Below are 43,786 nucleotides of genomic sequence, written 5' to 3' on the forward strand. Positions count from 1 at the left end.
CGTCGCGCACCTCGGCCCCTCGGCGGCCGCCGGGATCGGTACGCTGCTCGGCCTCGACGTCGCGACGATCGAGCAGGCCGTCGCGCAGGCTCTGCACACGACGACCGCCACGCGGCAGTCGCGCAAGGGCGAGATCTCGAGCTGGAAGGCGTACGCGCCGGCCTTCGCGGGGAAGATGGCGATCGAGGCGGTCGACCGGGCGATGCGCGGCGAGACCAGCCCGTCGCCGATCTACGAGGGCGAGGACGGCGTCATCGCGTGGATGCTGGACGGCGCCGAGGCGAGCTACGACGTCCCGCTGCCCGACCGCGGCGAGGCCAAGCGCGCGATCCTCGACACGTACACGAAGGAGCACTCGGCCGAGTACCAGGCCCAGGCGCTGATCGACCTCGCCCGCCGCCTGCACCGCACGCACCCCGAGGCCGCCGATCCCGAGCGCGTCGAGCGGATCGTCCTGCACACCTCGCACCACACCCACTTCGTGATCGGCTCGGGCGCGAACGACCCGCAGAAGTACGACCCCGCCGCGTCCCGCGAGACGCTGGACCACTCCGTTCCGTACATCTTCACGGTGGCGCTGCAGGACGGCGCCTGGCACCACGTGCACAGCTACGCGCCCGAGCGGGCCGCCCGCGCCGACACGATCGCGCTCTGGCACCGGGTCACCACGCAGGAGGACGCGGAGTGGACGCGCCGCTACCACTCCACGGATCCGGGCGAGAAGGCGTTCGGCGCGCGCGTCGAGATCCTGATGACGGACGGCACGACGATCGTCGACGAGATCGCGGTGGCGGACGCGCACCCGCTGGGCGCGCACCCGTTCAGCCGCGAGCAGTACGTGGCGAAGTTCCGCACGCTCGCCGCCGACGTGCTCGAGGAGTCCGAGATCGAGCGCTTCCTCGACCTCGCGCAGCGCCTGCCCGAGCTGACCCCGGAGGAGGTCGGCCGCCTCAGCGTGATCGCCGCCCCCGGCGTCCTCGCCTCGATCGAGCCCCCGCGCGGCCTGTTCTGATCCCGCCGCGGGGCCGCTCGCGCGCACGGCGACGTGCGCACGAGCGGCCAGGGAGCGCCGTCGTCAGGCGGTCTGCTCCGCGACCCGGTCCTGGGCCTCGGCGATGAAGCGCCGGCGCGAGAAGACGCGGGCGCACCTGAGCGACGCCGTGCTCGGCGGGAATCACGCCGACTCCCACGCACCGTGGTTCCACAGCCGCTCCTCGGGCGGTGGTGCGGCGACCCGGCTGGACCCGCGCTGAAGCGTCGTCCGGGACATCCCGGGCGGAGGGGACGGCTGAGCCGGCCGTACGCCGCGACCGGCTACTCGTCGAGATCGCGCAGGCGCGGCGCCCCATCGGAGAGGCCGTGCGGTTCCGAGTCGGACGGGACGACGGCGCCCGCGGCGCTGACGCAGCCCGCGGCCACCGTGATCCCGGGAAGCGCGATCGCGCCGGCTCCGATCCAGCAGCCGTCCCCGATCGTCACCGGGCGGTACTCGGGACCGCGCGCCTGCTGCCTCGCAGCGATGGTCAGCGTGCAGCAGACGACCGAGTCACGAGTTCTCGACGACCGGACACGCGGCGAGGGGAAGTCGCACGAGCAGGCGATCGGCTCTGGCGCGACGGCGGCTCGACGTGATCTGGGCACCCACGTCACGGATCGTGGCGCCTCCCTCGTCGCCCGGTTCCCGGACTCCTCGCTCGGCGTCGACGCGACCGGGACCGTCAGCGGATTCCCCCCTATCGAGGGCGAGGACGTCGCCGCCGACGTCCTCGTGCAGCTCCTCAGCTAGAGACGCCCGCTCACGAGGGTCCCTTCCTCCTAGGCTCAACGGCGCCGGAGCGCGATTCGAGTACAGCCCGGGCATTACCGCTCCTGGTCTTGTTCCCGAACAGGGCTACGAGCGGCACAACGACGGTATCGATCGCCCGCGCCACTAGGTCGATTGTCCGCGACCCCAGCATGACCAGCAGGAAAAGAGCGCAGACGATTCCGACGACCCACGGCCCGAAGGTCGCGAGTCCGCTCAGAAGGGCGGAGAAGGTTACGACCGTGCCGGTCGCGGCGAGGAAGTCGCTCACAAGAGTCTCGATGCCGGCGCGACAGCCCGCGCAGTCGCGCCTAGATCGATTGACTACTAGGGGCGTTGCTACTTCCGCGCCGGGATGCATCGTCTGAGCGGTTTCGGCTCGACGTCGCGGGACGCGGAGCATGTGACTCGACGATCTTCGGTGAGGAAGGTCTTTCGCAGAACGTGAGATCCACCGCTTGCGCGGCTAGTCCGATTGACGATCGCTTGCGCGGCGTCAGTGTGGGTGTCTCCGTTGCTGGGCCGGCACCTGCGAATCCGCGGGTCCGACCTGTTGTTGTGTTCATTCTGCCAGCCCGTAGCAGGGACACCCTCTCTGTTCGCTGGGAGCGTGAGGATGTCCCGTCGAGCCTGCTGCCTGCCGGTCCCGCAAAGAGATAGTTCACCGGACGCTGCGGACGCCTGCACGCCTGCACGCCTCCGCGCCGAGAAGCCTCTCTTTTCTTTCCGTTAGACTCGCCTGGTGAATTGTCCGGTTGGGGGATGCTCACTGGGACAATGTTAGAATGACCGACCTCGTTGGCTATGCCCGCGTTTCTACTGACAAGCAAGACGCGCAGGTGCAGCGCGACGCGCTCGCGGCCGCCGGCGTCCCGGCTGATCGCCTCTACGTCGACTCGGGCCCCACGGGCTCCAATCGCGCGTGCACTGCGCTGGCCGCGGCCCTGGCCGCCTGCCATGACGGATCGACCCTCCTTGTCACGAAGTTCGACCGCCTGGCCCGATCGATTAGTGATGCCCGCGACATAGCTGATGAGCTGACACGCAAGGGAGCGCGGCTGAGAATCGGCGGCACGGTGAATGACCCGATAGATCCGATCGGTCGGCTGCTATTCAACGTCTTGGCGATGATCGCTGAGTTCGAGGGCGACTTGATCCGCGCTCGAACCCGGGAGGGGATGAAGGTTGCGAAGGAGAAGGGTCGGCTCCGACGGAAGAAGCCCAAGTTGAGCCCGAGAATCGAAGGTCACCTCGTGGCGGAGTACCGGTCCTGCAACCACTCGATCGCGAAGCTCGCGCAGCAGTATTGTGTGGCGCGGTGGACCGTGTACCGCGCGGTGCAGCGTGCCGCAGTGGCGGACGCTCGGATCGCTGATGCGACGCTGATGATGCCTCGGGACGCGTGAAGTGAGCCGCGCCCGAGACCAACGGCGTCGAAGCGACGCCAAGGAGCGGCGCGCTGACACGAGGCGCCAGCAGTGGCTCGAGGAGACGAAGTCGACCGATACGCTGCGTCGCCTCTGCGTCCTCTGGGACGACCACGCTGCCAATCCCGTGACGAAGTACTCCACCCCTGTGAACACGCAGACCGTCATCGCCGTTCGAGCGCTCGTCGCGCACGCCGTCGACTGCGGCCGGGCGATCGCAACGCTGTATGAAGCGAAGCAGCCGCTCGCGGCTGTTCCCGTCATACGCACGCTGATGGAGGATGCGACGACCGCAGCTTGGCTCCTGAAGGCACCGGACGGCTGGAAGGGGTTCACGCGGGAAGGTGCGGAGGCGAGGCGCAAGCTGCTCAACAACATTCGCCAGGCCAATCCCGACCTGAAACCGGACCTGGTCGGGGCGGAGCTGGCTCGCGCGAAAGAGCTGCTCAACCGCTTCGGTGAGTACACGACCGACAACGACTTCCAGCAGAGGGCGAGGTCCGTCACGGGCACGGATCGCCTGTACGTGCTGTTCCGGATGGCATCCGGGGTGAGTCACGCCGGCGCGAAAATCGTGGACCTCTACACGGCTGCAGATCCAGGCAGCCCTTCCGGTTTCGGCTGGTTCGATCAGGCCCGCCATCCGCAGGCGGACACGTGGTTGCGCGTGGCCTCGGCGCTACTCCTGCGAGCGCTGACGGCCTGGGATCACGTGCTGGCGGGTAACCCCTTGCAAGAGCGCCTGACACCTCTGGCCGAGCGATTGGGTGAGGCTCCATCGCTCACCTACGGACCGCTATTTGAGACTGTCGCTCAGTAGCGATTCAGCCGACGATGCTGTCGACCTCGAGCGATCGTTGCGTCGTAGAGGGTTCGGCGCTACGCGCCCGACGGCAGTTTTTACCAGACTTGCTGCGGATTCCCGAAGGGAAGATTGTCAGACTCGCATTCTCTTTAAACGGGAGGGGAGCTGGTCAAAAGTTGAAGGGCTGGCGAGCCAGTAGGCCACGCCCGCCGCTCCGACCGCGAGGCTGAGTCCCGGCGAGCTGACCGGGCGCATGGCCTTCGCTTTCAAGCCGAGCGCTGAGAGCTGTAGCCAGGCCGGTGAAAGTCGTGCCGTGGAGCTTCTTCCAACTCGCCATGACTCACCGTCCCTCGGGCGAATCCTAGGCGTAGGAGCCGGATGAACGCCGTGCCTATCGCCAGGAAATGTCTCCGAGGGGCGTGCATCTCGACAGGGTCGCACGCGTCGGCAACACGGCTTTCAACCTGAGTCGTTTCGCTTGAACACGCATCGAGGCCATCCATCCGATAAGCGGTGCGATGCCGGAGGCGGGTGGTCGTCAGGAGTGCCCCAGCGGGGCATCCCGGAGGGACGCGCAGCGCGCTTACTGGTTGACGTGATCCGACGACCGCCAGCAGCCCGACCGACCCCGCTCGCGGCTTGCATCCCGTGCTCGATTCGTGGGGCGAGTGTGCGCAGAGCGTCGGGCTCGAAGTCGTACTGGCTGGTCGTCCGCGAGGCGCAGACCGCCGCGGGACAGGTCACGATCCACAGCCGCGAGACAAGCGCCAAGGGCGACATGATCAAGCACCGGTTCGGCTGGCACGTCGTCACCCGCGTGAACCCCAAGAGCGTGACCGTCGCGCTCGACTGGAACGACGGCACTCGCCCCTACAAGGTGAACAACTCCGACGTGCAGGGGCACCACACCGCCGCCGAACTCGATGTAGCCCGCGAGGCCGCCACGGAGACGTCCTCGCCGAGCTGATCGGGCGAGGGCCGGCCTTCGGGCCGCCCGTGAAGGGGCGGCTCTCACCCTTCCCAAGTATCCCGTTCCGGGCCGCGAGCTGTGCTCGCGCAGCGGCGACGGAACGCCGCCCAGAGGCCCGTCCGCCTGCGCCGGCCGCTCCGGCTCGCCCGGTGGGCTCACGTTTCTTTGCCGTGAAGCCTCCGGCGGCTCGTTCGCTGCGCTCCCTCGTTGCGACCGGAGCTCTCCGCGCAAGTGGCTGCGCCACCGGCTCCTCCGAGACTTTCGGCACGCGGTCGCTGCGCTCCCTTATCTCGCGCCGAAACTCTCTACTCCGCCGCCCTCCGGGTTGCACTACGCCCTCCAGTCGCGAAGGCGGAAAACCGCCTTCCTTACCGTTATTTCCGTGGATTCGGGGCAGTTGTAGGCTCCGGAACGCGCCAGGGGTCCCGGGTATGGCTGACCGCCTTCAGCCGCCTGATGGCACGCCGTGATTAGCCGCCCGGGACCCCGCAACGGCAGGACCGCTCATTGAGAAACGCGACCAGATCGCCCCGTAAGGACATGCCGGCACGGTCGTTCACGGCGCACCGCACCCCTCAACGGAAGGACCCTGCATGCCACAACTCTGGGCCGGTATCGACGCCGGCAAGACCGAACACCACTGCGTCGTCATCGACACGAACGGAACCAAGCTGCTCTCGCAACGGTTCAAGAACCGAGAAACGGCGATCCTGACCCTGATGGGCGACGTCGCCTCCCTGCCGGGCGGCACCGACGTCGCCTGGGCGACGGACCTCAACCACGGCGGGACGGGGCTGCTGCAGACGCTCCTGAACTCGCACGCGCAGCCACTGTTCTACATCTCGGGCCGAGTCGTGCACCACGCCTCGGGTGCCTACCGGGGCGAGGCGAAGACCGACGCTAAGGACGCGGTGATCATCGCCGACCAGGCCCGGATCCGGCGAGACATGACGCTGATGCGCCAGGCCGACGAGGTCACCGCGGAGCTGCGCCTGCTCTCCGCCCGACGGGAGGATCTGGTGCACGACCGCACCCGGGCCGTGAACCGGCTGCGCGCCATCCTGGTCCACTACTTCCCGTCGCTTGAGGGGGCGTTCAACTACGCGACGACCAGGGGACCGTTGGTGCTGCTCACCCGGTACGCGACCCCCGGAGCGATCCGACGGATGGGGGAGGCGCGGCTGGCGTCGTGGTTGAAGGGGCAGGGTTGCTGGAAGTCCGCGGCCGTGGCGAAGGCAGCGATCGACGCTGCTCGCGAGCAGACGTCAGTCGTCGTGGGGGAGGGGGCAGCAGCGCGGCTGGTCAACCGGTCCGCGCGTGATCTGCTCCGCATCCGCGACGAGGTCGCAGAGCTCGACGCGGAGATCGACGCCGCTTTGCAGGACAGCAGGTCCGCGGATCTGCTGGTGTCCATCCCGGGGTTCGGGCGCAGGCTCGCCGCGGATTTCCTCGCCGCGACCGGTACCGACCTCGCCGCGTTTGAGACGCCTGACAGGCTGGCCAGCTTCGCCGGTCTCGCCCCGGTGCCGCGCGATTCCGGGAAGATCTCCGGCAATCACCACCGGCCACGGCGCTACGACCGGCGGCTGTTGAACGCCTGCTTCCAGGCAGCGTTCATCGCGTCGAGAAACTGCCCGGTCTCGCGCTCGTTCTACGAACGGAAACGCCACGAGGGGAAGTCGCACAAGCAGGCGCTGATCGCTCTCGCTCGGCGCCGCATCAACGTCATCTGGGCGATCTTCCGCGACCAGACCACCTACAACCCCACCCCGACCCGGCCGAACGACCCCGTCACCCCACTTCCGCAGCACGGTCCAGAGTCGCCATCAAGGAGCGGACCCGCCATCGCCCTCGCGGCCGCCTGACGCGCCTAGGTAAGGAGCTCGGCTTGGATCCGGGCGGCGACCGCCTCTCGGAGGGGGCGGACGTTCTCAGCGCTCCAGTCAGTCGGGTCGGGGAACTTCCACTCCAGGAACCGACCGGACGGGGTCGCGGGGAGCGTGAGGCCGGGCTTCATGGCGACGACGATGTCCGCGTTCTCGAGGTCCTCGACCGTGACGGCGCGGGGGGTGCGGTCGCTGATGTCGAGGCCGAGCTCCGCGACGGTCGCGGCGATCGCGGGGTTCACCGTGTCGGCGGGCGAGAGCCCGGCGGAGGTGGCGGTGTGACGGTCTCCGGCGAGGATTTCGAGCAGGCCGGCGCCGAGTTGGGAGCGGCCGGCGTTGTGCTGGCAGAGGAAGAGGACGGTGTGCTTCTCGGTCATGCGGGGAGGCTGCTTCCGGTGTTCGTGCGGGTCCAGGTCTGGGTGGCGATCTGCACGGCGTCCCAGGGGGAGCCGAGCGGGGGTGTGTAGGAGAGGTCGAGGTCGGAGACCTGCTCGACGGTGAGCCCGGCGAACAGGGCGGTCGCGTAGGTGTCGACGCGCTTGGCGGTCTCGGTGCCGAGGCGTCCGACGAGCTGCGCGCCGAGCAGGCGCCCGTCGCCGGTGTCGCCGGTGATGCGGATCGTGATCGGCTGCGCGCCCGGGTAGTAGCGCTTGTGATCGTCCGCCACCGCGGTCGTCGTCGCCGGCGCGAAGCCCGCGGCGAGGGCCTCGTGTTCGCGGAGACCGGTGCGGGAGGCGACGAGGTCGAAGACCTTCACGACCTGCGTGCCGAAGGAGCCGGCGAACCGGGCTTCGCCGCCGAGGGCGTTCTCGCCCGCGACCCGACCCTGCTTGTGCGCGGTGGTGCCCAGCGGCAGGTAGGTGCTGCCGAGCAGACGGTGGTGCGTGGTCACTCCGTCGCCTGCCGCGAACACGTGCGGCAGGCCCGTGCGCATCGCCTCGTCGACGACGACCGCGCGGCCGGCGCCGAGAGACGCTCCGGCGCGGGCGAGCAGGTCGGTGTTCGGCTTCACGCCGACGACGAGGAGGACGACGTCAGCGGTGCGGGTGAGAGGTGTGCCGTCGTGGTCGGCGTGCACGGCGAGGCCGGTGGCGGTCTTCTCGATCGAGGCGACGGTGGTGCGGGTGAGAACCTCGACGCCGCGCTCGGTCAGTTCGGTGTGGACGAGGGCGCCGAGTTCGGGGTCGAGGGTGGAGAGCACTTCCGGGCCGCGCTGGAGCTGGGTGACTCGGAGGCCGCGGACGGTGAGGGCTTCGGCCATCTCGAGGCCGACGTAGCCGGCGCCGACGATGATCGCGGTCTGCGGGTCTCGACTGTCGAGGAACCGCTCGAGCGCGAAGGTGTCGCCCATCGAGTGCAGCACGTGCACTCCGTCCTCCGGCCCCAGTGCGTCCACTCCCGCGATGCCGGCGGAGGAGGCGAGGGCGCCGGTGCCGACGATCAGCTCGTCGTACCCGATCCGGTCGAGCGAGCAGTCGGGGGTGCGGACGGTGAGCTGCTGCCCGGCGACGTCGATGTCCGTCGCGAAGGTGTCCAGGCGCAGGGTCATGCCGGTGGCTTCGAGATCGGCGTGGCTGCGGTGCGCAAGCGACTGCCATGGCTGCACCTCGCGGGAGAAGTAGTACGGGATCCCGCAGATGGAGAAGTTCGGGTACGAGTCGGCGACGACGACGGTCACGTCGACGGACGGGTCGAGCTCGCGGGCGCGCAGCGCGGCGGAGATCCCCGCGTCGCTGCCGCCGATAGCGACGAGATGCATCAGATGGGCCTTTCGAATCAGACGTGTGAAGAGGTCGAGGTGGCCGGGACCACAAGGTCCCCGGCGGCCCGGGCGGCGCCCGGGAAGAGGAACACGGCGATGCCGACGCCGATCGCGGCGCCGACGAGCTGCGCAGCGACGAACGGCAGGACGGAGGCGGGGGCGATGCCGGCGAAGGTGTCGGTGAAGACGCGGCCGAGAGTCACGGCGGGATTCGCGAACGAGGTCGAGGACGTGAACCAGTACGCGGCACCGATGTACGCGCCGACCGCGGCCGCCGCGAGCGGGCCTCGGTGCGTACGGGCGAGGGAGAGGATCACGAGGACCAGGCCCGCGGTGGCGACGACCTCCCCGAGCAGGTGCCCGGCAGTGACCCGCTCCGTCGTCGCGATCGAGGACGGGATTTCGAACATCGCATTCGCGAGGACCGCGCCGCCGATGCCTCCGAGCAGCTGCGCGCCCACGAACACCGCCAGCTCCCGCCCCAGCAGGCCGGTGCGGTCGCGACGACCGAGGACCGCGTCCACGGCGGAGACGAGCGGATTGAAGTGCGCCCCCGACACCGGGCCGAGAGTGAGGATCAGCACCGCCAGCCCCAGCGCGGTCGCGAGGGAGTTCTCCAGCAGTTGCAGACCGACGTCGTCCGGGGAGAGCGTCTGAGCGGCGATGCCGGAGCCGACGACGATCGCCACGAGCAGACCGGTGCCGAGGAACTCGGCCACGGCCCGACGAGCGAGCGGAGGAGGGGAAGTGGTGTCCATGTCGTCGGCCATCTTGACCGCTCACGATCACTCAGTCAAGATTGAGTCAATGAACACCGAGCGAACCGAACTCGAAGCGCGCGCCGCCCGGCACGCCGCCCTCAGCGACCCCGCGCGCCTGCGGATCACCGACCTGCTCACCCTCGGAGACCTCGCGCCGCGGGAGCTGCAGGACCGTCTTGGGATGCCCTCGAACCTCGTCGCGCACCACCTCGCCGTCCTCGAGCGCGAAGGCATGATCCTCCGTCGCCGCTCGGAGGCGGACCGGCGCCGCAGCTACGTCCATCTGATCCCCGGGGCGTTCGACCAGCTCGGGCCCTCGACCACCGCCGCAGCGCGGCGAGTGCTGTTCGTGTGCACCGCGAACTCCGCCCGCTCCAAGCTCGCCGCGCAGCTCTGGGCGCAGCGCAGCCCCATCCCCGTCGCCTCCGCCGGCACCCACCCGGCCGCCGCGGTGGCCGCCGGAGCGATTGCGACCGCCGAACGCCACGGCCTCCCGCTACCCGAAGGAGCCCCGCAGCAGCTCGCGGACGTCGTCGCCGACACAGACCTCGTGATCACCGTCTGCGACGCCGCGCACGAGGAACTCGGCTCGGACGCGCTGCACTGGTCGATCCCCGACCCGGTACCTGCCGGCACGGATGCCGCGTTCGATGCGGCCTACGACGAGCTCGCCGCGCGCGTCGACGCTCTCGCGGCGAGGGTCACGGCCGCCTGATCAGACGCGGGTGAGCATCCCGGCGAGGGAGTCGAGCGCGCCGGGGACGAGGGAGAAGTACGCCCACGTGCCGCGCTTCTCGCGGGCCAGGATCCCGGCGTCCACGAGGATCTTCAAGTGGTGCGACACGGTCGGCTGACTCAGCCCGACCGGCTCCGTGAAGTCGCACACGCACACCTCGCCCGAGCTGCTCGACGCCACGATCGACACCAGGCGGAGCCTCGCCGGATCCGCCATCGCCTTCAACGCTCGCGCCAGCAGCTCCGCGCCCTCGGCGCTCAGCGGCTCGCGCGCGAGCGGCGCGCAGCACGCGGCCGCCGCCGCGGTGAGAGTCAGCTCGGTCGTCGCCATGCCTCCACCCTCCCACACATTGACAGCCATCGATATGCCGGGGCAGACTCGATCCATCGATGACCGTCGATGTTGAGGAGTGCACCTGATGACCCTGCTGCTGACCGTCCCGCCCCGCACCGACGAGCGCCGCCTCACCGGCCTGCCCGTCGCCGTCATCGGCGCCGGCCCCGTGGGTCTCGCCGCCGCCGCGCAGCTGCTCGAGCGCGGCCTCGACGTCATCGTCTACGAGGCGGGTGAGAGCGCAGGTGCCGCTGTGCAGCAGTGGGGTCACACTCGCTTGTTCTCCCCGTGGGAGTTCCTGGTCGACGCGGCCGCCGGGCGCCTGCTCGACGCCGCCGGCTGGGAGGCCCCCGCAGCGAAGAAGCTGCCCACCGGGCACGAGTTCGTCCGCGACTACCTCGCTCCTCTCGCCGCGACCCCGGAGCTCGCCCCGGTCATCCGCTACCGCTCCCGTGTCACCGCCGTCTCTCGTGAGGGCATGGATCGCACCCGCTCCACCGGCCGCGCTGCGACCCCGTTCCTGCTGCGCCTGGACACTCCGGAGGGCGCCGTCGACGTCACCGCGCGCGCGGTCATCGACACCTCCGGCACCTACTCCACGCCCAACGCGCTCGCCTCCGCGGGCCTTGACCCAATCGGTGTCCTTGATGTCGCGGAGCACCTCAGCCACGCACTGCCGGACGTGCTCGGTGCGGACCGTGCCCGGTTCGCCGGGAAAAGCGTCCTCGTCGTCGGCGCCGGCCACTCCGCCGCGAACACCCTGATCAAGCTCGCTCGACTCGCCCGCGAGGAACCGGAGACGAGGATCACGTGGGCGATCCGCGGCACGAGCCCGGTGCGCGTCTTCGGCTCCGGCGACGACGAGCTCGAGGAGCGCGGCAAGCTCGGCGGCACCGTCCACCAGCTCGTCCGCGACGGCGCGATCACCCTCCTGGACCGCTTCGAAATCGACCGCCTCGAGAAGACCCCCTCCGGCGGCGTCACGGTGATGGGGCGCCGCCGGAAGGAGCGCGAGAGCGTGGAAGTCGATGTCGTGGTGCAGGCCACCGGGTTCCGGCCCGACCTCGACATGCTGCGCGAGATCCGCGTCTCCCTGGACGAGATCGTGGAAGCACCCCGCGCCCTCGCCTCGCTCATCGACCCGAACCTGCACTCCTGCGGCACCGTCGACCCCCACGGCGTCGCGGAACTCGCCCACCCCGAGCCGAACTTCTTCATCGCCGGGATGAAGTCGTACGGCCGTGCGCCGACCTTCCTGCTCGCCACCGGCTACGAGCAGGTCCGCTCCATCGCGGACGAACTCGCCGGCGATCACGCCGCCGCCCGGCGCGTCCAGCTCGTGCTCCCCGAAACCGGCGTCTGCTCCACCGACATCGGATCCGCCGGAGGGAGCTGCTGCTCATGACCGCGATCCGGCCGATGACCCCCGGAGACTGGGCGGCGGTCGAGACGATCTACCGCGAGGGGATCGCGACCGGGCACGCCACCTTCGAGGCCGAACCGCCCACGCGGGAGGCGTTCGACGCGGGGAAGCTCGACGTCGGGCGCCTGGTCGCCGTCGACGGAGAACAGATCCTCGGCTGGGCCGCGTTGTCGAAGGTCTCGGCCCGCCCCGTCTACCGGGGCGTGGTCGAGCACTCCGTCTACATCGCCGCCGCTGCACGTGGCCGCGGCGTCGGATCGAGGCTGCTGGCCGCGCTCATCGCCGCGGCGGACGACGCGGACCTGTGGACGATCCAGTCGAGCATCTTCCCCGAGAACACCGCCAGTCTCGCCCTCCACGACCGCGCTGGATTCCGGCGTGTGGGCATCCGGGAGCGCATCGCGCAGATGACGTACGGGCCGGAGGCTGGCCGCTGGCGCGACACGATCCTCATCGAGCGGCGGCGCCCGTGACGCCGTGACTCGTCCAGGATCCGCGTGTATCGTGATCGTCACAACGGGCCGGTTCCCGGAACGTTGCCAGCCGAAGACCCCGCCTAGCGGGGTCTTCGTTTTTAAGGCGTCCAGATCCGGTCGTGCGACGTCGACGCGTCGATCAGAGCGCCCAGGCGCGTCATCGTCGCCGCGGACTTCGGGTGCGTCTCCGTCACCGTCTGCCGACGCCGGTGCAGGTAGATCGCGAGGTCGGCCGCCTGCACCCCGGCGGCGTTCCTCGAGGACGCGAACTGGATCGGGGAGGAAATCAGGTTAAGGCGGCTCGTCAGGTAGCCCGGCGTGCCCAGTGACCGGTAGCTCTCGAACTGCCGCCGGTGCTCCTCCTGCGTCGCGATCTCGTCGGCGACGACGATCACCTCCTCGGTATCGAAGGAGAAGACGTCACGGCGGTACTCGTTCACCCGCTCGAGCATGTGCTGCAGCACGATCTTGTGCGGCTGCTCCGGGTACCGGTACCGGGCGTTCAGGCGCTTCACGTCCACGCCCCGGAACAGGTAGCGGACTTCTGCCTCCTGCGCGATGCGCAGCGCGGCCGCGTAGATGCCCGCCGCCTCACGATGCTTCCCGCGCAGAGGAGCCCACTCGCCGGCGCCGCCCATCAGCTCGTGCCCGTGAAACTCGACATCCGCCGGCACCCCGTGATCCGCGGCGATCTGCTCCCGGAGAGCGGCGTAGCCGTGCTCGAGCTGCTCCCACTTCTCCTGTGTCGTCACGGCAGCGCCGATGAAGTAGAAGTCCTGTGTGTAGGACTCGTCCAGGTACGCGATCAGCACTCCGTCATCATGTCAGCGACCCCCGCCACCACTGGCGGCAGAACAGCCCGGACGGGCCGCTCCGGACAGCTCAAAGGCGCGAGCATGTCGCAGGAACACACATGCTCGGGGTGCATGGAGAGCACCCGATCGATCGGCTGTCACCGCTTGCGCGCGTCGGCGTCGAGGGTCTGCTGGAGAAGTCGGAGAGCCTTAGGTCCTACCCCATGGAGGGTCGCGAGGTGGTCCAGGCCCACCCGCCGCAGGTCGTCCGCATCGTGCACGCCCGCTTCCTCGAGCGCGCGGGAGGCCGGGGCGCCGATGGCGGGTAGCTGTCGAGACGGTTCCATAAGTCCGACCCTACGAACCGAACTGCTGCCCCGATAGCCGATGTCATCGCTCACCTCGGCACGCCTGCGCCAGGCTGCGGCGCTACTGCGGTCGTGTTCGTTCGCCTCATCCCACGGATCGCAGCGGATCGAACTGCCGTGAAGCCGTCGAAGGACAAGCGGGAACGCTTAGCCAGGGCGCCGGTATCCCGCTGCGTCGAGGACCGCCGGCGTCATTCAGGGCGGGTTGCGCACTTGAACGTCAGGAGCGGACGAGCCGCGCGATGGCGTCGGAGGCTTCTTGCAGCTTGATCTTCGCTTCGTCGCCGCCGGCTGCGGCGGCCTCGAGGACGCAGTGGTTCAGGTGGTCGTTCAGGAGACCGAGCGCGACGGACTCGAGGGCGCTGGTCATCGCGGAGATCTGGGTGAGGATCTTGATGCAGTACTGCTCGTCTTCAACCATGTTCTGCAGGCCGCGAGCCTGCCCCTCGATGCGGCGAAGGCGGCGGAGGTACTGGTCCTTGTCGGAGATGTAGCCGTGGGCGCCGGTGATGTCGGTCTGCTCGCTCGTCTGCTCGGTCACGGTGTCCTCATCCCCCGGGTGCTGGTGCAGCTCGTCCGCTGCTGCGCGGGGCGGACGGGTACGGAGGGGGTTTTCAGCCGCTCCGGCTGCTTTCTGCATACTCTAGGGGGGTATGCATGGGCGTCCCTTCTGATGCCCTCGGACGAGTGACGAGCAGTGTCGGAGGTGTGGATCATGAGCGACAGCGTCGTTTCTAAGCTGTCCGCGCCGCTGATGCGCGCGGTGGTCGTGGTGCTGACGTTGGCGGCTCTGCTGCTGGGCGTGTTCGCGATGCACTCGATGATGGGCAGCCATTCCGACGCGTCTGTGTCCGCAGGACACACGCATGCGCAGACCGATGCTCACGCCGACCCGGTAGCTGCGTCGACAGGCGGGATGGCTCTCGTGGCTGGCGCCGATCAGGGCGCGGTCGTGCCGATGGTGCCGTGTGATGACAGTTGCGCGATGGGGTGCGCTCTGATGGCGGCGACGTGCGTCATCGTCTTCTTCCTCGCGTCCCTGATCCTCCTGGCCCGGGTGCCGGCGCTGTTCGCGCGCGTGCTCGACGCGGGTCCGCGTCTTCTGCTGCTCGTTCCGCGCGCGAAGTTCCATGTGTATCTGCCGTCGTTGACGGTGTTGTCGATCAGTCGCACCTGATTCGCCTGTCGTCGCAGCGTCCGCTGCGACCTCATCACCCCGCCCGCAGGGCGCGGTTCCGGCGATTCCTGCTACCGACTGAACGGATACGACACTCATGAACACCAAGCGCACTCTTCTCGCCTCGACTCTCGCTCTGGCGACCGCAATTACTCTGGCCGCCTGCTCGGACAGCTCCGGCACGGGCGGCATGGAGGGGATGGACCACAGCAGCTCCTCCTCGTCCGCGTCCGCGTCGCCGTCTTCGACTGCTGCGGCGGAGGCGGACTTCAACGATCAGGACGTGATGTTCGCGCAGATGATGAAGCCCCACCACGAGCAGGCGGTGGAGATGGCCGACATGATCCTCGCGAAGGACGGCATCAGCACCGACGTCACCGACCTCGCGACCCAGATCAAGGAAGCGCAGGGTCCGGAGATCGCGCAGCTCGAGGAGTGGATCAGCGCGTGGGGCGCTGAGGACTCGATGTCGGGCATGGATCACAGCATGGACGGGATGATGTCCGACGAGGACATGTCCTCGCTGGAGAGCGCGACCGGCGCCGAGGCGGAGACGCTGTTCCTCGAGCAGATGATGATGCACCACGAGGGCGCCGTGGAGATGGCGCAGACCGAGGTCGACGAGGGCCAGAACGCGGACGCCATCGACATGGCGAACACGATCGTGCAGACCCAGACCGAGGAGATCGCAACCATGCAGGATCTCCTCGCGTCCCGCTGACCCGTCTTTCTGACGCCCCTTCCCCCTCCTGGGCAGGCGGAGCGCTGCTGCGTCGCGCCCGTGCGCGCTACCGCCGCGCCCCGGTGGGGGTCGCCGTACCTGGCGATCCCCACCCTCTACTTCTTCGCGCCCTCTGAGGGCGCTCGAACCAGAAACGTCCCCCTATGCACCGCCTTCCTCTTCACCCCCGTCCGCTTCGCTCGGGAGTCGCCCGGTGAGCGCCGCGTCGACGCCGACGAGCGACCCGCGCCGCCGCGACGTGCACCGCACCCGAACCCGCACCCGCGATGCCTCCCCGCGGCAGGCTGCGCTCACGCTCGGACGCCGGGTGACGTACACGGCGCCCTCGCGCGCAGACGCTCACGCGTTGCAGCAGGCCGCCCGCGCCGCGGCCCGCCCGCGACCGACCCCGCCGGGCACGGCCACGATGCGGCCGCGCCTGGCCGGGATGTCCGCGATGACTCTCGTCACGATGATCGCGGTGACCTCCTCCATGCCCGCGTTCGCCGTGGAAGGCACCCCGACCACGACCGCGACCCTGGCCGTCAGCGAGGTGCAGCCGCAGACGTTCGTCGCCGCCGGCGCCGTGCAGCTCACCGTCACCCGTGACGCGTTCGGCGCGGAAGCCAAACCCGAGGTGCTGGTGACCGCCGCCGTCGCCACGGCCCTCGTGGACGACGCATCAGAAGACTCCGCCGCGTCCCTCGAGGACAGCGGCATCGCGGGTGCCGCCTGGCGGGTGCCGGTCGCGGGCCGCATCTCGAGCACCTTCGGTCCGCGCCCGAATGCTCCGGTCTCGGGAGTGAGCCCGTTCCACAAGGGCACCGACCTCGCCGCCCCCTGCGGAACACCCGTGGTCGCCGCAACCGGTGGGACCGTCGAGGAAGCCGACTACGCCGGCAGCTACGGCAACTGGATCCTGCTGGCGAGCAGCGACGGCATCGAGACGGGCTACGCGCACAACAGCGACCTGCTCGTGGACGTGGGTGACACGGTCGCCGCCGGCGACCTGATCGCTCTCGTGGGCTCCACCGGCGCCTCCTCCGGCTGTCACCTGCACTTTGAAACGCGCGTGGACGGGAGCCCCGTGGACCCGGAAGGCTTCATGAGCGATCTGGGTGTCGGCCTTGGCTGAGCATTGCGGGCACCGCTCGCGCCGCACGCGGCGTCTCGCCGTCATCGTCGGCGCCGCCGTGACGGTGGCGCTGCTCACCGGCTGCGTTTCGTCAGGCCGCGTGGAGACGGGCGCGCTCGTGGCCGCGCCGGCAGGGTTGGAGCACGTGCACGGGCTGGGCTGGGATCCGGTGACCGGGCTCACCTACGCGGCTGCGCACTCGGGAGTGTGGGTGATCCCCACCGACACCCTCCCGGACACCTACCCGGCCAGCCCCACCCCGACCGACGACGAAGCGGGCGGAGGGCCGGTCGCCGGCCGGGCGCAGGACACGATGGGGTTCACGATCACCCCGGAGGGAGTGTTCTACGCCTCCGGGCATCCCGACCCCGCCGACAGGTCCGCGCCAGGACCCAACCTGGGTCTGATCCGCAGCATCGATGCGGCCGCGACCTGGGAGCCGGTGTCCCTGAGTGGGGAGACGGATTTCCACGACCTCGCGACCGTCGCTCTCACCGATGCGGCGACCCGCGTGTACGGGTACGACGCGAGCCGCGGCGTCATCCTCCGCAGCGACGACTCCGGCGCCGCATGGACCCCGTCTGCGCAACTGCCGCTGCGCGATCTGACCGTGGACCCCGAGCGTCCCGACCGGGTGTTCGCGACGACCGAGACGGGCTTACAGGTCAGCGAGGACGCCGCGGTCACGTTCCGGCCCGTCTCCGGCGCGCCCGCCCTGTTCCTCGTGGACGGCAGTGCCGGCGGGCAGCTGGTCGGTGTCGACGTCGACGGGACGTTGTGGACGGGAACTCTCGAGGGCTCCTGGCAGAGCCACGGAACCCTCGAGGGGCAGCCGGAGGCGTTCGCGCTCGTCGACGGCGAAGAACAGTGGGTCCTTGCCGCCGACGAGCGCGGAGTGGTCGCCTCCGGCGACTACGGGCGCACCTGGACGGTACTGCGGCCCTCCTCGTGACGGACTGGGCTGGTGTCGCGTTCGCGCGCGGCGCGGGTGCTGGCCTGCGGGGACAGCTCCAGGCGGCGCAGCAGCTGCGCGTTCACGGCGACGACGACCGTGGACGCGGACATCAGCAGAGCCCCGACCGACATCGGCAGCACGAACCCGATCGGCGCGAGCACTCCCGCGGCCAGGGGGACGGAGAGGAGGTTGTAGCCGGCCGCCCACCACAGGTTCTGCTTCATCTTCCGGTAGCTGGCCCGGGACAGCTCGATCACGGACAGCACCGACCGGGGGTCATCGGAGGCCAGGATCACCCCGGCGGATGCGATCGCGACATCGGTGCCTGCGCCGATCGCGATTCCCACGTCGGCCTGCGCGAGAGCGGGAGCGTCGTTGACGCCGTCACCGACCATCGCGACCCGTCGGCCCTCGCGCTGCAACTCGATGACCTTCGCGGCCTTGTCCTCCGGCTTCACGCCGGCGAACACCCGGTCGATGCCGAGCTCCTCGCCCACGGTGCGGGCGACCGCTTCCGCGTCGCCGGTGATCATGACCACCTGCACGCCGATCGCGTGCAGCGCGTCGACAGCCTGCCGGGACTCCTCCCGCACCTCATCCGCGAGCCCGAGAGCCCCGATGACCCGACCGCCGGCGAGGACGTGGAGGATGATCATCCCCTCCGCCTCCCACGCGCGCGTCTGCTCGAGCGCGGCAGCGTCGTGCGCGCGCAGCATCGACGGACCGCCCACGCTCACCGCACGCCCCTCGACCTGCGCCGTGACGCCGACAGCGGTCGACGCCTGGAAACCGGTCGCTGCCGGCACCCGCACGCCGCGGCTGTTCGCGGCTGCCACGATCGCCCGAGCGAGAGGGTGCTCACTGTCCGCCTCGACCGCCGCAGCGACCGCGAGCAGCTGCTCCTCGTTCACCCCGTCGACAGTGTGCACGGCGGCGAGCGTCGGCTCGCCCTTGGTCAGGGTGCCCGTCTTGTCGAACAGGACCGTGGTCACCGTGCGCATGCTCTCCAACGCGAGACGGTCCTTGACGAGGACGCCGCCCTTCGCGGCCCGCTCGGTCGCGATGGACACCACCAGCGGGATCGCGAGTCCCAGCGCGTGCGGGCACGCGATGACCAGAACCGTGATGGTGCGGATCACCGCCTCGTCGGGACTGCCCAGCAGCGACCACACGATCGCGGTGATCACTCCCGCGCCCAACGCGAACCAGAACAACCACCCGGCGGCAACATCAGCGATGCGCTGCGCCCGGGAGGACGAGTTCTGCGCCTCCGTGACCAGGCGCTGGATGCCGGCGAGAGCGGTGTCGTCGCCGACGGCCGTCACCTCCACCCGCAACGCCGTGTCCGTGGCGACCGTGCCGGCCACGACCATCGATCCCGGGCCGCGACTGACCGGGCGGGACTCCCCGGTGATCATCGACTCATCCACGTCCGCGGTGCCCTCCAGCACCCGGCCGTCCGCCGGCACCCGGCCGCCGGGACGCACGACCACGACATCCCCCTGCACCAGGTCCGCGGGAGACACCTTCTCCACCTCACCCTCGCGCACCCGCTCCGCCTCATCCGGCAGCAGCGCCGCGAGAGAGTCCAGCGCCGAGGACGTCTGCGCGAGAGAGCGCATCTCGATCCAGTGCCCGAGCAGCATGATCACGATCAGCAGCGCCAGCTCCCACCAGAAGTCCAGCTCGTGATCCAGCAGCCCCGCGCTCGCACCCCACGACGCGAGGAACGCGACCGTGATCGCCAGAGCGATCAGCAGCATCATCCCCGGCGTCCTCGAGCGCAGCTCCGACACCGCCCCCTGCAGGAAGGGCCGGCCGCCCCAGACGTACATCACCGTCCCGAGCACCGGCGAGATCCAGCCGACCCCCGCAACGTCGGGGAGGGAGTAGCCCAGGATCATCGAGAACATGCCGCTGAACACGACCACCGGCACCGCGAACACCAGCATGATCCAGAACAACCGCCGGAACTGGCCGACATGATCGCCGTGGCCGCCGTGGCCGCCGTGGCCGCCGTGGCCGGCAGCGCCCGCCGTCATGTTGTGGCCTGCGTGAGGATCAGGCGCTCCGCGCATCTGGTGCCCGGCGTGCCCGTCAGGGGCCGTACTCACGTGATGACCTGTCCTTCCCGCGTCGACGTCGCGTGCTTCGACGGTGCGGTGAGCACTCTCGTGCTCGTCATCGTGCAGGTGGTGCTGCGCCATCATGACTCCTTCCGGCCGCTTCCGGCCTGATCCGACGGTATACCCCCCGGGGGTATCAGACAACGGGGTGATCGGGCGGAAGATTCCCGACTTGACCGAAGATGTCGGGGCAGGGGCAACGCACCACATCGATACGGGATGGGTTGGGCGGGTGCCTAGGCTGAGCGCATGAGTGACTCCAACCCGTCTGGCACGCCGTCGCCCGTCCCGGAGCGCCCCCGCTGGGTGAAGGTGTTCATGGTCGTCGTCGTCGTCCTCGCGATCGGCTTCATCGTCGTGCACCTGCTCACCGGCGGCGGGGCGCAGATGATGAATCACTGATGATGCTCGGCCCGCGAGCTCGCCGAGTCGCCCTCACCGTCCACGTCCTGGTGTCCGTGGGCTGGTTCGGCGCGGTGGGCGCGTTCCTCGCGATCGCGCTCGTCGGAGCGACCAGCAGCGACCCCTTCACGGTCCGAAGCGCCTACTTGGCGTTGGACCCGCTGGGGACGTTCGTCATCATCCCGTTCGCCCTCGCCTCCCTCGCCACCGGAATCCTGCAAGGCCTCGGAACGCACTGGGGACTGGTGCGCCACTACTGGGTGGCGATCAAGCTGTGGCTGAGTGTCTTCGCAACCGCAGTCCTCCTGCTGCACACGCGCCTCATCGAGACGATGTCCCTCGCCGCCCGCCACGGGCTCATCCCCTCCACGCTCGAGGGAACCCGCACGCAACTGGTCGTCGCGACCGCCGGCGGCGCCGTCGTTCTCGTGGTTATCACCGCCCTGTCCGTCCTCAAGCCTCGCGGCCGCACCCGGCTCGGGCTGAGAGCAACCCGAACGACCTGACCGGCGTTGAGTTCCGGCGTGTCAGCGCCGAGACAATGAGGAGGCGCGGGGGTGATCGCTGCCCGGGCGCAGCGCTATCCAGAGCCCGCACCGCCGGCACACGTACGCGGCGCCATCGTTGAGTGCGTGAACCTGACGTCGACGGCGGGCCCGTCCGCAGCAGGAACAGGTGACGGAGGAATCAGGGTTCACGGGCAGCGATCGCTTCCACGAGCTGCTCCGTCGTCGGAAGACCCGCCAGCCCGCTCGGCGTGAAGTAGATCCGACAGGCAAGATCCGTGGTCCGCCCGCCCGACGGGAACAGGTCTTCCCCGTCGAGGGTGATCGTCGGGGAACCCGCGAAAGCGACGCCGGCGGCGTCCTCCGGTGTCGCCAGAAGCCGGTAGGTGACGGGGATGTCGGAGTGGCCGGTGGACTTCAGCGCCTGGTCCAGGCGAGGGCCGACGTCCTTCCAGTTCGGGCAGTCGTCGATGTGAAGAACCTCGATCATCATTCTCCGATCATCCTCCCGCCGTGCGCGTCGCACCCGAGGAGAGCACTTCTGAGGTTGAGGGTGTCTGCCCCGGAACATCGATCGTCAGCCCGCTCGTGGCTCGCCTGTCGGCGCCCGCTCTAGTCATCGTCATCGTCGTCTTCTACGAGCTCGCCTTCCCAGGCCTCGCGTCCCTCGTGAATGGCGAAGAGAGCGATGACGAACCCTGCAACCGGGTCAAGCCACGCGGCTCCAGTGAGGGCGTAGAGGACGAGCCCGACGAGGGTGGAGACGCTCAACAGCACGCAGATCCGAGTCTCCGCTGCGTCCGCGAGGATCAGGGGGTCTCCGAGCCTCTTCCCGACACGCGTTTTCACCGCCGCAAGGACCGGCATGACGATGATCGAGAGGATCAGGAGCACGATGCTGACCGGGGAGGACTCGGGAGCGTCACCCGCGATCAGGCTGCGGATGCCCTCGATGCTCACGTAGGCGGCGAGGAGGAAGAACGTCACGGCGACGAACTTCAACGTGCGCCGCTCCTTCGCTTCGTCCGCCTCACCATGCCGCAGCCGCGCCGCCAGGCGCAGCCCTACCAGCACGGCGGCGATCGACTCGATGCCGGAGTCGATGCCGAACCCGATCACGGACACGAGTCCCGCGGCGATACCGGCCGCGATCGCGACGATGCCCTCGATGACGTTGTAGGCGACGGTGAACTGCGCCAGGCGCAGCCCGCGTCGGGTCAGCTGTTCGGTCTCGGCGGGGGTGAGTGCGCTCATTCGGTGGTCCTCTCGGGGCGGGGGTGACGGGTCAGATGGGGAGGACGAATCCGTTGATCAGGTTCTGGAGGCGGTAGATCAACTGGGTCCACAGGCCGCTGACCATGGCGGTGCCGATGAGGATGAGTAGCCCTCCGCCGAGGAGGTTGATGGTGCGGATGTGGCGTTTGAGGAAGCTGGTCGCGGTGGCGGCCCAGGAGAATCCGAGGGCGATCAGCAGGAACGGCAGTCCCAGGCCCAGGCAGTACAGCAGGCCGAGGAACGCGCCGCGGCCGGCGGAGGCGCCGTCCAGGCTCAGCGCGGAGATCGCGGCGAGGGTGGGCCCGAAGCAGGGTGTCCAGCCGAGCCCGAACACCACACCGAGCAGGGGTGCTCCGGCGAGTCCGGTCGCGGGTTTCCAGCGGGGGCGGATGGTGCGTTGCAGGAACCGGACCTGCCCGATGAACACGACGCCCATGAGGATCACGAGCACTCCGAGGATGCGGGTGACGGTGTCCTGCCATTCGAGCAGCCATGTCCCGAGGGCGCCGAACGCGGCGCCGTAGGCGATGAAGACGACGGCGAAACCGGCGATGAACAGGCCCACTCCGGCGACGAGGCGGCGCCGGCTGCCTGTGGCGAGGTCGGGGTTTCCGCCGATGTAGGCGAGGTAGCCGGGGACGAGGGGGAGCACGCACGGGGACGCGAACGAGACGAGGCCGGCGAGGACCGCGATGGGCGCGGCGAGCAGGAGTTGGCCGCTGAACACAGCCTCTCCCCAGTTCACGAGGCCGCCTCCGCGATGGTGTCCGCGATGAGGGTGTCGAGGATGGAGCGGGCGGTGACCCGGCCGAGGATCCGCGCGGCGGGTCGGCCGTCGACGTCGAGCACGAGGGTGGTAGGGACGGCGTTCGCGGCGAACTTCCCAGAGAACGCGAGGGCCACGGCGGCGTCGGTATCGATGATCGAGGGGTAGGTGATGCCGTAGGTGTTCGCGAACGAGGTGGCGGTGTCGGCTTGGTCGCGAACGTTGACACCGAGAAACGCCGCTCCGTTCCCGTCGTACTGCTCGTGCAGCGCTTGCAGGTCGGGTGCTTCGGCGCGGCAGGGGGCGCAGGCGGCGTACCAGAAGTTCACGACGAGCACCTGCCCGCGGTAATCCTCGGAGCTGATCGCGTCGCCCGTTTCGCTCGTTCCGGCGAAGTCGACCGGCTCGCCGCGACTGCCGACAGGCCATTCGATGACGGTGCCGTCACCGGCGACGTAGTTCTTGTTCGACCCGCCGCGGTACTGCTCCGCGAGGTCGTCCCGCGCGCATCCGCTGGTCCCGATGCCGATCATCGCGAGCGGGGGAAGGGCCAGCAGGGCGCGGCGGCTGAGGGCGCTCACGAGGCGAGAGCGGCGTCGAGAGCGGCCTGGATGTCTTCGAGGCGTTCGAGCTGGATCGCCTCGTCGTTGACGAAGATCGTCGGCGTGCCCTGCACCCCCAGGTCCTTGCCCGCCTCGAAATCAAAGCGCACCCGCTCGAGCGTCGACGGGTCGGCCACATCCGCGTCGTACTGCTCCAGGTCGAGGCCGATCTCCTCCGCGAAGCCGCGGAACACGTCGGCCTTGGAGTCTTGGCTCTCGCCCCAGCTCGCCTGCGTCTGGAACATCCGGTCGTACATCTCCTCGAACCGGTCCTGCCGCGCTGCTGCCTCGACGGCGAGAGCGGCATTCTCGGAGTTGCGATGCGAGGGAATCGGGAAGTAGCGGGTCGCGAAGGTGACCCGGCCTGCGTACTCCTCACGCAGCTGCTCGATGGTCGGGTAGACGGCCGCGCAGACCTCGCACTCGAAGTCGAGGAACTCGACCAGCGTCACCTTCCCGTCCTCCGCCTGATCGAGCATGTGGGTGTTCTGCTCGAGGACGGGCGTCGCGGCGGCGACCTCTTCGCGGGAGGCGGAGAAGGGCCGGAAGATCGCGATCGCGGCGATGACCGCGACGACGAAGACAGCCGCGGCGATGGCGATCAGGTTGACCTTGGTGCTGGTTTTCACGGGTGGTGCTTTCTGTCAGGCCGGTGGTCGGCAGAAACAAGGGGACGGCGCCGTGATCCGGCGAACGGTGAGGCTCAGGGCTGCGCCTCGATCAGGTTTCGCTCGTCTGTGGTTGGGGCGCGTCCGCTCTGCCGAAGACCTGCAGGAGGGCCCAGCCGGCGATGCCGCAGGTGGTGAAGATGTCGGCGACGTTGAAGATCGCGAACCAGTCGACCGCGATGAAGTCGACGACCTCTCCGCCCAGCGGCGTGTCCGCGGCTCGGCTGATGCGGTCCCAGATGTTCCCTGCGCCACCGCCGGCGGCGAGAGCGAGAAGTGCCGGTCCACCCAGCGGAGCCCCGCGGATGGTCCGCACGAACACCCACACCGTGAGGGTCACAAGAATGACGATCAGTCCGACCGCCAGTGCAGGTCCCAGCTCGGAGCCCATCCCGAAGGCGACGCCGGGGTTGAAGATCAACTCGAACCGCGCTCCGAGAGCGAGCTCGATCGTGCGTCCGTCTTCCAGCGCTGTCAGGGCCCAGCTCTTCGTGAGCTGATCAAGACCGAACGCGGCCGCAATCAGCGCAGCGATGAAAGCCACTCGGAGGACGAGCCTGCGCGTGGCGGGCATCAGAACAGCTCGAGGAGTCGAGGCAGAACACCCGACTCGATCAGGATGAACAGACCCAGGCCGATGAATACGGCAGGCACGAGCCAGTGCTCGACCCTCTCCAACAGCTCGGTCACCGTCTTGTTCGTGCCGACGACGCGAGCGATCAGGCACCACACCGCGACGAGGAGGAAGAACACGATGATCGTGACCACCGTGTCCGCGATCGGGCTCGTGCGGAATACGGGCGTGTAGAGGGAGATGTTGTCCGCGCCGTTCGCGATCGTGATCCCCGCAACGCCCAGCAGCCCGACCGCACTGATCGAACTCTCGTCATCGTCGTCGTCATCATCGCCCCTGCTGCGCAGGGTGCGGATGAGCCCGTACAGACCGATCGCCAGCGGGATCAGGCCCAAAAGCCCCACCCACTCATCCGGGATGATCGTCAACCCGGCGGCGGCAACGACGCTGATCGCGACGAGAGTCGCGAAGCCGAGGTACTGCCCCGCCACAACCTTCCAGCCCGGCAGCGAGCCACGGGCGGACGCGAGGAACAGCACCGTCAGAACCACGATGTCATCGATGTTCGTCGCAGCGAACAGTCCGATTGCCGCCGCGATAGTGCCGATCACGGCGCCACTTCCACGCCCCGACGGACCTCCGATGCGGCAGCGTCCACGTCACGTGCGCTCCGTGCTTCCGCCCCGAACGTGCCGCACAGATCCGCTTGGAACCCCGTCGCCTCCAAAAGTGCCTCAGCGGACTCGAGAAGATCGATCAGCTCCGGACGGGCCAACGAGTAGAACACCTGCCGTCCCTCTGCACGCCCCACGACCAGGCCGCACTCGCGCAGGCAGCTCATGTGCTCAGAAGCCGTCGACTGCGCCACGCCCAGCTCCGCCACTAGATCACTGACCCGAGCCTCACCATGCTGAAGTCGCCGCACGATCTGGAGACGCTTCGGGTCGGCCAAAGAGTGAAAGAGGGAGACGGCGGCAGAGGTGCCCCGCACGTGATCAATCGGCATGCACCGATGTTATCGACAGAAATCGATTTGAGCGACCACTGCCGAGGTGTTCGCGAACGATCGTTTACGAGACGGTCGAGCAGCGCGGCGGTCCAATCGGCGCGCCGTGTTCCACGGCCCGTGTCCGAGAGCTATGACCCGCAACCTACGTTCGCAGTACAGTCAGGCCTATGGCTTCGATCGGATACGCGCGCGTCTCGACCAGAGACCAGAACCCCGACGCTCAGACCGATGCGCTCACGGCAGCCGGCTGCGAGAAGGTGTTCGTCGAGCACGCCTCCGGAGTACTCGCGAAGCGTCCCGCGCTCGAGGACGCTCTCGACTACCTCCGCGAGGGTGACTCCCTCGTCGTGACGAAGCTCGATCGCCTCGGCCGGTCCGTGCGGAACTTGAAAGAGGTAGCCGACGGCCTCCAGCAGCGCGGCGTCGGACTGAAGGCGCTGTCTCAGGGCATCGACACCACCACTCCGGGCGGCCGGCTGTTCTTCCACATGCTCGCCGCGATCGCGGAGTTCGAGCACGACCTCATCGTGGAGCGAACCCACGACGGCCTTGCCGCCGCTCGAGCTCGCGGACGTAAGGGCGGCGGGCGCTTCAAGATGACGCCGACGAAGGCGAAACAGGCGCGTGCGATGTACGACGAGAAGACCTACACGGTCCAGCAGATCGCCGACACCTTCGGCGTGTCTCGCGGCACCATCTACCGCCACCTCACCGAAGACCACTGAGAGCCGCCGCGACGAGCGTCGCGGTTCACAGACCCGAGCGAACACCGGCCTCTGGCCGGCGGCGGTGTTGAGCGCTGTGCGCATTTTTGCCTGGAAGCCTTCGGCAGCGTACGGGCCTCCAGTGTCCGCGCAAGCCGCTGCGCGGCCGGCTCCTCCGAGGTTCTCGGCACGCGGTCGCTGCGCTCCCTCACATCGCGCCGACAACCTCTCCTCCTCCGCCCTCCGGGTTGCGCTCCCGCCTCCGACCCTGCTCGGCACTACGTGCCTTCCAGGCAAAAAAACGCTGGGAGAGAAGGAAGAACAGGCGAGCCAAACCATCCCCGCTGGCTTGACAAATCTGATTGAGAATCACGGCAAAAAAACGATGAGGAAGAGGAAGAACATGCAGCAGATCACCACCGTCAGCACCTTCGTCCCGGCCGCGAACGAGGACGGGATGCAGAGCCAGTTGCGCCGGATCGCCGAGCGCGACGTCGACCTCTCAGGTCTGGCACGCAACGGGTGGGCGCTGGCACACACCGCCACGATCCCCGGCCCCGAGGGCGTCATGTTCGTGGACACCCTCACCCGCACCGAATCCTGACCCGCAACACCACCGAGGAGCAAACGCCATGTCCGACACCATCACCACCAGTCTCGCGGCCGAGGAGCCGACCCTCTGGGGCGCGGTGGCCGAGTTCGCGTCCGTGTTCTCCCACGGGGACACCGCCGACGAGCTGGCCGTGCGACTCAGCTGCGCCGAGGTCGACGCGCTGGCCGGACTCCTGCGAGCATTCGGACGAGATGAGGCCGCGGACCTGTGGATCGCGGAGCACGCGAGCGACGACGACGAGGGCGACGCCCACACCCCGGAAGGAACCCACCGATGAGCGAGCAGCAGCAGACCACGCCCGACCCGGCGGCGACCTACCAGGCGGCCGTCGCGGCCTTCGCGGCCACGCTCTCCGACCCGGCCGTCACGGAAGCGATCGCCCCGACGCTGCCGTGCTGGCGCGCGACGGGCATCATCGACCTCCTCACCCAGGCCGGACACCCCGACGCCGCCGAGAAGTGGGCCGAGCTGCACGCCTGGTCCCCGGTCAACGACGAGCACGACCCGCACCGCGGCGACCGGTGGGACGACTGATGCTCACCGTCTACTCGAAGCCGTCGTGCGTGCAGTGCACCATGACCTACCGGGTGCTCGAGAAGAAGGGCATCGAGTACACCACCGTCGACATCACCACCAACCCCGCAGCGCTCGCGTACGTCACGGAGGAGCTGGGCTACTCCGCCGCCCCCGTGGTCGTCGCGAGCGACCAGGACCACTGGTCGGGCTTCCGCCCCGACCTCATCGAGAAGCACGCCGCATGACCGGCCCGAACATCACCGGCGACGACTACCGGGCCGGGTACCTCGCCGGACAGGCCGACCGGCAAGGCGAAGTCGACTGGATGGAGAACGAGGCCGACCGGCTCTACCGCCTCGCCTACGGCGACGAGCGCCGCGTCCAGGACCTCACCGTCACACGCGCCGAGCTCGAACAGCGCAGAGCGCTGTCCGAGCCGCCCGTGGAAGTCACCCGCCGCGACGCTCTGGCGTCCTGGGGCATCGAGACACCCGCCACCGACACCCCGGCGGCCGCGGCCGCGAACGAGAACCCGTCGACGTCGACGGGACCCACCAACCGCACGAGCAGGAGACGACAGATGAGCACCAGGACCATCACCGGCAACCTCGCCGCCGACCCCGAAGCCGTGCAGGCGGGCCGCGTGCAGATCGTGAAGCTGCGCGTCATCGAGAACACCGGCGAATACCGCGCGGGGGAGTGGACCCCGCACGACGCCCCGACCACGCACTACGTCGAAGCGAAGTTCGAACTGGGCGAGCACGTGCTCGCCTCACTCCACAAGGGAGACGGCGTGATCGTCGTCGGCTACGAGCGCACCGTCGCCTGGGGCGAAGGAGAGAACCGCCGCACCGGCCGCGTCCTCGAAGCCGACGCCATCGGCCCCAACCTCACCCGCGCGACCGCCGTCGTCACCACAACCACCCAGCGCGAACCCCGCCGCAGCGCCGCCCCCGCGGCTGAGTAAGTTGGTCGGCATGTGGGACGGGATCGCTCTGCTGCTGGCCGTGACAGGTGCCGCGCTCGTCGTCGCCGGTATCGTGCCGCTTTATCGCGACTCCGAGATCCACTCCGCGCAAGTGTCCGAGGTCGCGGTCGACAAGCGCGCTCGGGCCCGCGGCGCTCTCCTGGCTGCCGTTGTTCTCTTCTCCGCAGCGGCCGTCGCACTCCTCGCCGGGACGGCCTGAGCCCCTACTCCGAGACGTCCGCGATCCGGAGCGCGGAGAGGATGACGTGATCCTCCGGAATCGCTGCGCGCACTTCCGCGATCGCCGAGGCCGACGTCACCGCGATGATCTTCTTCTACGGGCGATATTCGCGATTGTCCGTGGTCGAGGGCGGCGGCCCCGGATTTGGCTGCTGATAACTGCCCACACCGAGTGAGGCCAGTCCGGCGGACACCGCCGCACCCACGACGCGGGCGACGAACGCTACTGACTTCCCGACGAGCTTCAACGCTGTTGCCATCACGGAACCATCACCTTCAGGACTGGATGGCAACGCTAGTGGCTTGGAGCCGCCCGGTGCTCTACTCGAGCCGTCCGCGATCCGGAGCACGTAGAGGATGACGTGATCCTCCGGAATCGACGCGCGCACTTCCGCGATCGCCGCGCACTGCGCCGATACGACTCGCTCGAGCAAGTGGGTTGGCGTCACCGGCCCGTGAGGGGCGATCCCCTCACACTCCCCCCCTGAAGCGGTCGCTCGGGGGAGCGGCTGTGTTCGTTCCTCGCGCTGGTCAGCGCCAGTGGGCGAGTTCGCTTGCCATCAGCAGTCGAGCACGAGCGAGGAGCCCGCGCACAGCAGCTGGGGTTAGGTCGAGGTCGAGAGCGATCTCGTCGTAGCTGAGCTCGTGCAGCTGCCGCAGCTCCCAGCAGCGACGCTGCAGCACCGGCAGCTTCTCGAGCACCCGCCGAGCGTCCGCCGCGAGAACGGCGCATCGGCCGGCGGCTTCGGGGTCGTCCTTTTCGAGCGCCGGCAGTTCCTCGTTCAGCTCCGACCGGCGCGCGGATGCGGGCGCGCGGAGGCGGTCGATGCTGCGCCGGCGGGTCGTGGTCGCCAGCCAGCCGGCGATCGTGTCCCCGTCGATCACGTTGTCGATGTGCGTCCATGCGGCGAGGAACGTCTCCTGCACCACGTCATCGACGTCGGCGGAGCTTCCGAGGGTTCGCGACGCGATCGCTCGCAGCAGACGCGAGTAGCGGTTCACGATCGCCGCGAACGCGCGGTCATCGCCCGACGCGGCGCGGATGACGAGCACCCGATCCGAGTCCATCGGCAACGCGGGCAGGGTCCCGTGATCGAGCAGTACGGCAGGAGCGGTGGCTCGCGTCTGAGGTCGTGCGGTGGCGAGCATGCGGGCTCCGGTCGTCGAAAAGTATGTGTCCGCATACTTCGTAACAGAGGCACGTATCGATGACCCAGGCCTTGACCCCAATGCAGGGGCGTATATAAACGACAGATTCGACCCTAATCGGCAATTGTCGTTCTTCAGGGCGTGATCCCGTTCCGGGGCGCGAGCTGCACTCGCGCAGCGGCGACGGAGCGCCGCGGGTCGGAGGCCGCGAGGCGGCCCGTTCCACCTGTTTTCTTCACCTCTCCGCGGTTTCAACCTATTTCGCTCCACCGGCTCCGTGCCACCGATCCCGGACGCGCCCTGCGGGCTTATTTCGCCCGCTCTCGGTGTCACTGCGCCGCCTCCACTCAAACGGTTTTCCCCGCCGGAGAGGCAAAGAAAAACGATCAGCCAGAGGGAGCACCCACACCATGCAGACCACCACCGACTTGCAGACCACCACGAAGACCTACCTCACGCTCGGAGGCACCCGCGCGGTCGACGTCCGCGTCGTGGGCACCGACCCCCAGACGACGCCCTCGGTGCACGTCACCCGCCGCAAGTCCGGCGTCTGGGAGGCGTGGCACTCCGACCAGCTGCACGGCATCACCAGCGGCTCGTTCCGCCGCTGCGTCGCCCACGCCCGCCGCGCAGCGATCCGCCGCGTCGCCCCGTTCCTGAACCGCTGAGAGGACCACACCATGACCCGCACCGACACCGGCCGCGCCACGGCCGAGCAGCTCGCCCTCATCCTCGCGACCAGCCGCGACGAGGACCCGGAGAACGCCACCGCGACCGACGCGGAGATTCTCACGCACACCCGCAACACGCTCGGACTGCCGGGGGAGTGCGGACCCGGCGGGATGCCTGTCTACGACGACGGCACCGCCGAGGCCGCCGCGTTGATCGCGTTCCTGACGCCCGCCGAGTAGTGCGGGGGAGGGGCCGGCCTTCGGGCCGGCCACGAGGGGCGACCCCCTCGCGCTCCCCGTGTTCCGCCGGAGGCGGGACGCGAGCTCCGCACGCGCAGCGGTGACGGAACACCGCCGGCGGGAGCCGCTACGCGGCAGGTCCTTTGCTCGCCTGGCTCACGCTCGGCATCGCGTTCCTCCTGGGACACGCGGTCATGCGTGGTCATCGGTCGCGAGGAAGTCAGACCTCCGGCGCCCAGATGTCGGCTACGCCGGCCTGCAGGCGCATCTCGCCGAGTTTCAGTTGCTTGCGAAGACGAAGCCGGGTGTAGGGAACCAGGACCACCAGCGCGATGCCCTCCCGATGTTCCGACTCGACTCGGATGGCGTCACCGCTCCCGCTGATCGTGACCACGCTGACGTACGCGACCGCCCGTAACGACTGCCGGTTCTCTCTGCTGGCACGCCGGAGCTCGTCGAGGTCCGCCTGGGACGAGTTGTTCCCGCGACCCGGCTCCGGCTCCACCATGCTCAGAACGCTGCGCCCGTCGGTGTCGATCGAGGCGGAGAACGGGCCGAGCTCGCCGCGCTTTCCGAGAGCCTCAACGGCGCGAGTCATCGTCAGATCGAGAAGGCCGTCGAGATCCTCTTGCGCTTCGGCTGATGCCGTCTCACGCCACATCATCATCTGCACACAGTGCCACAGGCCGCAGTCTCGCGCTGGACGGAACCGCGGTCGCGTAGACGGCGAAGGCCACACCCGTCTCCCCGGTCGGGGGCGCGAGCTGCCCTCGCGCAGCGGTGACGGAGCACCGCCGGCGGGAGCCGCTGCGCGGCGCGTTTCTAGGTTTTCTTCACCTCTCCGCGGTTTCAACCTATCTCGCTCCGCCGGCTGCGTGCCGTCTCCCTCGGACGCGGTCGCACGCTCCCTTATTTCGCCCGAGAGAGCCGTCACTCCGCCGACTCCACTCAATTGGTTTTCACTCGCCGGAGAGGCAAAGAAAAACGATCAGGAAGACGACAAAAGCCCCGTAGTTGGCTTAGAACCACGGGACTCGTCACCTTCATGGTCGCACACCGATTGAGGAGAAACCATCGTGACTATCACCACCGGAACCGGGACCGTTCAGCACATCGACCCGACCGCCCTCGTGATCGAGGCGAACGTCCGCACCAGCGCCCCGCTGACGAAGGACTTCATCGCGTCGATCCGCGAGAACGGCGTCATCACCCCGGTCCTCGCCCGCCGCGACGAGCACGGGAACGTCATCGTCCGCGCCGGACAGCGCCGCACCCTCGCCGCCCGCGAGGCCGGAGTGCCCACCATCCCCGTCTACGTCGTGGAGGGCGACGAGACGACCGCCGACCGGATCGTTCAGCAGATCATCGAGAACGACCAGCGCGCCGAGCTGAGCGTCGCGGACCGCACCGCCGCGTGGGCGCAGCTCGCGTTCGAGGGCGTGTCCGCCGCAGCGATCGCCAAGCGCACCGGCACGAAGACCGACGCGGTGAAGAAGGGGCTTGCGGTCGCGGAGTCCGCGACCGTCACGTCCGTTCTGCACGAGCACGAGCTGACCCTGGACCAGGCGGCGGTGCTGTTGGAGTTCGAGGACGACGCCGACGCCCGCGCGACTCTGATCGAGGTCGCCACTCACGACCCTGCCCAGTTCGAGCACACCGCGCAGACCCTCCGCGACGAGGCCGCGCACCAGGCGCTCCTCGTAGCGACCGCCGCCGAGTACACCGGCAACGGCTTCCAGATCCTCACCCGCTCCGACGCCTACGGCGACGCAGCGACGTGGACGCCGGTGCGGCAGCTGCGCGGCGACGACGGGAAGAGCGTCACCCCCGAGCAGGTCGCCGCCGCTCCCGGGCGCGGAGTGCTCATCGACACCAGCTGGCGCGGCGAGGTCGAGGTCACCCTCTTCGTCCAGGACCCGACCGCCGCCGGATTCACCTACGCCTACGGAGCCCCCGAGCAGCCGCAGACCGAGGAGGAGGCCGAGGAGGAGCGGGCCGAGAAGTCCGCGGAGCGGAAGGTGCTTATCGCCAACAACAAGGCGTGGAACGCGGCCGAGAAGGTGCGCCGCGAGTGGATCGCTACGTTCCTCGCCCGTAAGACCCTCCCGAAGGACGCGGATCGTGTCATCGCTCTCGGCCTCACCACACACCGGTTCGCGGTGTCGTCGGGGATGACGGGCGGCAGCGACCTCGCGCACGCGCTGCTGCGCATCGAGCGCCCCTCCGGCTACCGCGCGGACGCCCTCGCTGCGCTGGTCGAGGCGAACCCCGCGAAGGCCCGCCTGGTCGCGCTGGCCGTCGTGCTCGGAGGTCAGGAGGCGCACACGAGCAAGGAGTCCTGGCGCCGCGGCGACGAGCGCACGGCCGAGCACTTCCGCCAGCTCGCGGCCTGGGGTTACGCGCTCTCCCCGGTCGAGCAGGTCGTCACCGGCGACAGCACCCCCGCCGACGCCGCAGGGCTCAGCTAGCCCACCCGGCGGGGACCGGCTCGCGCCGGTCCCTGCCCCTCCTCTTCTCCCACTGCTGCACAGGAAGGCCCGACCATGACCACCACGACCACCGCACCCCGCCCCGCCCACCGCTTCGACCCGTACCAGGACGACCCGACGCTCCGCGCGGCCGAGGCCGCCGTCGACTCCGCGGCCGCGACCGGCGACGCCGACGCGACCGCCGCCGCAGCGCGAGCGCTGATCATCGCCGCTGCCGCCTACGGCTGGCCCACCGCGACCGCCCTCGTCTTCACGTACGAGACGACTGGTCCCATCGCCCACGTCTGGGGACTGTGGAAAGTCCTCGACGCTAACCGCCAGGTCCTCCGCGAATGGGACGAGGAGCCCGGCGACATGACCGACGAGTCCGAGGAGGAGCTGATCGCCCTCGACCTCATCAGCAACCGCCGCGCCACCCTCGACTACACCGACTTCCCAAAGCCCATCGGCTCCACGACCCTGATTCTCCACACGCTCGCGCTCTGAGCGCGTGTGCGGGCCGACCCGAAACGGGCCGGCCCGCACGAGGGGGAGAGCCCCCTCGACCCCCCCGGACCCGCGCAACGGCAGCACGGCCAGAGTCGTGACCGGATGCGACGATGGACGCGCTCGCACCCGTCGCGACTGCCGGTCGTCGCGCCTCATCAGACAGGACACCCACGATGAAGCTCTACCCCGACGTGATCAGCACCCTCCGCGCCCAGGAAATCGACCCTGACGAATGGGCGCGCGAGTACGGCTCGCCCTCCATCGCGGAGTGGGCCGGCGACGAATGCGGCTGCGCCGACGACCGCTGCATCGGCCACCACCACGACAAGCAGGAGGACTGCGGCTGCTTCCCCGCGATGCTCGAGCAGCACTTCGCCCAGGAAGACGCTCGCGGCCACCGGACCCTCAAATGGCGCACCACTCCCGTCAGTGTCGTCGTCTCAGCAGAATCCGACCTGGAGGACTTCGGGCTCCTCGCTCTTGCCGACCAAGACCAGATCGACCTCTTCGCCAGCACCGACGTCGACACGGCGGCGATGACGCAGGAACACACCACCGCCGAAGAGACAGCCCGGATCGCAGCGTTCGCCGCCGAGATGTCCACCGCCGGCTCCCTGAGCACCGAGCAGTACGAGCAGCTCGGAGAGATCCACCACGCGGTCCTCAACCGTGCCAAGGACGCAGGCGACTCCCGATACGACCTCTACCGCGCGACGGAACGGCTCTCCCGCGCCATCACCGAGGTCTGGGACCGCGACGTCGCCGCGTACCAGGACGCCTACCTCACCGTCGTCCGCGACACCCTCACCACCCGAGGTCTCACGACCGGCATCAAGGTCGTCACCTTCGCTGACCGCGACACCGGGATCTACGACGAAGACCTCGCGCACGACCTGCGCGACGTCGCCCTGCTCACCACGCCACTGCCCGTCATCGGAGCCCCCAGGGAGGAGCGCAAGATGACGGTCGACGCGCTGCGCGCCGCCGGCCTCAGCTACATCGAGCGCGCCCGCGCCGTCGTGTCCGCCGAGGCCGCGGCCCAGTAGCGATCAGCGGCGAGGCCGCGACTTGTACTTTTTCCCCGCCCGGATGTTCCGGTTCTCGATCACCCCGACCACCGCCAGGCCGGCGGCCACGGTGACGATCAGTACCCACCCGAGCACGTTGAACCACTCACCGGTGAACGCCGCGTAGGTCTGCTCACCCGCGATCGCGAAGAGCATGAACGACAGCCCGAACCACACCATGCCGTTGCTGATCAGGGCAGCACGCGCGAGCTTGGTCCGAGGCTTCGACATGCGCTCACCCTCCCACCGCACCCTGGACGTGTCCACGAGACCCGCGCACTGCCCGAGCGTCAGTCGAGCTGGACGCTGCTACGCAATTCGCTGCCGCTCCACGTCTCGAGCACCCACCGATCCGGTGCGGGCGGTACGCCCGCCATATCCCATGCTGCTTCCCAGGCCCGCTCTGCGTTGCCGTAGACCCCGATGACGTCCGACGTCTCGGCCCAGAAGGCCCTCCGAAGAAGGAGGTAGTGCTGGCCGTCGATGCTGGTGCTCACACCTCGAATCCTCGTCGGCCGGAGAAGCCTGCGGACAATCTGGCGCGAAGCCCGTCTCCGCTGGCGCACCACCGAAGGGACCGAAGTAGCCGAATCCGGTTACCGCTGGCCGACGTGTGGTGCAAGACCGACGAGTTGCCGCAGAAAGGGTCCCAGGGCGGTTTCAGGGCGCCGTCCGCGCGATTCCTACGTCTAGGGACGCATTTTCGGTCGACCGCCGCTTTTTCGCGCTCAAATCGCCTCTGAGCGCCGCGGATGTCGTACTGGCGTGGGATAATTAGGACCGCATACGCAAAGACCCCTGTCGGCACCTGCTGACAGATTTGGGTCAGCGGCCACAGGGGTCGATACGGATTTTCCCGGCAAGGAATCGTGTCGAGCTTAACCCAGGGTGCTGCTGAGGACTACCTCCTCAGCAGCACCCTGGGAGACCGTGCGATGCAGGAAGAGCCCACGATGAACGCACCGGCGAACCCCGAATCGGCCACACCCGAGCACACTCCCTCCCTCGTGCACCTGCGCGATTTCGTCCGCGCTCGCGCCAAGGGCAGACGGACCCACGTTGCTCAGGACCGCGAGCAGGTGTTCGCGTCTCGCGACGGAAACTTCTTCGCCTTCTTCTACGAGCGGTTCCTCAGCGGGACTATCGAGTACATCAACGACGGCTGCCGCGGCTCAGCCCTCCACGACGTCGTAGAAGCCGCCCCCTCGAACAAGCGCGCCAGCTACGAAGCCGCCGCGCGAGGCATGCTTGCCCTTCTCGGGACGACAGCCGTGCGGTCCGCCCGACGACAGCAGCGCAACGTCGTCGTCATCGACGTCGACGGCACTCAGATGGTGAGCCTGCGCCTCCACCTCATCCTCGAACTCAGTGACGGGGAGCGGTTGGCCACGCACATCTACTTCCCCGATCAGGCACTGACGCCGTCGGAGATCTCCCTCATGGAGACATCGATCGCCCTCGCCACTCAGCAGCTGGACAACGGAACCGCCCCCGCCCTCCTGCTCGCCCGCACAGGCGAGCTGAGAAGGATCGACCTGAGCGCCGCGACGACCGCGGAGCGCCGCGCATACCTGCGCACCGAGGCAGACGCCTATAAGACGGAATGGGAGCTCGGCGCCGAAGCGAGCTGAGCACCGGCACAACGGTGAACGTTGCCTAGGCCGCCAAGACCCAAACATTACGGCCGTCTCCCTGTGCGCCGACGGCAAGGGCATCGTTCACCGGCTCGCCGTTCCTCATATCGGGGAGCTGCTCTCGGCCGCGACTGAGCCGCGGCCGAGAGCAGTGCGACACCGACGCCCCCGCGCCGGTCTGTCGCGCGGCCTGAACGAAGTCCCCACTTCTCGGCCGCGTCGCCACAGTAGAGCCCGCGGGGCGGACAAACGCCGCTCCGGGGTCTCTCTGCGGCGGTCTATTGCGGCGAGGTGGGGGCTCGACAACGCCGAGCCCGCCACCTCGCTCACTTGTTCGTGAGCTGCCAGGCCATGTCGATCTGCTTGAACTCGGCGTCGTAGCACTGGACATCCACGCCCGCGTCGTAGGCGCCGTCGCCGTAGGAGTAGCTGATGACGGGCGCTGTCACGTCCGGGACGTTCAGCGGGTAGCCGGCGTCCGCCATGCACTGCTGGAACCGGCCGAAGGCGTCTCGGTACTCGGCCTCTGTCACGTCGCCGTCGCCGGTAGCGGCGGACTGCTCCGCGGACACTGACACCGGCGCCGCCGGCGCCGACCAGGACGCCCAGAGCATGTATCCGCCCGTGCCCTCCACGCTGACCGTGTGGGGTCCCGAGCCGATCAAAGGAGTGCCGCCGCCGGACCCGACGTTGGGTCCCCCGCCGCAGTAGTAGGTGGTCCTCAACTCGCTGTCATCGATCGACGTCGTGAACGTCCCCGGGTCCACGCATCCGAGAGAGACGAACAGCTCGGACTCGCCCTCCGGCGCGGGGCCGACATCGAGAGTCGCCGGCCCGCTCCCAGCCTCCACGACGAACGGGTCCCCGACGAGCACTGTCGTCGGGGGCACCATGTCGGCCAGGCGCTCGATCGTCGCCGCCGGGTAGGAGGCGTCGACCTGCCCGGACGTCACGACGGCGGCGGTCGCGGAGACCGCCGCGCCCGTCAGCGCACCAGAGATCGCGAACACCGCGATTGCCTTCCACGCCGCCAGGCGCCGCGGCGCCGGGCGGGCGGAGTCCGCGAGAGAGACGAGCATGCTCCGCTGCGCACGGTCCCGTTCGATGAGTTCACTAGGCATTGGAGACACCTTCCTGTCGGAAACCGCCCGATCGCGGTTTCGCCATCTCTTCTCGTAGGCGCGCTCTCGCGCGAGTGAGGCTCGATCGAGCCGACGACGCCCGGACCCCGAGCACGGCCGCCGCCGCGTCCGCGGAGAGGTCCTCGAGCACGCAGAGCGTGATGACCTCCTGATCCCGCGCCGACAGCCGCCGCATCGCCTCGAACACCGGCGCGTCCTCCGCGAGCTCCGCCGGGTCGTAACTCGCCGGCGGCGGAGGCAGCCTGCTTAGTGCCGCACGGTGGCGGCGTTCCGAGCGGGCGAGGTTCAAGCAGGTGTAGGTGGCGGTGCGCAGCAGCCACGGCAGGATCGAGTGCTCCACGAACCGGATCCGCTCGCGCTTGCGCCACGCCTCGAGGAACGTCAACGACACCAAGTCCTCCGCCTCCCCAGGAGTCGGAGCGAGCCCGAGCGCGTGCCGGCGGACACGGTCGCGGTGCCGGTCGAAGATGCGACCGAACGCCTCACCCTCACCCGCTACGACGCGAGCCCAGTCCTGCTCATCAGTGACGCTCATACCTAGAAGTGTCCGCAGTGCTACGAATCGCTGCACCCTCGCGCAAGTTCCTTCGAGCGCGGAGGCCTAAGCCGTCCCGTCAGGGGATCTTAAGTTCAGCTGGTCGGTGCGACACTCTCTGCCAGACCGAACGACGAGACTCGCTCGATCTAATCCGGCCGGACCTAGGGTGGGCAGATGAGTCGTCGTTCTGTTGCACTCACACTCCTGCTGGCTGTCGTGGGCACCATGACCGCCTGCGCGCCGGAGCCCGTTGATCGCGCGCAGCTCGCCCAGTGGCGCTCGGATCGTCAGGCTGACGTCGACGCGGGAGGTCCTTTCCTCGCTGTGCTGTCGTCCGATTCGAGCGCGGGGCAGGAGGGGGATCGGCTGGTATCTGCCTTCGACCAACCGGTGCTGCCCGGCGCCATTACCTTCGAATGCTTCGGGGATGGCACGGTCGAGCTGCAACTCGACTCCGACTCCAAGACCGGCACGGTCACGACAGGCAAGACCACTGTCCGAACCGTGGACTGCGGCGACGGCCCGCTCGACATCGACCCGGCCTCCCTCGGCACAGACCCCATCAATCTCGTCGGCGCGGCTACAACTGACGCCGATCGCGACACGGCGTGGTTCCTGACGCTACGTGGGGCGCAGAGCACGCCCTGACGGTTCACCGCTCATGTCGGCTCCCGCGGGGCAAGCTGGTTCGTCCCGTAAGGGGATGCTCCACCGCGACAGATCCACTGTCTTGACGCAGGCACGAACGTGCTCACTCATCGCCTCATCACCATTGACGGTCCCGTGAGGGATCCCTGGCCGGCTGATGAGGTCGTGCTGCGGCCGGATTCAGCTGGTGAGTCGGCGGACCTGTTCGATGGAGAGCTGGCGGTCGGCGTAGAGGACGATTCGAGCGGTCGGGTCCGGGCTGTGCGCATTCGGACCTTCCCACCTCCGCTGAAGGCCGAGTCGCTCGATGGTGCGGCGGGAGCGTGCGTTGCGTTCTGCGACGACCGCGGTGACGGGCAGTTCCGGTCGGAGTAAGTGGGCGAGTTCGATGCCGGTGAGGGCGACTTCCTGCGCGTAGCCCTTTCCCCAGTGGTCGGGGTGGAGGGTGAACGCCACGTTCCAGGCCGCGTCGGAGAGGAGGGTGCATCCGCCCATTCCGATCAGATCATGGTTGTCGGTGGGGGATTCGCGCCGGCGGATCACCCAGCTGCTGAGTCCGTCTTGTGTCCACTGGGTCCTTCGGTATGCGATGACGGCCCGGGTCTGATCGGCGGAGAGATGGAGGAGAAGTGGATCTTCTTCCGCGATCCGTGGGTCGGTGTAGAGGCGGGACAGCTCGTGGAGGTCGGTTTCGGCGGGCCGGCACAGTCGGAGTCGGTCGGTGAGCACGTCGAGGTTCTGTGGGGCGCAGGCCTGTCCGTCGCTCACGATCATGGGACGAGGATTCCACGTTCCGACCGCTCGACCAGCGTTATGTGCGCGTGCGATCCGTCGCGGGAGGCCGCCCGTACGGGGACGGGTTAGCGGTCAATCCTGCGCAGTGAACTCGATCTCGGGTGCTGCCCCGTCCGCCAGGAGGAAGTAGCCGATGAACACGACGTCTTCGCTCGTGGTGTCGAACTTGGAGACGATGACCCCGGCAGGCTCGTAGAAGACGTCGCCCGCGCGAAGGGTGGTTTGTGCCTCCTCACCGATCTGGAATGTGACCGACCCCCTTTCGATGGCTCCGAAGACAGGGCCGTTGTGAACGTGAGCACCGCCCTTCGTGCCAGCTGCGATTGAGATTCGGCGCACCTCGACGTGGGACACGTCTATGCCGCCTGCAAGCGACTGGTGGAGAAGAGTTGATCGAGTGATGGGCGATTCAGTCATGGTCACAGCCTGGTCGGACGGATCGCTCAGACGTGGGTCGTCGGACTCAGGAAATACGGCTCGCAATGTGCGGTTCTCGCCAACGGCCGCGTGGTCCGACACCCCCGCCGCTGCCGGAACTTGTCTCGATAGCCGATGGGCTAGCGCGTCAGACCCAGCGTTTCTCTGCAGACCTAAGTGCTCGTTCCGAGGGCTGCGGGGACAGCAGGTCACCGAGCTCGCGCTTCGCCTTCTGGTAACGGCTGCGCGCAGTCGACGGCGGAACGGACACGATCTGAGCCGCCTCGCTGAGAGAGAAGCCGTCCCAATGCACGAGCCGCACCAGTTCTGCCAGCTCCGGAGAAAGCTTGCTCAGCGCTGCTTGGACGTCGAGGGTGACGTCGGAGGGTTCTCCGGTCACTTCGATGGGTTCGACGGTGCCGCGAAGCTTTTCGGCCAGGAGGTCTTGGCGCCGGCGCGTCCTACTGGTGTTCAGGACGACGTTCCGCGCGACCCCGAACAGCCAGAGGCGGGCGTCCTCGTCCGGCAGGGGCATGGACGACGACCGGCGCCACGCGATCGTCATCGTCTCAGAGAGCGCGTCGGGAGCGTCGTCGGTGCCGACTCGGCGTTCGAGGTAGTTCAGAAGGTCACGGGCTGTGGCGTCGAGGATGGCTACGACGCGATCGGCTCGCGTGTCGCGGCGGCTCACTGGGTGAGGTCTGCCTGGGTGAACTGTGCGCAGTCGTCTTGGCTTCCGGTGGAGAGGTCTGAGCCGGTGACGGGATCGACCACCCCTCTATCCTCGAGCTCGTCCCAGACGACGTTGGTGATCGCACCCACCACGGCTTGGCGGTACAGCTCGTCTTCCGAGTACAACTCGGTCGCGGGCACCACGGTGTCGCCGTCGTCGCCGCGGACAGTCACGTCCCGAGCGACGATCCGGGCCAGCTCGCCATCGATGTCAGCGAGGGCGAGCACGTCGGTGGTGCGAAATACGTCCTGCGCCTCCTTGATGTCCTCCGGGTCGCCTTCCCTGACGACGCTGCGCAACTCGCATTCTCTTCCGCTGGGCAGCGTGAAGTGGACAACGGAATCCGGATTCGCCACATACGGCTGCCAGCCGGAGAGCGTCGCTGCTGCTGCTGCTCCCGTACCGCCCAGAGCGAGAGCGACGACGGTTCCGATCACGAGCGCGCGCGGCGTTGCCTGTCGCCGGCCGCGTCGCGCGTTCCACTCCGCTCCGCGAACCATCTCTCGAAGGGCAGCGTCGGAGACGGCTTCCGCCAGTGGGGTCGGCGGCGCCGATTCGTCCAGGAGCGCGTTCATCGCCCGATCGCTGTCTGCGTCGTGAGGTTCGGTGGTCATGATCTGCTCCTGTGCGCTCGAGTGGCCTTCACTCTGTACATGTCCGGCAGGACCCCGAACTGACGACGCGACGATGGAATCAGTCGAGAGTCTGTCCCGTAAGGGGATGGCCATCTGACGGAGCTAGACCTCGGCTTGGAGTTCCGACTTCAGCTGTTGTCGAAGTCGCGCGTATCGGGTCCGGATCGTGGAGGGGTTTTTCTCGAGGATGCGTGCGGCTTCTTCGAGGGTGAAGCCTTCCCAGTGGACCAAGCCGATGATGTCGCGATCAACGGCGGGCAACCTCTCGATGAGGTGGTGGAGGTGCGCGCTGATGTCGTCCAGCTGGTCGTGGGCCGGGTTGTGAACGACAATCTGGTCTCGGAGGCGGTCAACGAGGCTGGTTCGGCGGCGATTCGAGCGGTGGTGAGTAGCGAGGACTCGGCGTGCGACCCCGTAGATCCAGAGCGTCCCTTCGTTGCCGGCGGGTACGTCTTTCGCGCGGCGCCAGACGGTGAGCATGGTCTCGCTGAGGAGGTCGGGGGCGTCATCCAGGGGAGCTCGGCGGGAGAAGTAGCGCAGTAGCGGTTCCGCCTGGGCGAGAAGCAGGAGCTCCACCCGTCTGGCGCGCTCGTCGTCGCCTCGCCGCGTCGAGGAGGCTTTCGATGACAGCTGGTCGTCCAGGGTCACCGCAGTTCTCCTTCGCAGTCGGATTCGGCTCCGCTCAGCATGTCCTCGGGCACCAGTTCGTCGGGGACTTCGGCCCAGATCACCGTGGTCAGAGCCGCCCCGAACGAGAACTTGTCGAGGTTGGCCTGCGTGAGGCCGGCGGCCTCTTCGCTGTTCCGTGGGATGTAGGGATGTGCGAGGGCTTCTTCGTAGACGCGCTGGCCGATCCCTGACCAGTCGTGCTCAGCGATGAAGTCCTTTACCGCTGCCGGGTCGCTCGTGCCGCCGATGCCGGCCTCGACCGCGTAGTGACAGCTGACCTGTCGACCCGAGTCGGTCGTGTAGTTGATCGGGACGATCGCGTCCGCATCGAATCCCACGGTGAAGACGACGGCCCCGGCTGTCGTCGCGGCGAGGACACCGATCACGGGGAGGATTAGAAGCGGGCGACGCCACCACGGACGCCGTGGTGTCGCGCTCTCCGCGGTGGCGGACACCAGGTCCTCAATAACAGTGCGAGACGCGAGCCCACCTATCGGACTACGTCCCGAGCGGGCCAGGAACTCATCGAATCCGTCGTCGTCCATCGTTTCCTCCTCGAGCAGACCTTGCTCTTCACTATGGACATGGCCGGTCGGGCGCGGAACGTCTCAGGAACGCCGTCCAAGTTCTAAATGGTTGGCTTCCGCCGCGCGGCCGACGTCCCGTATGGGGATGGTTCACCGGCACGCAAGGTTCTAGTTGTCCTTGACTCTGCGACCCGCGCCGCGCCCGTCTCCGCCGGCAATCCAGTCGTTGACCGCTCGAGCTACGTGAGTGTTGTGACTTGCGGCCCATGAGGGATCGTTGGATGCGGACGTGAAGGCGATCATCGGTGTGTGCCGGATGCGGCCGTGACGGTCGCGCCAGTGCAGGACCATCAAGCCGGCTTTTTGGCGCACTTGGATGGTCTGGTCGCGAGGGACGCGTCGGGACCACCAGACCCCGTGGACGGTGAGGTCGTTCTCTCGCAGGCTGACGCCGCTGAAAACAACCCACCGCGCAGCGAGCGATATGACGACCGCGAAGATGACGATGAAGACCAGCTGCTCGTCCAGCGCGAGGCCGGGCTTCCATACTGTCGCTGCCGGCACGCAGATCAGAGCTGCGGGCAGGAGTATGCCGAAACGGAGCTGGATATTCGGGCGAAACCGCACGAGCGCTGATTTTAAGGGGCGCCCGCCCGTTCGTCGTTCCGCACAGGGGTCATTCAGTGGCCGGTGAGCGGGCGGGTGCTGCTCTCGCCCGCGCTGTGCGTCGCGGCCCAGAGCAGGGCGGCACCGGCGGCCCCCGTCGGTCTGTCGCGTGAGGCGTCAGCGAAGTCTCCGTTTCTCGACCGCATCGCCACAGGCCGCGTGTCCACAGCGCGTGACGCCCCGGCTGCGGATTACGGCTAGCAGCTAGCGAACGCCGCGGGCACGCTCGTAGCACCGGTAGAGCACGATCGCGCCGACGGCTGACACGACGAGTCCGATCAGAAAGCCCACGAGCAGGACCGGGCTGAGTTGGCCCCCGGTCTGATCCAGGTCCGCACGAACGCCGGCCTGAAACCCTGACACCGAGCAGAGGAAGGCGATCACGACACCCGACGCGAGCAGGCTCACGCCCTTAAGCACTTCCACCATGACCACCCCCGGTCGTGAAGCTACCGCAGAGTGTTCCACCCCGCGACCGCCTCGCCCCGTAGGAGGATCGATCAGCGGGACGCTTTCAGCGGACCGCTCGAAGAGGCTTGGCGTCGTCGTCGCGTGCTGGTGATGCCGCCAGGGTTGACCGCAGGTCTTCTCGTGCTCGTTGATAGCGGGTGCGTGCGGTGGACGCGGGGAAGCCGAGGAGTTGTCCGGCTTCGGTGATGGAGAAGCCGTCCCAGTGGATGAGGCGGACGAGCTCGGCCTGTTCTGGCGCGAGCCTGGCGATCGCGTCGCGCACGTCGACTCCTTCGTCGGCGGGGCGTCCTTCGGTGGGAGCGGTC

The 43,786-nt window shown here is 68.6% G+C and carries 62 protein-coding genes; 30 read left to right on the forward strand and 32 right to left on the reverse strand.

What is annotated here, in order from left to right; translation table 11 throughout:
- Both C5C24_RS11235 and C5C24_RS17965 read left to right on the forward strand, forming a co-directional pair.
- Window positions 1-1,012: MmgE/PrpD family protein (locus C5C24_RS11235; RefSeq protein ID WP_146082593.1), on the forward strand; the 1,012-nt coding region annotated here is incomplete at its 5' end.
- Window positions 1,013-1,115: 103 nt separating this feature from the next.
- Entirely contained in the window at window positions 1,116-1,253 is a 138-nt protein-coding gene (locus C5C24_RS17965) for a hypothetical protein (RefSeq protein ID WP_181028835.1), read from the forward strand.
- 61 nt (window positions 1,254-1,314) lie between these two features.
- Here C5C24_RS17965 and C5C24_RS18440 read toward each other — a convergent pair whose 3' ends face one another.
- Entirely contained in the window at window positions 1,315-1,479 is a 165-nt protein-coding gene (locus C5C24_RS18440; RefSeq protein ID WP_258061468.1) for a hypothetical protein, read from the reverse strand.
- Between the two features lie 49 nt (window positions 1,480-1,528).
- On the opposite strand from C5C24_RS18440, the gene C5C24_RS18255 reads away from it, so the two are divergent.
- Window positions 1,529-1,786 carry a hypothetical protein gene (locus C5C24_RS18255; protein ID WP_219812872.1) on the forward strand — a complete coding sequence of 86 codons (258 nt, stop codon included), beginning with the start codon at window positions 1,529-1,531 and terminating at the stop codon, window positions 1,784-1,786.
- A gap of 10 nt (window positions 1,787-1,796) precedes the next feature.
- Here C5C24_RS18255 and C5C24_RS11245 read toward each other — a convergent pair whose 3' ends face one another.
- Window positions 1,797-2,075, reverse strand: coding sequence for a hypothetical protein (locus tag C5C24_RS11245; protein ID WP_104256101.1), 279 nt, complete (start codon window positions 2,073-2,075; stop codon window positions 1,797-1,799).
- Between the two features lie 514 nt (window positions 2,076-2,589).
- Here C5C24_RS11245 and C5C24_RS11250 point away from each other — a divergent pair.
- From C5C24_RS11250 to C5C24_RS11265, 4 genes are all read left to right on the forward strand, one after another.
- A complete protein-coding gene (locus C5C24_RS11250; RefSeq protein ID WP_104277818.1) occupies window positions 2,590-3,210 on the forward strand; it encodes a recombinase family protein in 621 nt (206 codons plus the stop codon).
- Window positions 3,211-3,379: 169 nt separating this feature from the next.
- Window positions 3,380-4,051 (forward strand): DUF5677 domain-containing protein, encoded by a 672-nt coding sequence (locus C5C24_RS11255; protein ID WP_181135525.1) that lies wholly within the window; start codon window positions 3,380-3,382, stop codon window positions 4,049-4,051.
- A 655-nt stretch (window positions 4,052-4,706) separates the two neighbouring features.
- Window positions 4,707-5,003 (forward strand): hypothetical protein, encoded by a 297-nt coding sequence (locus tag C5C24_RS11260; protein WP_104277816.1) that lies wholly within the window; start codon window positions 4,707-4,709, stop codon window positions 5,001-5,003.
- A 596-nt stretch (window positions 5,004-5,599) separates the two neighbouring features.
- Window positions 5,600-6,871, forward strand: a complete 1,272-nt coding sequence (locus tag C5C24_RS11265; RefSeq protein ID WP_258065187.1) for an IS110 family transposase — start codon at window positions 5,600-5,602, stop codon at window positions 6,869-6,871.
- Window positions 6,872-6,876: 5 nt separating this feature from the next.
- On the opposite strand, the gene C5C24_RS11270 is transcribed toward C5C24_RS11265, so the two are convergent.
- From C5C24_RS11270 to C5C24_RS11280, 3 genes are read right to left on the reverse strand one after another with little or no spacing between them, the layout of a single operon-like run.
- The gene (locus C5C24_RS11270) at window positions 6,877-7,269 is read right to left on the reverse strand and encodes a low molecular weight phosphatase family protein (protein WP_104282067.1); all 393 of its coding nucleotides are present in this window, start codon (window positions 7,267-7,269) and stop codon (window positions 6,877-6,879) included.
- On the reverse strand, window positions 7,266-8,651 hold the full coding sequence (locus C5C24_RS11275; protein WP_104304985.1) for an FAD-dependent oxidoreductase: 1,386 nt from the start codon (window positions 8,649-8,651) through the stop codon (window positions 7,266-7,268). The genes C5C24_RS11270 and C5C24_RS11275 overlap by 4 nt, the downstream gene beginning before the upstream one ends.
- 17 nt (window positions 8,652-8,668) lie before the next feature.
- Window positions 8,669-9,412: an MIP/aquaporin family protein gene (locus C5C24_RS11280; protein WP_181028834.1), complete on the reverse strand. Its 744-nt coding sequence runs from the start codon at window positions 9,410-9,412 to the stop codon at window positions 8,669-8,671.
- A 49-nt stretch (window positions 9,413-9,461) separates the two neighbouring features.
- Here C5C24_RS11280 and C5C24_RS11285 point away from each other — a divergent pair, with 49 nt between their 5' ends.
- The gene (locus tag C5C24_RS11285; RefSeq protein ID WP_104282065.1) at window positions 9,462-10,130 is read left to right on the forward strand and encodes a helix-turn-helix domain-containing protein; all 669 of its coding nucleotides are present in this window, start codon (window positions 9,462-9,464) and stop codon (window positions 10,128-10,130) included.
- On the opposite strand, the gene C5C24_RS11290 is transcribed toward C5C24_RS11285, so the two are convergent.
- Window positions 10,131-10,481 carry a helix-turn-helix transcriptional regulator gene (locus tag C5C24_RS11290; RefSeq protein ID WP_055794488.1) on the reverse strand — a complete coding sequence of 117 codons (351 nt, stop codon included), beginning with the start codon at window positions 10,479-10,481 and terminating at the stop codon, window positions 10,131-10,133.
- An 88-nt stretch (window positions 10,482-10,569) separates the two neighbouring features.
- On the opposite strand from C5C24_RS11290, the gene C5C24_RS11295 reads away from it, so the two are divergent.
- Both C5C24_RS11295 and C5C24_RS11300 read left to right on the forward strand, forming a co-directional pair.
- Window positions 10,570-11,889 (forward strand): FAD-dependent oxidoreductase, encoded by a 1,320-nt coding sequence (locus C5C24_RS11295; RefSeq protein WP_055794485.1) that lies wholly within the window; start codon window positions 10,570-10,572, stop codon window positions 11,887-11,889.
- Window positions 11,886-12,380: a GNAT family N-acetyltransferase gene (locus C5C24_RS11300; RefSeq protein WP_055794483.1), complete on the forward strand. Its 495-nt coding sequence runs from the start codon at window positions 11,886-11,888 to the stop codon at window positions 12,378-12,380. The genes C5C24_RS11295 and C5C24_RS11300 overlap by 4 nt, the downstream gene beginning before the upstream one ends.
- 101 nt (window positions 12,381-12,481) lie before the next feature.
- Here C5C24_RS11300 and C5C24_RS11305 read toward each other — a convergent pair whose 3' ends face one another.
- Window positions 12,482-13,195: a DUF3800 domain-containing protein gene (locus tag C5C24_RS11305; protein WP_181135526.1), complete on the reverse strand. Its 714-nt coding sequence runs from the start codon at window positions 13,193-13,195 to the stop codon at window positions 12,482-12,484.
- A 570-nt stretch (window positions 13,196-13,765) separates the two neighbouring features.
- The gene (locus C5C24_RS11315; protein ID WP_055794478.1) at window positions 13,766-14,086 is read right to left on the reverse strand and encodes a metal-sensitive transcriptional regulator; all 321 of its coding nucleotides are present in this window, start codon (window positions 14,084-14,086) and stop codon (window positions 13,766-13,768) included.
- A 174-nt stretch (window positions 14,087-14,260) separates the two neighbouring features.
- On the opposite strand from C5C24_RS11315, the gene C5C24_RS11320 reads away from it, so the two are divergent.
- The 4 genes from C5C24_RS11320 (at window position 14,261) to C5C24_RS11335 (ending at window position 17,530) form a co-directional block, all read left to right on the forward strand.
- On the forward strand, window positions 14,261-14,722 hold the full coding sequence (locus C5C24_RS11320) for a hypothetical protein (RefSeq protein ID WP_146078443.1): 462 nt from the start codon (window positions 14,261-14,263) through the stop codon (window positions 14,720-14,722).
- Between the two features lie 97 nt (window positions 14,723-14,819).
- A complete protein-coding gene (locus C5C24_RS11325) occupies window positions 14,820-15,443 on the forward strand; it encodes a DUF305 domain-containing protein (RefSeq protein WP_055794475.1) in 624 nt (207 codons plus the stop codon).
- A 448-nt stretch (window positions 15,444-15,891) separates the two neighbouring features.
- On the forward strand, window positions 15,892-16,578 hold the full coding sequence (locus C5C24_RS11330; RefSeq protein ID WP_181135527.1) for a M23 family metallopeptidase: 687 nt from the start codon (window positions 15,892-15,894) through the stop codon (window positions 16,576-16,578).
- On the forward strand, window positions 16,571-17,530 hold the full coding sequence (locus tag C5C24_RS11335) for a F510_1955 family glycosylhydrolase (RefSeq protein WP_146078441.1): 960 nt from the start codon (window positions 16,571-16,573) through the stop codon (window positions 17,528-17,530). Before C5C24_RS11330 ends, C5C24_RS11335 begins: the two co-directional genes overlap by 8 nt.
- On the opposite strand, the gene C5C24_RS11340 is transcribed toward C5C24_RS11335, so the two are convergent.
- Window positions 17,491-19,575 carry a heavy metal translocating P-type ATPase gene (locus C5C24_RS11340; protein ID WP_374953959.1) on the reverse strand — a complete coding sequence of 695 codons (2,085 nt, stop codon included), beginning with the start codon at window positions 19,573-19,575 and terminating at the stop codon, window positions 17,491-17,493. The genes C5C24_RS11335 and C5C24_RS11340 overlap by 40 nt on opposite strands.
- 333 nt (window positions 19,576-19,908) lie before the next feature.
- On the opposite strand from C5C24_RS11340, the gene C5C24_RS17970 reads away from it, so the two are divergent.
- Window positions 19,909-20,061, forward strand: a complete 153-nt coding sequence (locus tag C5C24_RS17970) for a hypothetical protein (RefSeq protein ID WP_157603228.1) — start codon at window positions 19,909-19,911, stop codon at window positions 20,059-20,061.
- Complete coding sequence (locus tag C5C24_RS11345) at window positions 20,061-20,567, forward strand: DUF2269 domain-containing protein (protein ID WP_219812359.1); 507 nt, start codon at window positions 20,061-20,063, stop codon at window positions 20,565-20,567. Before C5C24_RS17970 ends, C5C24_RS11345 begins: the two co-directional genes overlap by 1 nt.
- A 181-nt stretch (window positions 20,568-20,748) precedes the next feature.
- Here the strand turns inward: C5C24_RS11345 and C5C24_RS11350 are convergent, their stop codons facing one another.
- From C5C24_RS11350 to C5C24_RS11385, 8 genes are all read right to left on the reverse strand, one after another.
- Window positions 20,749-21,060, reverse strand: coding sequence for a hypothetical protein (locus tag C5C24_RS11350; protein WP_055794463.1), 312 nt, complete (start codon window positions 21,058-21,060; stop codon window positions 20,749-20,751).
- A gap of 119 nt (window positions 21,061-21,179) precedes the next feature.
- Window positions 21,180-21,821, reverse strand: coding sequence for a cation diffusion facilitator family transporter (locus tag C5C24_RS11355; RefSeq protein WP_055794460.1), 642 nt, complete (start codon window positions 21,819-21,821; stop codon window positions 21,180-21,182).
- A 31-nt stretch (window positions 21,822-21,852) separates the two neighbouring features.
- On the reverse strand, window positions 21,853-22,569 hold the full coding sequence (locus tag C5C24_RS11360; RefSeq protein WP_374952936.1) for a cytochrome c biogenesis CcdA family protein: 717 nt from the start codon (window positions 22,567-22,569) through the stop codon (window positions 21,853-21,855).
- A gap of 14 nt (window positions 22,570-22,583) precedes the next feature.
- Entirely contained in the window at window positions 22,584-23,189 is a 606-nt protein-coding gene (locus C5C24_RS11365; RefSeq protein WP_104233615.1) for a TlpA disulfide reductase family protein, read from the reverse strand.
- The gene (locus C5C24_RS11370) at window positions 23,186-23,839 is read right to left on the reverse strand and encodes a thioredoxin domain-containing protein (RefSeq protein ID WP_082481720.1); all 654 of its coding nucleotides are present in this window, start codon (window positions 23,837-23,839) and stop codon (window positions 23,186-23,188) included. Before C5C24_RS11370 ends, C5C24_RS11365 begins: the two co-directional genes overlap by 4 nt.
- A gap of 91 nt (window positions 23,840-23,930) precedes the next feature.
- Complete coding sequence (locus C5C24_RS11375; RefSeq protein WP_162238049.1) at window positions 23,931-24,422, reverse strand: signal peptidase II; 492 nt, start codon at window positions 24,420-24,422, stop codon at window positions 23,931-23,933.
- Between the two features lie 29 nt (window positions 24,423-24,451).
- The gene (locus tag C5C24_RS11380; protein ID WP_055794455.1) at window positions 24,452-25,063 is read right to left on the reverse strand and encodes a cadmium resistance transporter; all 612 of its coding nucleotides are present in this window, start codon (window positions 25,061-25,063) and stop codon (window positions 24,452-24,454) included.
- Window positions 25,060-25,458, reverse strand: a complete 399-nt coding sequence (locus tag C5C24_RS11385) for a helix-turn-helix transcriptional regulator (RefSeq protein WP_055794452.1) — start codon at window positions 25,456-25,458, stop codon at window positions 25,060-25,062. The genes C5C24_RS11380 and C5C24_RS11385 overlap by 4 nt, the downstream gene beginning before the upstream one ends.
- Before the next feature lie 170 nt (window positions 25,459-25,628).
- Between C5C24_RS11385 and C5C24_RS11390 the strand changes: the two genes are divergently transcribed.
- The 7 genes from C5C24_RS11390 (at window position 25,629) to C5C24_RS11420 (ending at window position 28,481) form a co-directional block, all read left to right on the forward strand.
- Entirely contained in the window at window positions 25,629-26,186 is a 558-nt protein-coding gene (locus C5C24_RS11390) for a recombinase family protein (RefSeq protein WP_104256092.1), read from the forward strand.
- Between the two features lie 382 nt (window positions 26,187-26,568).
- Window positions 26,569-26,769 (forward strand): hypothetical protein, encoded by a 201-nt coding sequence (locus C5C24_RS11395; RefSeq protein ID WP_104273023.1) that lies wholly within the window; start codon window positions 26,569-26,571, stop codon window positions 26,767-26,769.
- Between the two features lie 28 nt (window positions 26,770-26,797).
- A complete protein-coding gene (locus tag C5C24_RS11400) occupies window positions 26,798-27,055 on the forward strand; it encodes a hypothetical protein (RefSeq protein ID WP_219812869.1) in 258 nt (85 codons plus the stop codon).
- Window positions 27,052-27,312, forward strand: a complete 261-nt coding sequence (locus C5C24_RS11405) for a hypothetical protein (protein ID WP_104304986.1) — start codon at window positions 27,052-27,054, stop codon at window positions 27,310-27,312. Before C5C24_RS11400 ends, C5C24_RS11405 begins: the two co-directional genes overlap by 4 nt.
- Window positions 27,309-27,539 carry a glutaredoxin-like protein NrdH gene (nrdH, locus tag C5C24_RS11410; RefSeq protein ID WP_056045893.1) on the forward strand — a complete coding sequence of 77 codons (231 nt, stop codon included), beginning with the start codon at window positions 27,309-27,311 and terminating at the stop codon, window positions 27,537-27,539. The genes C5C24_RS11405 and nrdH overlap by 4 nt, the downstream gene beginning before the upstream one ends.
- Complete coding sequence (locus C5C24_RS11415; protein WP_104304987.1) at window positions 27,536-28,261, forward strand: single-stranded DNA-binding protein; 726 nt, start codon at window positions 27,536-27,538, stop codon at window positions 28,259-28,261. Before nrdH ends, C5C24_RS11415 begins: the two co-directional genes overlap by 4 nt.
- A gap of 10 nt (window positions 28,262-28,271) precedes the next feature.
- Entirely contained in the window at window positions 28,272-28,481 is a 210-nt protein-coding gene (locus C5C24_RS11420; RefSeq protein WP_146078828.1) for a hypothetical protein, read from the forward strand.
- A gap of 551 nt (window positions 28,482-29,032) precedes the next feature.
- On the opposite strand, the gene C5C24_RS11425 is transcribed toward C5C24_RS11420, so the two are convergent.
- Window positions 29,033-29,569 carry an RNA polymerase sigma factor gene (locus C5C24_RS11425; protein WP_181068412.1) on the reverse strand — a complete coding sequence of 179 codons (537 nt, stop codon included), beginning with the start codon at window positions 29,567-29,569 and terminating at the stop codon, window positions 29,033-29,035.
- A gap of 491 nt (window positions 29,570-30,060) precedes the next feature.
- On the opposite strand from C5C24_RS11425, the gene C5C24_RS11430 reads away from it, so the two are divergent.
- Window positions 30,061-30,318 carry a hypothetical protein gene (locus C5C24_RS11430; RefSeq protein WP_104304989.1) on the forward strand — a complete coding sequence of 86 codons (258 nt, stop codon included), beginning with the start codon at window positions 30,061-30,063 and terminating at the stop codon, window positions 30,316-30,318.
- A 12-nt stretch (window positions 30,319-30,330) separates the two neighbouring features.
- Complete coding sequence (locus tag C5C24_RS11435; protein ID WP_104304990.1) at window positions 30,331-30,561, forward strand: hypothetical protein; 231 nt, start codon at window positions 30,331-30,333, stop codon at window positions 30,559-30,561.
- A gap of 220 nt (window positions 30,562-30,781) precedes the next feature.
- Here C5C24_RS11435 and C5C24_RS11440 read toward each other — a convergent pair whose 3' ends face one another.
- Window positions 30,782-31,228: a hypothetical protein gene (locus tag C5C24_RS11440; protein WP_146082597.1), complete on the reverse strand. Its 447-nt coding sequence runs from the start codon at window positions 31,226-31,228 to the stop codon at window positions 30,782-30,784.
- Window positions 31,229-31,637: 409 nt separating this feature from the next.
- Between C5C24_RS11440 and C5C24_RS11445 the strand changes: the two genes are divergently transcribed.
- From C5C24_RS11445 to C5C24_RS11455, 3 genes are all read left to right on the forward strand, one after another.
- Complete coding sequence (locus C5C24_RS11445) at window positions 31,638-33,029, forward strand: ParB/RepB/Spo0J family partition protein (RefSeq protein WP_104304992.1); 1,392 nt, start codon at window positions 31,638-31,640, stop codon at window positions 33,027-33,029.
- 75 nt (window positions 33,030-33,104) lie between these two features.
- Window positions 33,105-33,536 (forward strand): hypothetical protein, encoded by a 432-nt coding sequence (locus tag C5C24_RS11450; RefSeq protein WP_104304993.1) that lies wholly within the window; start codon window positions 33,105-33,107, stop codon window positions 33,534-33,536.
- 176 nt (window positions 33,537-33,712) lie between these two features.
- Window positions 33,713-34,585, forward strand: a complete 873-nt coding sequence (locus C5C24_RS11455; protein ID WP_104304994.1) for a hypothetical protein — start codon at window positions 33,713-33,715, stop codon at window positions 34,583-34,585.
- A 3-nt stretch (window positions 34,586-34,588) separates the two neighbouring features.
- Here the strand turns inward: C5C24_RS11455 and C5C24_RS11460 are convergent, their stop codons facing one another.
- Complete coding sequence (locus tag C5C24_RS11460) at window positions 34,589-34,837, reverse strand: hypothetical protein (RefSeq protein WP_104304995.1); 249 nt, start codon at window positions 34,835-34,837, stop codon at window positions 34,589-34,591.
- A 59-nt stretch (window positions 34,838-34,896) separates the two neighbouring features.
- Window positions 34,897-35,103 (reverse strand): hypothetical protein, encoded by a 207-nt coding sequence (locus C5C24_RS11465; RefSeq protein WP_104304996.1) that lies wholly within the window; start codon window positions 35,101-35,103, stop codon window positions 34,897-34,899.
- Window positions 35,104-35,475: 372 nt separating this feature from the next.
- On the opposite strand from C5C24_RS11465, the gene C5C24_RS11470 reads away from it, so the two are divergent.
- A complete protein-coding gene (locus tag C5C24_RS11470; RefSeq protein WP_104304997.1) occupies window positions 35,476-36,237 on the forward strand; it encodes a hypothetical protein in 762 nt (253 codons plus the stop codon).
- 329 nt (window positions 36,238-36,566) lie between these two features.
- Here the strand turns inward: C5C24_RS11470 and C5C24_RS11475 are convergent, their stop codons facing one another.
- Window positions 36,567-37,361: a hypothetical protein gene (locus C5C24_RS11475; protein ID WP_104304998.1), complete on the reverse strand. Its 795-nt coding sequence runs from the start codon at window positions 37,359-37,361 to the stop codon at window positions 36,567-36,569.
- A complete protein-coding gene (locus C5C24_RS11480; protein WP_104304999.1) occupies window positions 37,354-37,917 on the reverse strand; it encodes an RNA polymerase sigma factor in 564 nt (187 codons plus the stop codon). Before C5C24_RS11480 ends, C5C24_RS11475 begins: the two co-directional genes overlap by 8 nt.
- A 219-nt stretch (window positions 37,918-38,136) precedes the next feature.
- Here C5C24_RS11480 and C5C24_RS11485 point away from each other — a divergent pair, with 219 nt between their 5' ends.
- Window positions 38,137-38,568 (forward strand): hypothetical protein, encoded by a 432-nt coding sequence (locus C5C24_RS11485; protein WP_146082599.1) that lies wholly within the window; start codon window positions 38,137-38,139, stop codon window positions 38,566-38,568.
- 180 nt (window positions 38,569-38,748) lie between these two features.
- Here C5C24_RS11485 and C5C24_RS11490 read toward each other — a convergent pair whose 3' ends face one another.
- The 9 genes from C5C24_RS11490 to C5C24_RS11525 form a co-directional block, all read right to left on the reverse strand.
- Window positions 38,749-39,342 carry a GNAT family N-acetyltransferase gene (locus tag C5C24_RS11490; RefSeq protein WP_104305001.1) on the reverse strand — a complete coding sequence of 198 codons (594 nt, stop codon included), beginning with the start codon at window positions 39,340-39,342 and terminating at the stop codon, window positions 38,749-38,751.
- Window positions 39,343-39,435: 93 nt separating this feature from the next.
- A complete protein-coding gene (locus tag C5C24_RS11495; protein ID WP_146082600.1) occupies window positions 39,436-39,780 on the reverse strand; it encodes a cupin domain-containing protein in 345 nt (114 codons plus the stop codon).
- 148 nt (window positions 39,781-39,928) lie between these two features.
- Window positions 39,929-40,471: an RNA polymerase sigma factor gene (locus C5C24_RS11500; RefSeq protein WP_104305003.1), complete on the reverse strand. Its 543-nt coding sequence runs from the start codon at window positions 40,469-40,471 to the stop codon at window positions 39,929-39,931.
- On the reverse strand, window positions 40,468-41,127 hold the full coding sequence (locus C5C24_RS11505) for a hypothetical protein (RefSeq protein ID WP_104305004.1): 660 nt from the start codon (window positions 41,125-41,127) through the stop codon (window positions 40,468-40,470). The genes C5C24_RS11500 and C5C24_RS11505 overlap by 4 nt, the downstream gene beginning before the upstream one ends.
- 123 nt (window positions 41,128-41,250) lie before the next feature.
- Complete coding sequence (locus C5C24_RS11510) at window positions 41,251-41,796, reverse strand: RNA polymerase sigma factor (RefSeq protein WP_181065503.1); 546 nt, start codon at window positions 41,794-41,796, stop codon at window positions 41,251-41,253.
- Window positions 41,793-42,203, reverse strand: a complete 411-nt coding sequence (locus tag C5C24_RS17975; RefSeq protein WP_181065502.1) for a hypothetical protein — start codon at window positions 42,201-42,203, stop codon at window positions 41,793-41,795. The genes C5C24_RS11510 and C5C24_RS17975 overlap by 4 nt, the downstream gene beginning before the upstream one ends.
- Before the next feature lie 309 nt (window positions 42,204-42,512).
- A complete protein-coding gene (locus tag C5C24_RS11515) occupies window positions 42,513-42,971 on the reverse strand; it encodes a hypothetical protein (RefSeq protein WP_104261702.1) in 459 nt (152 codons plus the stop codon).
- Between the two features lie 243 nt (window positions 42,972-43,214).
- Window positions 43,215-43,418: a hypothetical protein gene (locus C5C24_RS11520; protein WP_146076647.1), complete on the reverse strand. Its 204-nt coding sequence runs from the start codon at window positions 43,416-43,418 to the stop codon at window positions 43,215-43,217.
- Between the two features lie 106 nt (window positions 43,419-43,524).
- A partial coding sequence (locus C5C24_RS11525) for an RNA polymerase sigma factor (protein ID WP_258065195.1) occupies window positions 43,525-43,786 on the reverse strand: 262 nt, incomplete at its 5' end.

The organism is Rathayibacter sp. AY2B3 (assembly GCF_002931755.1).
In the GTDB taxonomy this organism is placed as follows: domain Bacteria; phylum Actinomycetota; class Actinomycetes; order Actinomycetales; family Microbacteriaceae; genus Rathayibacter.

Excerpts from the sequence above, each read along its gene's own strand:
- C5C24_RS17965 (WP_181028835.1), top strand. The coding sequence starts at position 1,116 with ATGAAGCGCCGGCGCGAGAAGACGCGGGCGCACCTGAGCGACGCCGTG.
- C5C24_RS11250 (WP_104277818.1), top strand. The coding sequence starts at position 2,590 with ATGACCGACCTCGTTGGCTATGCCCGCGTTTCTACTGACAAGCAAGAC.
- C5C24_RS11265 (WP_258065187.1), top strand. The coding sequence starts at position 5,600 with ATGCCACAACTCTGGGCCGGTATCGACGCCGGCAAGACCGAACACCAC.
- C5C24_RS11270 (WP_104282067.1), bottom strand. The coding sequence starts at position 7,269 with ATGACCGAGAAGCACACCGTCCTCTTCCTCTGCCAGCACAACGCCGGC.
- C5C24_RS11275 (WP_104304985.1), bottom strand. The coding sequence starts at position 8,651 with ATGCATCTCGTCGCTATCGGCGGCAGCGACGCGGGGATCTCCGCCGCG.
- C5C24_RS11280 (WP_181028834.1), bottom strand. The coding sequence starts at position 9,412 with ATGGACACCACTTCCCCTCCTCCGCTCGCTCGTCGGGCCGTGGCCGAG.
- C5C24_RS11285 (WP_104282065.1), top strand. The coding sequence starts at position 9,462 with ATGAACACCGAGCGAACCGAACTCGAAGCGCGCGCCGCCCGGCACGCC.
- C5C24_RS11290 (WP_055794488.1), bottom strand. The coding sequence starts at position 10,481 with ATGGCGACGACCGAGCTGACTCTCACCGCGGCGGCGGCCGCGTGCTGC.
- C5C24_RS11295 (WP_055794485.1), top strand. The coding sequence starts at position 10,570 with ATGACCCTGCTGCTGACCGTCCCGCCCCGCACCGACGAGCGCCGCCTC.
- C5C24_RS11300 (WP_055794483.1), top strand. The coding sequence starts at position 11,886 with ATGACCGCGATCCGGCCGATGACCCCCGGAGACTGGGCGGCGGTCGAG.
- C5C24_RS11320 (WP_146078443.1), top strand. The coding sequence starts at position 14,261 with ATGAGCGACAGCGTCGTTTCTAAGCTGTCCGCGCCGCTGATGCGCGCG.
- C5C24_RS11325 (WP_055794475.1), top strand. The coding sequence starts at position 14,820 with ATGAACACCAAGCGCACTCTTCTCGCCTCGACTCTCGCTCTGGCGACC.
- C5C24_RS11330 (WP_181135527.1), top strand. The coding sequence starts at position 15,892 with ATGTCCGCGATGACTCTCGTCACGATGATCGCGGTGACCTCCTCCATG.
- C5C24_RS11340 (WP_374953959.1), bottom strand. The coding sequence starts at position 19,575 with ATGACGGCGGGCGCTGCCGGCCACGGCGGCCACGGCGGCCACGGCGGC.
- C5C24_RS17970 (WP_157603228.1), top strand. The coding sequence starts at position 19,909 with ATGAGTGACTCCAACCCGTCTGGCACGCCGTCGCCCGTCCCGGAGCGC.
- C5C24_RS11345 (WP_219812359.1), top strand. The coding sequence starts at position 20,061 with ATGATGCTCGGCCCGCGAGCTCGCCGAGTCGCCCTCACCGTCCACGTC.
- C5C24_RS11350 (WP_055794463.1), bottom strand. The coding sequence starts at position 21,060 with ATGATGATCGAGGTTCTTCACATCGACGACTGCCCGAACTGGAAGGAC.
- C5C24_RS11355 (WP_055794460.1), bottom strand. The coding sequence starts at position 21,821 with ATGAGCGCACTCACCCCCGCCGAGACCGAACAGCTGACCCGACGCGGG.
- C5C24_RS11385 (WP_055794452.1), bottom strand. The coding sequence starts at position 25,458 with ATGCCGATTGATCACGTGCGGGGCACCTCTGCCGCCGTCTCCCTCTTT.
- C5C24_RS11390 (WP_104256092.1), top strand. The coding sequence starts at position 25,629 with ATGGCTTCGATCGGATACGCGCGCGTCTCGACCAGAGACCAGAACCCC.
- C5C24_RS11395 (WP_104273023.1), top strand. The coding sequence starts at position 26,569 with ATGCAGCAGATCACCACCGTCAGCACCTTCGTCCCGGCCGCGAACGAG.
- C5C24_RS11400 (WP_219812869.1), top strand. The coding sequence starts at position 26,798 with ATGTCCGACACCATCACCACCAGTCTCGCGGCCGAGGAGCCGACCCTC.
- C5C24_RS11405 (WP_104304986.1), top strand. The coding sequence starts at position 27,052 with ATGAGCGAGCAGCAGCAGACCACGCCCGACCCGGCGGCGACCTACCAG.
- C5C24_RS11415 (WP_104304987.1), top strand. The coding sequence starts at position 27,536 with ATGACCGGCCCGAACATCACCGGCGACGACTACCGGGCCGGGTACCTC.
- C5C24_RS11420 (WP_146078828.1), top strand. The coding sequence starts at position 28,272 with ATGTGGGACGGGATCGCTCTGCTGCTGGCCGTGACAGGTGCCGCGCTC.
- C5C24_RS11425 (WP_181068412.1), bottom strand. The coding sequence starts at position 29,569 with ATGGACTCGGATCGGGTGCTCGTCATCCGCGCCGCGTCGGGCGATGAC.
- C5C24_RS11430 (WP_104304989.1), top strand. The coding sequence starts at position 30,061 with ATGCAGACCACCACCGACTTGCAGACCACCACGAAGACCTACCTCACG.
- C5C24_RS11435 (WP_104304990.1), top strand. The coding sequence starts at position 30,331 with ATGACCCGCACCGACACCGGCCGCGCCACGGCCGAGCAGCTCGCCCTC.
- C5C24_RS11440 (WP_146082597.1), bottom strand. The coding sequence starts at position 31,228 with ATGATGATGTGGCGTGAGACGGCATCAGCCGAAGCGCAAGAGGATCTC.
- C5C24_RS11450 (WP_104304993.1), top strand. The coding sequence starts at position 33,105 with ATGACCACCACGACCACCGCACCCCGCCCCGCCCACCGCTTCGACCCG.
- C5C24_RS11455 (WP_104304994.1), top strand. The coding sequence starts at position 33,713 with ATGAAGCTCTACCCCGACGTGATCAGCACCCTCCGCGCCCAGGAAATC.
- C5C24_RS11460 (WP_104304995.1), bottom strand. The coding sequence starts at position 34,837 with ATGTCGAAGCCTCGGACCAAGCTCGCGCGTGCTGCCCTGATCAGCAAC.
- C5C24_RS11475 (WP_104304998.1), bottom strand. The coding sequence starts at position 37,361 with ATGCCTAGTGAACTCATCGAACGGGACCGTGCGCAGCGGAGCATGCTC.
- C5C24_RS11480 (WP_104304999.1), bottom strand. The coding sequence starts at position 37,917 with ATGAGCGTCACTGATGAGCAGGACTGGGCTCGCGTCGTAGCGGGTGAG.
- C5C24_RS11490 (WP_104305001.1), bottom strand. The coding sequence starts at position 39,342 with ATGATCGTGAGCGACGGACAGGCCTGCGCCCCACAGAACCTCGACGTG.
- C5C24_RS11495 (WP_146082600.1), bottom strand. The coding sequence starts at position 39,780 with ATGACTGAATCGCCCATCACTCGATCAACTCTTCTCCACCAGTCGCTT.
- C5C24_RS11505 (WP_104305004.1), bottom strand. The coding sequence starts at position 41,127 with ATGACCACCGAACCTCACGACGCAGACAGCGATCGGGCGATGAACGCG.